Below are 57671 nucleotides of genomic sequence, written 5' to 3' on the forward strand. Positions count from 1 at the left end.
CCCTGGTCCCGGTGGCGCCCGCGGGTGTCACCGGGCACGAGGCCGGGGAAGAGAGGTCCGTACGACGTACTGATGCCCCGCACTCACCGGAAGACCGGGAGTGCGGGGCATCAGCGCGTCGTGGTGTCCGTCAGCACTGCCAGGAGTGCGGGGCGCGGAAGCCCGGGGTGCGCTCCAGACGGCGCCACCCGGCGGTGCTGCGGCCGCGGTGGGCGGGAGTGGCGTCGGGCTGCGCGGCGGCGCGGGCGAGCAGGACGGCGGTTATCGCGGCCAGTTCCTCGGGGGCGGCGGTGCCCTTCTCGACGCGCAGCACGGATGCTGTGGCAGTGCTCATGGGAGGTCTCTCCGTCTTCTCGACAGGTCTTCTCGGCAGGTCTTCGCGGACTCGGCGGCTTCGCGGTGTTCCCGCGACCCCGCCCGCGGACTACTGCGGGGGGTTGCCGTGCTTGCGCGACGGCAGGTCGGCGTGCTTGGTGCGGAGCATGGCGAGCGAGGCGATCAGCACCTCGCGGGTCTCGGCGGGGTCGATGACGTCGTCGACCAGGCCGCGCTCCGCCGCGTAGTACGGGTGCATCAGTTCGGCCTTGTACTCCTTGACCATGCGTGTCCGCATGGCCTCCGGGTCCGCGGCGTCGGCGATCTGCCGGCGGAAGATCACGTTGGCGGCGCCCTCCGCGCCCATCACGGCGATCTCGTTGGTCGGCCAGGCGTACGTCAGGTCGGCACCGATGGACTGGCTGTCCATCACGATGTAGGCCCCGCCGTACGCCTTGCGCAGGATCAGCGAGATCCTCGGCACGGTGGCGTTGCAGTACGCGTAGAGCAGCTTCGCGCCGTGCCGAATGATTCCACCGTGCTCCTGGTCCACGCCCGGAAGGAAGCCGGGTACGTCCAGAAGAGTGATGATGGGGATGTTGAAGGCGTCACACATCTGGACGAAACGGGCCGCCTTCTCGGACGCCTCGATGTCCAGGACACCGGCCAGGACCTGCGGCTGGTTGGCCACGATCCCGACGACCTGGCCGTCCATGCGGGCGAGGGCGCACACGATGTTGCGGGCCCAGCGCTCGTGGATCTCCAGGTAGTCGCCGTCGTCGACGAGCTCCTCGATGACCTTGTGCATGTCGTACGGACGGTTGCCGTCGGCGGGGACCAGGTCCAGCAGGACGTCGCCGCGCCGGTCGGCCGGGTCGTCACCGGCCACGGCCGGCGGGTTCTCCCGGTTGTTGGAGGGCAGCAGGCCGAGCAGGTACCGGACCTCGGCGATGCAGGTCTCCTCGTCGTCGTACGCGAAGTGGCACACGCCCGAGGTCTCGGCGTGCACGTCCGCGCCGCCGAGGCCGTTCTGGGTGATCTCCTCGCCCGTGACCGCCTTCACCACGTCCGGACCGGTGATGAACATCTGCGAGGTGTCCCGCACCATGAACACGAAGTCCGTGAGCGCCGGGGAGTAGGCGGCGCCGCCCGCGCACGGGCCGAGCATCACGCTGATCTGCGGGATGACGCCCGACGCCTTGGTGTTGCGCTGGAAGATCCCGCCGTATCCGGCGAGCGCGCTGACGCCCTCCTGGATGCGGGCGCCCGCGCCGTCGTTCAGCGACACCAGCGGGGCACCCGCCGCGATCGCCATGTCCATGATCTTGTGGATCTTGGTGGCGTGGGCCTCGCCCAGGGCGCCGCCGAAGATCCGGAAGTCGTGTGCGTAGACGAAGACCGTACGGCCGTCGACCGTCCCCCATCCGGTGATCACGCCGTCCGTGTGGGGCTTCTTCTGCTCCAGGCCGAAGCCGGTCGCCCGGTGTCGGCGCAGCTGCTCGACCTCCCGGAACGACCCCGGGTCGACCAGCAGCTCGATGCGCTCACGCGCCGTCAGCTTGCCCTTGGCGTGCTGCGCCTCGGTCGCCCGGTCACTCGGTCCGCGACGGGCCTGCTCACGCAGCGCCAGCAGCTCGGCCACTCGGCCACGGGTGTCGCTCGGCTCGCCCGGGGTTTCGTCCACAACGGTCATGCACCGACCCTACGAACCCAGGCAAGCAAATCCTGCCGTCGACTCCGTACAGTCTCCCGACCCGATTCCTGGCGGAGCCTGACAGTGCCAGGGCGCCATGCAGGCGAAGCACCAGCTTTCGCCGGTCCGGAGTTGTGCGGTTCCAACAAAGCGCACCTGTGGTCTGCCGCACACTCCTGTCAGCCTCGCGGTGTGCTCCGGTCGGGCGTTCCGCACGAGGGTACGCCCCCTCGGAGGGTCCGCGGTCCGCGGCGCCGGGGGCTCGGGACGACCGTCGGCCCCGGACAACGGCCGGGCGGGCAAAAGCTCCGGGGAGTCTCGTCGGGGGCCGGGGAAGCCGGCAGGACCGGGGAGGCCCGCCGGCTCATGGAGTCCGGCGGGCCTCCCCGGTCGCGGCGTCGCCTATCGGACGTCGCAGCGCAGGGTGCGCCCATCCGTCCCCGGCCGGACCCTCAGCACCAGGCGCCGCCCGGTGGCGAGCACCTCGATGCCCGGGTCCGCCGAGACGACCCGGTGCGCCGGCCGCTCCCAGACGACGTCCACCGGGGCGCCGCTGCGGTCGGGACCGCTGACGCACACGGTCATGGTGCGTCCGTGCTCGCGCACGAGGACGCTCGCCGGGGCGGTGACGGAGAGCGGCCCGGCCTCGCCCGGCTGCCAGAAGTTGGCGGCGGTGACGCCCAGGGAGCGCACGGAGACGGCCTGAGCGGCGGCGGTGTTGGCGTGCACGGTGACCCACCGCCGGTCGGCGGCGCGGGCGGTGACGGCGCGGCGGGAGGCGCCGGGCATCAGCAGGTACGCGTAGTCGGCGTCGACCGGGTCGGTGCCGTGGTCGAGCCACAGGGTCTGGTAGCGGCGGGTGCGGCGCTCGGTGGAGCTGGTGGTGTTGATGTCGGACCAGGCTCCGGTGCGGTCCTCGCGCAGGGTGCGCAGTCCGGTGACGCCGCCGGGGAACACCCAGCCGCCGTGCCCGTCCAGGTGGGCCCAGCGGGAGCCGGGGTCCGTGGTGAACGCGGCGGTGCCGTTCTCGCCGATCATGCGGTTGTCGACGACCGTTTCGACGGGTGTCGCGTCGGTGCTGGTGATGCCCGCGCCGAGGCAGACGACCGTGTCGTCGAGGCAGAACCACGACTTGCGGGCCTGGAGCGTCGAGCCGAGGCCCTTGAGGTGCTGGCCGACCGCCGCGAACTCGCCGTCGGTGGTGCCGCCGACCCAGGCCGTCGCGGGCTTGGCCGCGCCCCATTCGCCGCCCGCCCGGTCGGCGAGCCGCTTGGTGGACACGGTCGTGCCGGGCAGCCGGTACGGGTCGACGGTCGGCCAGAACCAGTCGGTGTACTGGTCGCCCTGCCGGTCGCCGGGCCACCAGTAGAGCATTCCTGCGCCGGTGTGCCAGCCGCGCGGGTTCTCTCCGTTGCCGCACTCGTAGTACGAGATCCGCTTGGAGGCCATGGAGAGAGCCGCGGCCCAGTGCGGACGGCGGTGCACGGCGCGGTCCATGCCGGCGAAGAGGTGGTGGCCGATCCGCTCGGGCGCGGCGCGCACGGCACTGGCCTGGACGGCGTGCAGCCGGGACAGGTCCGCGATGCCGTACTGGGGTGCGGCGAGGACGGGGCTGGTGCGGTCGCGGGCGATCCAGCCCTTGATCATGCCGTGCCAGCGGTCGCGTTCCTCCGCCGAGGCGCCCTGGGCCAGGAGCGCGATGCCGGCGATGATCCCCTGCCCGTGGAAGTGGTCGCCGCGCAGGATCTTGAGGTCGTCGCTCTTGAGCACGCCGCGGCTGATGGCCCGGCCGTTGACGCTGTCCATGACCAGGCCGTTGTAGATCAGCGGGGCGTAGGCCTTCTCGACGCTGTCGAGGATGATCTGCCGGTTCGGGTCGGTGACGGCCCAGGTGGACCCGGCGAGCAGCGCGAAGAGGCGGCCGAGCCCGTCGAGCATGACCTGGCCGTAGGTGCCGGAGTAGGCGATGGTGGTGTGCTGGATGAACGACCCGTCGGTGTACAGGCCGTCCCCCGTGGTGACGTAGGGGAAGACGGGCGAGAGCGCGTCGCGGGCCAGCTCGATCTTGGCCGGGGTCCGGCCGAGGACGCCGCGCATGACGACGGAGCGGCACAGGTCGACGCGGTTGGCGCCGGTGGAGGTGCCGTTGTAGTCGCGGAGCACGGAGTCGGGAATGAAGTGGTCGACGGCCGCGCAGGCGGCCTCGACGCGGGCGGTGCCCAGGTGCTCGTACAGGACGGCGGTGATGTCCATGAGGAGGCGCGGGCTGCCGATCTGCCATTCCCACCAGTTGCCGTACGGCTTGACGGAGGCGTGGTAGGCGGTCGCGGCGAGGTGGTCGTAGCCCCGCACGATGTCGGCGAGGAGGGCGGCGTCGCCGGTGGAGCCGGTACCGGGCTGGGCGTACGCCTGGGTCATCGTCCACAGCCTGCTGTACGCCTGGGTGATGCCGGCCGGAGGGTCGTAGGGGGCGTCGGGCCACAGCGAGCCCGGCTGCGGGTCCATCGTCGACCGAAACGTCCGCGCCCGGGTGCCGAGTGCGGTGAGGCGGGACGCGTAGGGTTCGGCGGTCGCGTCGAAGCCGGTGCCGAGCGTGATGACGGTCCACCGTCCACGCAGCTCGTCGAACTCGTCGGCGCCCACGGCGCCGCTGCCGGTCGCCGCCGTCGCGGAGGCGGACCCGGATGTGCTCGCTGCCGCGGCCGTGCCGGGGACGGCGACGGCCAGGGCGGCGCCCGCCGAGAGGGTGAGCAGGGTGCGGCGTGACCATTCGGGTGGTGTGGGCATGTGCGGCTCCGTTCTTCGCGGGGTCGTCGGGGTTTCGGGGGGTGGCGTGTGGGTGTGGGGACGGGGCGGGTGTCCATCGGCGGCGCACCCGCCCCGGGTCTCGGGAGGGGGCTCAACTTCCGCAGTGGAAGCGGGCGTCGCCCCAGTCGGCGTGGTCGTTCCCGTTGCCGTCGCCGCCGTCGTCGACGATCAGGTCGACGTACCGGGCGCCGGTGAGATCGGCGGTGAGCCGCCAGGGGCCGTCGGTGGCCTTCAGCAGCGGTGACCTGGCCTTCTCGGTGCCGTCGGTGGCGACGGCGAACCGCACGCTGCCGCGCGTGGTCTGGATGTCGTCCACGCCCACCTCGGCGGTGAAGAAGGCGCAGTTGCCGCCCAGGTAGTAGCGGATCCGCGCCGGGGCGTGGGTGCCGAGGCCCTTGGTGTAGACGGTGCCGCCGATGGTGAGCGGGGTGCCGTCGCCGACACCCTGTTCACCGTTGGAACGGTCGCGTTCGACCGGCCCCCAGCCGTTCTCGGCGGAGACCTGGTCGAGGTCGCTCGCCCAGCCGTCGGTGGTGGGCCGGGGCGGCAGGGTCCGTACGGAGGTCTGCGCGCCGAGCGCGCGCCGAGCGCCGCCGACCGTGTAGGACGCCACCGAACCCAGCTGGTACGTCTGGTACTTCGCGTCGACGGGCGGGGTGACGCGCCAGCTTCCGGTGACCTCGGCGCCCGGGGCGACCGTGTCGAAGGCGACTGCTCCGGCGGGCTCGGCCGTCCACCCCTGGGGGACGGCCAGGCTCAGCGCCACGCCGTTCGCCGCGGTGGTCTCGTGGTTGGTGAAGGCCGCCCGGACGGTGTGGGCGGTGCCCGGCTCCAGGGTGTCGGCGCCCGGGTCGACGGTGAGCGTGCCGCAGGCGGCGAGTCCGTCGGCGGGGGCCGGTCCGAGGTCGGTGACGGTGAACGCGTCGAGGACGAAGTCGGCGCCGTCGGGGGCGTCGCCACGCTTGCGCAGCCCAGTCCAGGTGTCGCCGCAGTCCGCGGTGACGGTCTCGGTGAAATGGCCGGTGGTGCGCTGCTGCCCGATGGGGGTGGCACGGGTCTCGACGGAACGTGGTGTGCCGTCGGCGGCGATCCGGTCGTAGCCGTCGACCCACTCGTACGCCCCGGCGTGACTGGACTGGTAGTCGTACTCGACCCGGTAGCGGTGGCCGTCGGTCATCGGTACGGTCCACGGCGCGGTGCGGTAGACGAGCCCGGAGTTCTCCTCGTGGGACTTGAGGGACTCCCCGCCGCCGATCACGTCGTCGACGAGCTTCCCGTTCCAGCCCGACCGGGTGTACGGGGCGTGCAGCCGGGAGATGACGGTGCGGGGGTCGGTGGAGCCGCCCGCGTCGCCCTTGAGGAAGGGGCCCCAGCCCTGGTCGACGTCCTCGAAGTCCTCGTACACGACGGTGTTCTTCCTGGTCGCCGGGGCGTTGGCGACGATGCGCACGTCGTCGACGCGCACGCGTGCCGCGGCTCCGCCGACCGCCGCGACGCGCAGGGTGGTGCGCCCGTCCGCCGGGGCGGTGAAGTTCACCTTGGCGCGCTGGACGTACGTGCCGTGCCAGTCGGAGGCGGCGACCTGGTCCTTCACGGTGGAACGTTCGACGGATACGGCCTTGCGGCTGGTCCTCCCCTTGGTGTCATCGTCCACCGAGAGGGTGGTGCGGCGGGTCTTCCCGGGCTCGACCTCGATGAGCGCGGAGGCGGTGTAGCGCCTGCCGGGCGTGAGCCCGTCGATGCGCTGCTGGATCGCCGCCGGTGAACTCCCCTCGAACCGGGCACCGTTGCGGCCCTGGCCGTCGGTGTCACGTGCGACGGTCCCGGTACGCGCCCAGGAATCGAGCCGGGCGTCGTTGAAGCCGGGGTCGCGGACCGGGGTGTCCTCGCCCCAGCGAGGGCCGGCGGCCTTCGGCGCACGGCCCGGGTAGAGGACGTACGGCTGTCCGGCCTCGGCGGTCAGCGTGATCCTCCCGTCGACGGGCCTGGCCGTGCCGGCCCTGACCCGGCCGTTGTCAGTGAGCTTGTAGACGGTGTACGGGCCGTCGGACGGCACGGCCCAACTGGTCCTTCCACCGGCCTTGTTGTAGTGGTAGAGCTTCTTTCCGCCGTCCCAGGGCAGCAGGTAGTCGGTGCCGCTTAGGACCTTGCGCCCGTGGTCGTAGAAGGTGCGCCGGCCGTCCTCGACCGTCCCGCGAAGGCCGCCGGTGAACGTGATGTCGTTCCCGTCCCAGCGCGTGATCCTCTGCTGCTGGAGGAACTTGGCGGGCAGGTCGCGCTGCCAGACGTTGGCGTAGAAGGCGTTCCAGTCGGTCTCGCCGGTCCAGCCCTCGAACTCGGCGATGGCGGTCTGGCCGAGGACCGGATCGTCGTTCCAGGTGTCCCGCTCGCCGTTGCGCATGAAGCGGATGATCTTCGAGTTGAGGCCCTTGTTGGTCGCGCCGCCGTAGTCGAGGTCGTTGGCCCAGTGCGACCAGAGGGTGCCGCGCTCGAACTTGTCGGACCACTCGCTGCCGACGTTCCACCCCTGCTTCCGCAGGATCTGGAGGGTCTTGTCCGCGATCCAGCCGTGCGTGTAGTAGACGTCGATGTAGAGGAAGCCCAGGTTGCGGTCGGTCTCGTCGCGCAGCTGCTGGAAGCGCCGGGCCAGGTCACCGCTGTTGAGGTCGCGGCGCTGGTCGATGTAGTAGCTCTGGCCGAGCCAGTTCCAGGCGGGCCTGTTCTTGTCGACGAGCTGTTCGTCGAACTCCCTGGCCTCCGGGTACGCCTCCGTGGCGTTGACGTGGACGCCGAAGGTCGCTCCCCACTTCTTCCCCTTCTTCAGAAGGGCGTTGAGATCCTTCAGGCCCCCGGCGCGCTCGTTGTAGTCGCCGCCGTAGTCGGGGTGGGCGGAGTCGTGCCCCTCGGAGGCGTACCCCTTGAGCACCGCCAACTGACCGAGTCCGTCGGTCGCGAGCGAGATCCGCTTGACGTCGTCGAGCGTGCGCAGGAAGGGGTGGGTGGCCTGGCTGGCGAAGTTGAACGGGATGTGGGTGATGACCCGGTCCGGGGTGTCCTCGCTGCCGGGCGCGGTGATGCCGATGGTCCGGAACGCGATGGCGCCGTCCTGCCAGTCGACCCTGCGGTCGCCGTTGGCGTCGGGGGTGACGACGACCTTCGCCCAGGGCAGGTCGTCGCCGCTCTCCGGCTTCGGCGCGCCCTCGCCCCGGTAGGTCCACTGACCGGACCAGACGCCGACCCGCATCCCGCCGTCGTCCCCGTCTCCGTCCTTGCGGGCCTGGTGCCAGAACCGGGCGTCGTCACCGCCGGTGGCCCCGGAGGGCTTGTCGTACGAGGAGTTGGACTCGACGGCCGCGGCGAGCGAGCCGGTGTTGACGATCGCGTACGAGGCCCCGACGGGCGCCGCGTCCGGGGCGGTGTCGGCGGTGACCGGGGCGAAGACGTCGGCGGTCCGGGTGGAATCGTTGTCGAGCCGGGTGAAGGCGGTGGCCGCGCCGGTGTCGGCGGAGCCGACGGAGACCAGGTCGTGGCCGGGTATCTCGATGGTCCCGACGCGGTGCGCGACGGTGTCGCGGACGGCCGTGATCCTGAAGGTGGTGGCACGCCCGGAGACGGAGAGCGAGGCGTCGATCTCGACCCCGGGCAGATCGGGGAAGGTCAGCGTGTAGCGCGCGGTCGTACCGGTGACACGGGGCGAGCTCTTGAGCCGTACGGGGTGCGGGGTGCCGTCGAGCGTGACGGACGTGACCGGCCGGGTGCTGCCGAGCAGCCGGGCCCCGCTGGACCTGTCGGTGTACGCCAGGACGCGCGGGAAGTCGTCGGCGACGGCGACGGACAGCTGCGCGGATGCGATGACGGCGGCGTCCGCCGGTACGTCCGCCGTCCCGGCCGCGGCAGGTGAGTCGGCGGCGAAGGCCGTGGCGGGCGAGGGGGCGGCGAAGGCCGTGGCGGGAAGAGCGGTTCCCACCAACGCCAGTACTGCGGCTGAGGCGGCGGCTGTGGCGCCCGCCGAAGTGAATCTTCGCGACATGTGCACTGCGTAGTCCCCGCGCCCGGACACCGTCAATGACCTGCGACGACTCTGCGTGCTCCAGTCCAACAACCGCGATACGTAAGTCCAAGTGACGGAACGTTACCGCTTACCGCCCGGTGCTCCCGGCGTCTTGACGCTTCGGACCGGCGCTCCTGAGCTGTGCGCGCGTCGGGTACGGCGGCGGGCGGTGAACCCGGCCGCCGGTGGCACCGTGCACCGCCCCCTCGGCCGCCTCGAACGGCCGCCGCCGAGTCCTGCTCACCATCGGAGGGCCGTGAAGTCGATCGGCCCGGGCCGCAGGGCCCCCGTGCGTTCCGCCAGCGCGCACAGCCGCCGGGACATCTCGTCGGCGTCCAGCCGCTGCCGGCCGCCGTGGCCCGGCAGCACCCACTCGAACCGCAGATGCCCGGCCGTCCGGGCCAGGGAGGCGGCCAGCGCCTCGATGGAGTACCAGGTCACGCTCTCCGCGACTTCGAGATCACCGGTCGTACGCGACCAGTAGAAGCTGTCGCCGCTGAAGCAGTACCGGTCGTCCGCGAGGTAGAGCACACTGCCCCGGGTGTGGCCGGGGAGCGGATGGGCGGTGACGCCCTCGCCGATCTCGACGGGATCGAGCCCCCGGATCACCTGGTCCGCGTCCGGCACCGCGTCGAGGTCGCCCTCGTGGATCCACAGCCGGGCCCCGAAGTGATCGGCATAGCGCCGCCCGTGCGCGACGTGGTCGCGATGGGTGAGCAGCACGTCGGTGACGGGGCCCGATGCCGCGTACCGCTCCGCGAGTCCGGGGCTCCAGCGCGGGGTGTCGATCATCATGACCGTGCCGGAGGGCCGAAGGAGGAGGTAGGAGTTCGCACCGGCGGTGTGCCGGGAGTTGTGCCCGCACACCAGTACGCCGTCGTCCAGCGCCATCGGGAACGGGTCGAGCCCCGGGTCGATCCGCCCCGACGCGGGACGGATCGAGCGGGTGTGGCAGGCGAAGACGGCGGCATGTAAGCGCCGCGCCTCCGCCTCGTCGCCCGGCTGCCGCAGGATCCGCGACGTCCTGTCCTCCTCGACGATCAGGTCGGGCGCGAATTGCCGGGCGACGTCGCAGTTGGTGCACCGGGCGTCCACGTACCAGTCGTTCACAGCTGGGTTCCTTCCACCGTCACGGAGAGCGACCCGGTCGAGGGCCGCGCTTCAGGGATATCCGACGCCGGGCCGGAAGCGGTAGAACCCGTCACTCTGGTGTTTCCGGTGCTGTGCCCCTCTCAGGGCAGGTCGATCAGAACAACGCCACCGTCTGAACAACTGCCCACCCTCGGCCCGCGCTTCGTGCCGAGGCATCGGCGCGGGCCCTACGATGCACACATGTCTGTGCGCTCGGCCTTCTCCAGCCGGCCGGTGCACCAGTAGGCGAACCTCACCGGCTTGGCATCACCATCGAGGCGCCAGGTCGACATCGTCCACCCGACAGTCGGACCGGACCGCGCCGTCGCCTTCCCATCGCCGGCGGCCTTCCACGTTCGAGGCGGTGACCGCAGGCATAGCGCCAGAGGCCACCGCCCCGTCTTCTTACGATGCTTCACCCATGGAAGTGACGCAGCCGGTCAGAAGAGGCCCCACTCGGTGGACTCAACGGCTCCCGACGTGCGGCATTTTCCCAGTCGTCCCCGTCCGCCTCCGGCTTCGCAACCGACACCGATGGCCGGTACCCCATTGCCACTTGCCACAGGTCCGCTTCTTCCCGTCCCGCTCCCGCCACGCGGTCAGGGACGCCAGTCGAAGGGGAAGTGCTTGCTGGATCCCCCGCGGTATTCATGGGAGAAGTCGAATCCCTCCGCGTGGTCGCTCTCGACCACGCCCCACGTGGCGATCTGACCGGGGCCGACCTCGGCGCCCGGGGCATTGATCAGCTGGACGCGACGGGAGGGGTCGGCGGTGGGTCCCGTGAGGGCGGTCGCGCCGACGGAGACCGCGTCGGCGACACGGGCCCGCCAGTACGAGAGATCCTCGGCGGCGTCGAAGTGGACCGGCGCGTACCGTACCTCGCGCAGCTCACTGATCAGCGAGCCGAACTGGCCCGGCCAGCCGCCGACGTGACCGGCGAATATCTGCTCCAGCGCGTCACGCTGGGCCTGGTCGCCCTTGGCGTCGATGTAGAGCATCACCTTCATCGTGGCGTCCGGGTCACCGACCCACATGTTCCCGGCGAACTCTCCCAGTGCCACGACGCCCAGGCCGTCGAGGCGCACATCCCCGAAGTGCCCTTCGTGAATCTGCCAGACGAGCGTGAAGAGGCAGTCCCCGTGGGTCGGCGTCTGGGCGAACGTGCAGGGGCAGGGCAGCGCACAGCTGCACACATCGAACCACTCACCCCTGAGGTGCCAGTCGGGCAGCGTGCCGTCATTCGTGCCCGCTCGGACGACAGTGGGGCCGCTTTGCGTTGCGGCGGAAGTAGTGCACATGGTTGTCTCCTCCCAGATCGCCGGTACCCCTAGGGGGTATGCAATGAAAGACTAGGACTCGAAGCGTCCGCACGTCAACTACCCCTAGGGGGTATCTGAGTTGGTCGATTCGCCCTCGGACGGGCCGGACGCGTTCCCGGGCTGCGGGGGATGAGGTCGCCCGGCCCGGGCGCGATGTCGGTCGGGACGCGTACGACGACGCGCGGCCCGGCGACCGGGCGGAGCTTCGCACGTGGCACGGCGACGTGGTGCGCGTGACGGTGCGCGGCCACACCGCGACCTACGATCCCCCGTCCACGAACTCCATGGATGTGTGGCCGCTCGCCGCCTGGCTGCTTTCCGACACAGCAGGCCCGCGCATGCGGAACGAGGGCCCGGGCTTGACCGCGCCCATCGGCCACCGCGACAGTGGTGCGCACCTGCGGGCGCCGCCGGCCCCCCACCCCGTACGACCGGCTTCGCGCGCACCCCCACACGTCTCGGGAGTCCTCTCGTGATCTCACGCAGAACGTTCCTGACCTACGGCGCCGCCGCCTCCGCGACTGCTCTCACCTCTCCCCTCTGGACCGACGCACTGGGGTCGAGTGCCCTCGCCGCGGCCCCGGCGACCTGTGAACTCGCCCTGGAGAACCGGTCGTTGCCGGGCACGGTCAACGCCTACGTCACCGGGCACGAACAGGGCACCGGCAGCTGGGTGCTGCTGCGGGCCGACGGCAGTGTCCACCGGCCCGACTCCCCCGCCGCGCCGCAGACGCCGTTGCCCGTCGACTGCGCGATCCCGTTGAACGCGGCGGGCGGGGCGCCCGTCGTGCTGACGCTGCCGCAGATGTACGGCTCGCGCGTCTACTTCGTGCGGGACGACACCCTGGATTTCTTCCTCAACCCCGGCCCGGCCCTGGTCGAACCGGCGTTCGCGACGCCCACCGACCCCAACTACGGGCGCACCTGGTCGTTCTGCGAATTCACCTTCGACCCGCAGCAGTTGTACGCGAACATCAGCTACGTCGACCTGGTCACCGCGCTGCCGATCGGCCTGACCCTGGAGGGCGACGCCACCCACACCGTGGCCCCGCTCCCGGACGGTGCGGTCGGGCGGATCGCGGACGGGCTCACCGCCCAGGCCGCCGTCGACGGGCAGCCCTGGGACAAGCTGGTGATCCGGGGTGCGGACGGCGGGGTGCTGCGGGTGATCTCGCCGCAGAACCTCATGGCCCCGTTCTTCGACCGCCCGGACGAGATGCCGTTCCGGGACGCGTTCACTGCGTACATCGACCAGGTCTGGGAGAAGTACCGCTCCACCGATCTGCGGATCGACCTCCAGGGCGGCCGGGGCGTCCGGACCGGTCGGGTCACCGGTGACGTGCTGACGTTCGACGGCGGGCACGCCTTCAGCAAACCGGTCTCCAGGGACGTCTTCACCTGCGACCACGGGCCGTTCGCCAACGACCCGGGCGCCCCGGACGACAAGAAGGCGCTGCTGGCCCGGCTCGCGGCCGGGTTCAACCGTTCCCTCATGCTCACCCATCCCGACCAGCCCAACGGCATTCCCGCGGCGGACTGCTACCGGGGCCCCGTCACCAACCACTGGGCGCGCGTCGTCCACGCCAACAGTCCGATCGGCTACGCCTTCCCGTACGACGACGTGCGCCCCGACGGCGAGCCCGATGTCTCGGGCGCCGCCAACGACGCCAATCCGCGCCGCTTCACGGTGAGCGTGGGGGCCTGAGACGCCCAGCCCCTCGACCGGAGCGCCGCCGTCAGGTGCTCGTGAGGACGACGAGTTGCCGGGTCGCCCGCGTCATCGCCACATAGCGGTCCACCGCTCCTTCGACGCCCTCGCCGAACGCATCCGGGTCGACGAGAACGACCAGGTCGAACTCCAGCCCCTTCGACAGCTCCGGGGTCAGCGACCGGACGCGGGGCATCGGCCGGAAGGCGGGATCGCCGATGACGCAGGCGGTCCCGTCGGCGTGTTCCGCGAGCCAGGTGTCGAGGATGGTGTGCAGGTCCGAGACCGGTCCGTGGACGACGGGGACGCCACCGCTGCGGATGGAGGTCGGCACGTTGGCGTCGGGGAGCGCGGCCCGGACGACCGGCTCGGCCTCCGCCATGATCTCCTCGGGTGTGCGGTAGTTGATGCTCAGGGAGGCCAGGCCGATCCGGTCGAAACCGACGCGCTCCAGCCGTTCCCGCCACGATTCCGTGAACCCGTGCCTGGCCTGGGCGCGGTCCCCGACGACGGTGAAGCTCCGGGACGGGCAGCGCAGCAGCAGCATCTGCCACTCCGCGTCGGTCAGTTCCTGCGCCTCGTCCACGACGACATGCGCGAACGGACCGGCCAGCAGGTCGGGTTCGATGCCGGACGGGACGGTCCCGCCGGCCAGTGCGTCCTTCATGTCCTGGCCATGCAGCATCGTCACCGCGCCCTCGCCGTCGTCGTCGGCCTGGAGGATGGTGTCGATCACCCTGGCCATGTGCTCGCGTTCGGCGGCGAGAGCGGCTTCGCGCCGTTGCCTGCGCCGCGACGCCTCCGGGTCGCCGAGCCGCTGCCGCGCCGCGTCCAGGAACGGCAGGTCGGACACCGTCCAGGCCGCGGCGTCCGTACGCCGCAACAGCCGGACCTCGTCCGGGGCGAGCCAGGGGGCGCACATCCTCAGGTAGGCGGGTACGGACCACAGGTCCGCGACGAGGTCGGCCGCTTCGAGCAGCGGCCACGCGCGGTCGAAGGCCGTGAGCAGCTCCCTGTTCCGCAGCAGCGAGGTGCGGAGCAGCTGCTCCGGGGCGTCGCCACCGTGCTTGTCCACCAGGATCGTGAGCAGTTCCTCCCAGACCTGGTCGCGCGCCTCGTTGTGCGCGGTACCGGGTTCCGCCGCTTCGAACGCCGCGGCCCAGTCGGCCGCGGTCAGCGGGATGTCGGACCAGTGGGTGGTGACCGTCATCGCCTCGGTGGGCGGCTCCTCGTAGAACCGGACGGCCGTCTCGATCGCCCTCACCAGGTCCGCGGACGACTTCAGGCGGGCCACCTCCGGGTCGGTCTCGGGCCGCGCCCCGGCCCCCTCGGCGACCAGGTCCCGCAGGGTGCACGTCTGCACGCCCTCCTCGCCGAGACTGGGCAGGACGTCGGCGACGTAGCCCAGGTACGGCTGGTGCGGGCCGACGAACAGCACGCCGCCCCGGCGATGACCGACCCGCGGGTCGGAGTGGAGGAGGTAGGCGGAGCGGTGCAGGGCGACGACGGTCTTCCCCGTGCCCGGACCGCCGTCGACGACGAGGGCCCCGCGCGATCCCGCGCGGATGATGGCGTCCTGGTCGGCCTGGATGGTGCCGAGCACGTCCCGCATCCGCTCCGACCGGTTGGCGCCGAGGCCGGCGATGAACGCGGACTGGTCGTCGAGCGCGGCGTGACCGACGTACCCGTCCGGGGTGAACACCTCGTCCCAGTAGTCGCTGATCCGGCCGCCGGTCCAGCGGTACCGGCGGCGGCTCGCCAGTCCCATCGGATTGCCGTGGGTGGCGCCGAAGAACGGTTCGGCCGCCAGGGAACGCCAGTCGACCAGCAACCTGCGCCCCGAGTCGTCCGCCAGGCCGAGCCGTCCGACGTACACGGGCTCGGCACCGTCCGCGCCGACCATGCGGCCGAGGCACAGGTCCAGGCCGAAGCGGCGCAGGGTGCGCAGGCGGGCGGTCAGCCGGTGGATCTCCGCGTCACGGTCCATCGCCTGCCGTCCCGGACCACCGGGCGCCCTGCGCTCGGCGTCGAGGCGAGCGGACAGCTCGGCGATCAGTTCGTCCAGGCATTGCGCGATGGCCGCGAAGTGCCGCTCGTCGTCGGATACCAGCGCCGGATCGGCCTTGGCGGCGAGGCGGTCGGGAAGGTCGAAAGCGCTGGTGGTCAGGGGGTTCACTGCATCAACTCCGATGTGGGCCGTCGGCGGCACGGTTTCGTCGTACGGCCGCCTGAGGCCGTTGGTCGGTCGTGGGCATTTGGTCGGTCGCGGCCGTTGGTCGTCGCGGGCATTGGTCGGTCGCGGCCGTTGGTCGGTCGCATGGCCGATGGGGCCATCGCTCCGCCGTACGGCCGCTCGCGGTCAGGGCGCGCGGCGGGGGCGCGGCGAAGTGCGCGCGCAAGATCTGCGGACCGGCGTGACGGACCCGGTGGTTGTCGCCGATCGCGGTCGTCGGTCCCGGCTCCGGCTGTCGGTCACGGTGGTCGGTTCGGGTTGTCGGCCACGGTCGTCGGTCACGGTCCCGGTCGTCGGTCCCGGCTCCGGTTGTCGGTCACGGTCGTCGGTCCCGGTCCCGGTCCCGGCTCCGGTTGTCGGCCACGGTCGTCGGTTCCGGCTGTCGGTCGCGGTTCCGGTGGTCGGACGCGGTCGCGCTCGTCGGTCACGCGGAGGCGGGCGGCCTCTCCCGGACCGCCAGGTCGAACAGCAGCCGCGCCGCCACCGCCGCCCCGTCGGTGCGAACCGTGCCGGCCACCGCCTTCGCCCGCGCCCGGGTCTCCGGGGTCAGGACGGTCCCGAGCGCGGCGGACAGGGACTCGGTGGTCGGGGCCGGGCCGTCGTGTGCCGCGCCGATGCCCAGCTCCGCCACCCGGTCGGCGAAGTACGGCTGGTCGGCGCCCTGCGGTACGACGACCTGGGGCGCCCCGACCCAGGTGGCCGTGGTCGTGGTGCCCGCGCCGCCGTGGTGCACGACGGCGGCCACCCGGGCGAACAGCGCCTGGTGGTTGGCCTCGCCGACGGCGAAACAGTCGTCCCGGTCGTCGGACGGGACCAGGTCGGCCCAGCCCCGGGAGACGATGACGCGGCGGCCCCGCGCGCGAACCGCCTCGACGGCCGCGCGGGCGATGTCCTTCATGCCGGGCATGGAAATGCTGCCGAACCCCACGTACACCGGAGGCTCCCCCGCGTCCAGGAACTCCACCAGCTCGCCCGGGAGCGGGCGCTCGTCCGGGAGCAGCCAGGCACCCGTCTGCACGACGTCGAGGTCCGACGGCTCCGGCCACGGGGCCAGGACCGGGTCCGTCGCCAGCCACGGGCGGCGCGTGAAGACATGGCCGCGGACGTCGGCCACCGTCGGCAGGCCGATCGACGCCCGGTGGGAGTTGACCGCCGGGCCGAACAGGTCGTTCGCGTCCCGGGCATCCCGCTCCCACAACTCACGGTTGTCGGTCACGTCCGGTGGCAGCGGCCTGCCGGGGCGAGGGATCGGCGGGTGGTGCGGCGACGGCAGACTGACCGGCTGGTGACTGGCGTACACGTAGGGGATGCCCCGTTTCTCGGCCACCGCCCGCATACCGGCCGCTGCCGGGAGGATCCCGGTCGCCAGCACCACATCGCATCCCTCGGCCGCCGCTCCGGCCCGGTCCAGGTACGCGGCCATCAGCTCGGCCGCACGCCGGGGCACATCCGCCGGTGACGGGGGCGGCGTCCCGGTCATCATGGCGCGCACCGACCAGCCGACCGGCACCATCTCCACACCGACCCCGGCCAGCCGCTGCGCGAACTCCTCGTCCGGCGGCGCGCACACCCGCACCTGCGCACCCAGTTCCCGCAGCCGCACCGTCAGCCCCAGCAGCGGCTCGACGCCCCCGCGCGAGTCGAAGGCCGACAACAACACACGCACACGCATTCCGTGCTCCCATTTCCGCAGAACCCGACCCAGGGCGGAGATTCTGCGGCACGATGGGGGCCTTGCCGCAAGGCCCCCGGTGCGCTATACGTTGAAAGTGGCAAGGAGCGGGTGTCTCCCCCTTGACCATCCACCGCACGGACGCCGACCTCCCTTCCGGGCCTGAGGCTCCGTTCAACTCCCCTCAAACGCCGAAGCGTTGGATCAGTGTCCGCATCGTCTCGAATGCGGGCTTCGGGGCGTAGTCGTCGCTGGTGAGCCCGAAGCGGTGGAAGAGCCCAGGGTTCGTACTGTCGGCATCGCGCAGTGCGAAGTGGGTGTAGCCGCTCAGGTGGAGTTCCTTCGCGTGCGCGGCGACGACGCGGACGACGGTGTCGACGACCTCGGCCTGACGCCGCGGGGAGCGTTCCGGTCCGGTGGGCCAGCCGTGCTCGGTGATGTGCAGCGGCAGGTGTCCCAGGCCCGCCGGTGCCAGCACCGCGTCACGGTGGTGGCGCAGCAGCCCTTCGACGGAGGCAGCCAGATCGGCGGCGGGCACGGGACGGAACACGTCCGGGAAGAAGTCCAGCCCCACGTAGTCGAGTTCGGCGATGAACTCGGCTCCTCCGAGAGCGGTGAGGTCGGTGACGAAGGAGGCACCGGGCCCGAAGAGCGGCGTGGTGTTGAAGCCGACCCGCAGATGCGTGTGTCCGAGTTCGCGCGCCCGCGCCTTGGCGGCGGACACGCCCCGGACGATCGCCTCGCGCACGCCCGGGTAGTAGCCGTCGAGCACGGGGTTCGACGTGACGTTCGGCTCCTCCGCCACTTGCAGTGTGTCGGTCGACGCCCCGTATTCGGTGACGAGTTCGCGCAGGAAGGCGCAGTATCCGTCTGCGTCGGCGCCTGTCGGGCGGTATTGGGCCACCAGGTCCAGGCGGCGGCCCCGGACGGCGTAGCGGGTCGCGTCGGCGGGCGTCTCGATGGGGTGCGGCCCGTCGCCGAGGTGGGTGTCGCTCCTGAAACTCGTGTAGGCGCGCACCAGGAACGGGCGCCCGGCCGGGCCCTGGAGTCGGTCGAGGGCGTGGGAGATGCGGGCAAGGTCGTCGGGCGGGCCGACGGCCAGCCCTCCGCTGTCGTCACCGGCGACCGAGCCCGGGTAGATCCCGAAGACCAGTCCTTCGGGATCGGTCGGACGGAGCCCCTCACGGGCCTTTGGGAGCAGCCCTTCGCGGGCGTTCCGGGGCAGCTCCTCCTGAGTGTCCGGCGTCATGCGTCCTCCCCCGCTTCACTTTCCCGGTCCCGCTCCTGCCCGGCCGCGGGCCGCGCGGCCGGGGCTCCGGGCCAGGCCAGTTTCCCGGTCCGGATGTCGTCGACGACCGTGTCGATCCAGGCCAGTTCGGCGCGTGCCAGACTCGACGCGTACTCCGCCTCGATGACGTGCAGCCGGGGCACACCGGCCGTCAGCGCTTCCGCGAGGCGTTCCTCGTCCGCCGCCGTACGTCGCCCGAGGCGCCGGGCCCGTTCGGTGAGGGCCTCGACGGCCCCCTCCGGCCCGAGTGCTCCGAGGTAGCTGACGGCGCCCAGGAACTGCGAGAACTCCCTTTCCGGCGTACGGATCTGCTCGTCCAGCCGCCGTACGAGTTCGTCGCGCCCCGCGCCCGTGAGGGCGTACACGGTCCGCTCGGGGCGATTGCCCGAGCGCTGTCGGCCCTGAGCCGTCACCCATCCCGCGTCCGTCAGGGCGGCGACGATGTTGTAGAGCGTGCCGCGCGTGATCGCGGCCGCGTGGTTGTCGCTGCGTCTTCGCAGCTCGGAGAGCATCTGATACGGGTGCGAGTCCTGCTCCAGGAGCAGGCCCAGCACGGCGAGCACGATCGGGTTGTCGAGTGCGCGACGAGGCATGGTCGAAATCTATCAGTCCAAATAGACTATTGAGCGACGCCCTAAAAATCGGCCAACTCACGTGAGCGGCGGGAGTGATAAAGAGTCTGGGCATGGAGTTCTTCTGCTACCACCGCGACCGACCCGGCTCCACCGCGCTCCGATACGCACTGCTGGAGGAGCACTTGCGCTACATGGACCGGTACGAGAAGGAGATGACCGCCCGCGGCCCCACGCTCGCGGACGACGGCGTCACCCCCACGGGGAGCGTGCACATCGTCGACCTGGCGGATCCCGCCGCCGCGCGGACGTTCGCCTTCGACGAGCCCGGCTACCAGGCCGGCGCGTACCGGGACGTGATGCTGCGCCGATGGCGCAATGAACTCGGGCGCAGCATGTGGGACTTCTCCGGCGGCCGCGCCGGAGGCCGCCGGTTCCTGGTGCTCGGCCTCGGCGCGGAGCCGGGCACCGGCCCCGACACGCCCACGGGCCGGGACGAGTTGATCGCGTACGGCCCGCTGCTGTCCGACGACGGCGCCACCTGGCTCGGTACGGCGGCACTGGTCCGGGCGCCGGACCCGGACACGGCCCGCGCCGCGCTGAGCCCGGGGCTGTACGCCGATGTCGAGGTCCACAACTGGCGTTTCGGCGGGCGGCCCGTCACGGGCTGAGAGGGCCCCAGGGTCTCCCGCCCCCTCCGATACTCCGAACCCCGGGATCCTGAAATGCCCGGAGCCCCAGACTCCCGGGTTCTCGGGATCCCGGGGTTCCGGGGTTCCGGGGTTTCCGGGACTTCACCTCTCCGCAAACGTCCGCCACTCCACAAACCGGTGTCGCTCCACAAACGGGTGTCGGCCCCCGACCGGTCGCCGGGGGCCGACATCACGCGCGTGCCGCGCACGGCATACTGCGCCGCGCCTGTGCGGTTCGCATGCGGTGGTGCGATGTGCGGCGTACGGTCAGCAGCCGCCGCAGTTGTAGTACGTGACGTCCCAGTGGTTGCCCTCGTCGGCGTAGACGTTGCCGGAGCCGGCCTGGTACTGCGGGGCGCCGTCACCGCGCACCCCGATGTAGGTGAAGGTGTTCTTGACGTAGTTCGTCAGGCAGGTCGACTTGGCGAAGTCGAGCTTGTAGCCGTTCCAGTGCGAGTAGGTGCCACTGGCGTGCCCGGTCTCGGTGCCGCCGGTGATGTTCAGCGCGCAACCCGTGGCGCTCTTGAGGGTCTGAGCGCCCTGGGCGGTGGGCAGGTTGAGCTGGTCGAACGAGGTGCAGGTCGAGACGTTGCGATCGGAGCAGCCTCCGGAGGACGACCACGTGATCCCGGATGAGCTGAACCGGGCGGTGGCCTGGGAGTGGGTGAGCTTGGTGACGGCGTGTGCCTCGGTGGCACCGCCGCCGAGGACACCGATGCCGGGCGCGAAGAGGACACCCAGGACGAGGGCGAAGGCGGTCAGGACGGGGCGCAGTGTCATACGGGACACCATGGGGGGACTCCTCCTGGTCATGACAAACAAGGGCCAGGGAGATGGTGCCCGACTTCTACGCGCGTCGCCAGAGGGTTGCGGGATCGAGTGGACCGCATCGCCGGCTTCGGCACCCGCACCCGCACGAGACCACATGTTGAAACTTGAACAAGGCAGCTGCTACAGTCATTCTCGTTGAAGGTTAAACAACACCTCGAACGCCGCTCGCTCAGTCCCCCGAGGAGAAGTCATGGCCCTGTTCAGCCGCAAGAAGAACGACACCCTGCCCGCCACCGCCGTCGCCGCCCCCGACGTGGACCCGGCCCTGGCCGCCCTCACCGGCGAGTACACGATCGACCCGGCCCACAGCAGCATCGGCTTCACCGTGCGGCACGCCATGGTCACCAATGTGCGCGGCGCCTTCGGCGAGTACGAGGGCAAGCTGGACCTCAACGGTCACAACCCGGCCCACTCCAGCGCCTCGATCGACGTCAAGATCGCCAGCATTGACACCGGCATCGCCGACCGCGACGGCCACCTGGTGAGCGGCGACTTCTTCGACGCCGAGAAGTTCCCGGTCATGACGTTCCGCTCCACGCACGCCGAGCAGCTGGGCGGCGACAAGTACCGCATCGCCGGCGACCTCACGATCAAGGACGTCACGCGTCCGCTCGCCATCGACCTGGAGTTCAACGGCTCCGCCACCGACGTCTACGGCAACGAGCGCGTCGGCTTCGAGGGCAGCGCGGACATCCTGCGCTCCGACTGGGGCCTGACCTGGAACGCGGCGCTGGAGACCGGCGGCGTGATGGTCAGCGACAAGGTCAAGCTGAACTTCGACATCTCCGCGATCAAGGCCACCCCCCAGGCCTGACGCCCTGCCGCGTCCCCCTCCCCCTCGTGCTCCCCGCCCCCGGTCGGTCCGGGCCGGAGCACGACCACGAGCGCGCCCGTCTTCCCCCTACTCCCCCGCCAGGGCCGGAAGGCGGGCGCTCGGCATACGTGGTGCCGGACCGGTCACCGGTGGCCCGGCTCGTCGTCGCCGCCCCGCCGCCCCCCGTCCGCGCCGTTCGGGGCGCTCCCGCCGTCGGGGGCGGTCCCGCCTTCCCCACCAGCCCCGTCGTTCTCTCCGTTCCCGACACCGGTGTCCATGTCGAGTCCGTCGAGGTCGAGGTCGTCGAGGTCGAGGCCGGTGACCGTGTGGTCCTCGGACTGCTCCCCGACCGTCTGCTCCGACCAGATCACCTTGCCCGTCTCGGTGTAGCGCGTGCCCCAGCGTTCGGCGATCTGGGCGACGAGGAACAGGCCCCGGCCGCCCTCGTCCGTCGTCGCCGCGTAGCGCAGATGCGGCGAGGTGTTGCTGGTGTCGGACACCTCGCAGGTCAGGCTGCGGTCGTACAGCAGACGGACCTCGATCGGTCCGGTGCCGTAACGCACCGCGTTGGTGACGAGTTCGCTCAGGATCAGCTCGGTGGTGAACGCCTCCTCGTCCAGGCCCCGGTCGGCGAGCCATTCGGCGACGTTCCTGCGGACCCCGGCCACGGCCGCCGGATCGGTGGCCACGTCCCACTGCGCGACCTGGTCGGGATCGAGGATGCGGGTTCGGGCCACGAGCAACGCGACGTCGTCGATCGGCGGGTCGGGCAGCATCGCTTCGAGCACGTCGTCGCAGGTCTCCTCCGGCGTGCGGTCGCGGTCGGCGAGCGCGTCGTGCAGCAGCTCCAGCCCGGCGTCGATGTCCCGGTCGCGGCGCTCGACGAGACCGTCGGTGAAGAGGACCAGCCGACTGCCCTCGGGCACGTGGAACTCGGTCGCCTCGAACGGCATCCCTCCGATGCCGAGGGGCAGACCGGCCGGGCCCTCGGGGAACTCGACGGTGCCGTCGGGCAGGACCAGCGCGGGGCCGGGGTGGCCGGCGCGGGCCACCGAGCAGTTCCCCGACACGGCGTCGTAGATCGCGTACAGGCAGGTCGCGCCGCTGATCTCGGCGCTGGAGTCGTCGGCCGCCTCGGCCAGGTCCATCCGGCTGACGACCTCGTCCAGGTGTCCGAGGAGTTCGTCGGGGGCCAGGTCCAGGGCGGAGAAGTTGTGGATGCTGGTCCGCAACCGCCCCATGGTGGCGGCGGCGTGCAGACCGTGTCCGACCACGTCGCCGACGACCAGCGCGACCCGGGCTCCGGGCAGCGGGATCACGTCGAACCAGTCGCCGCCCACCTCGGCCCGCGCCGGCAGATAGCGGTGGGCGATCTCCAGGGCGTTCTGCTCGGGCAGGTCGCGGGGCAGCAGACTGCGCTGCAGCGCCACCGCCATCTCGTGCTCACGGGTGTACCGGCGGGCGTTGTCCACGTTGACCGCCGCCCGGGCGACCAGTTCCTCGGCGAAGGACTGGTCGTCGTCGTCGAACGGTTCGGCTCCGCTGAACCGCCAGAAGTTCGCCAGCCCCAGGATGACGCCGCGCGCGTGCAGCGGAACGGAGAGCACCGCCCGGAAGCCGAACCGACGAAGGTTCTCACCCCGCTCGGGATTCCAGTTCCGCCACCCCAGCCGGGCGATCACATCGGGCCCCAGCCCGCTCTCCGCGATGTCGATGCGCATGGCCGCGGTCCTGCTGGGCAGCAGGCCGACCTGTCGGCCGACCGGGTACAGGGGCTGGCGCGGATCCGTGGACGCGATGGCGGTACGGCGCATGTCCAGCGGGACCGCGGCACCGAAGGCGGGCTCCTCCCCGGGCGGTGTGGGATCGGCGAGGTCGACGGTGGTGACGTCGGCGAATCCGGGGGTCGCGACATCGGCCAGCTCCTGGGCCGTCCGGGTGACGTCGAGGGTGGTGCCGATCCGGGCACCGGCCTCGTAGAGCAGCATCAGCCGCTCCCTGACCAGGGCCGCGCGGCCGGTGACGGCGCTCAGCTCCGTGGTGTCGCGCAGTGTCACCACGGAGCCGACGGGGCCGCCGTGCTCGTCGGTGTGGCGCACGTTGACGGCCAGCAGCCGGTTGCCGCTGCGCAGCACCTGGTCCGTCACGATCTCACCGCCGGTGAGCAGCGCGGCGGCGTCCGCGTCCAGCCCCAGGTCCGTCACCGCCCTGCCCTCCGCGTCCGGAGGCAGGTGGAGGAGCCTGCGCGCCTCGTCGTTCGACAGAGTGAGCCGCTGGTCGGCGTCGACGATCAGGACGCCTTCGCGTACGGCGTGCAGCACCGCGTCGTGGTGTTCGTACATACGGGTCATCTCGGCGGGCCCGAGTCCGTGTGTCTGCCGACGCAGCCGTCTGCTCAGGAGCACGGCGCCACATGCGGTGATCGCGAAGGCGGCCACCGCGGTGGCGATGCTGAACGAGATGGACCGGTCGGCCACTCTGGTCACGGCCTTGTCGGTGATTGCCACGGACACCAGACCGGCGATGGATCCGTCGGACCGGGTGACAGGCACCACCGAGTTGACCACGGGCCCCAGGCTGCTCGTGAAGCTCTGGGTGAAGCTCCGGCCGGTCAGCGCCTGCTTGTACGGGCCGCGGAGCGGCTTGCCGATCAACGCGGGGTCGGGGTGGGTGTAGCGGATGCCCTGGGGGCCGGCCACGACGACGGACGCGACGTGGGCGCGCTCGCGGACCTCCTCCGCGCGTGGCTGCAGGATCGCCGTGGGGTTCTTGCTGTCCAGTGCCGCCACGGTGCCTGGCGAGTGGGCGAATGTCTCGGCCACGCTCAGTGTGCGCATCCGCGCCTCCTGCAGGCTGTCACGGCGCCCCTGCAGCACCAGCGCGATCGCGCCGCCGGCGATGAGCAGGAGCACCAGCGCGAGCGTGAAGCAGAAGACCTGGCCGGCCACGGAGCGCAGGCTGAACAGGGAGCGCAGATCACGGCCCAGGGAGCGGTGTGTCATGTCTCGGCCGGGCGGCGCTGGGGTGGCTTGGCCCGAACGCCCCCCATCGTGCCGATGTGATCGCCGCACGGAGTGTCGCAGCCTCGCCCAAAATCGGCCGATACCAGACATAACCTAAGGTCTAGCATGAATCGCTCGTGCCCGAGAAGTAGCCGTCCGGCGGCTCAGAACCCGCCGCCGTCGAAGCCACCGCCTCCCCCGAAATCGCCTCCCCCGCCGAAGTCCCCGCCGCCGAAGCCTCCGCCGTCGAACCCGGACGGGTCGAAGTCGGAGCCGGAGAAGTCCCCGCCGCCCCAGCCGCCGAAGTCGTCACCGCCGTACTCCGCGGCGTACGCCGGACTCGCCAGCATGGAGCCGAGCACGGTGCCGACCAGCAGGCCGGGGAGCAGTCCGCCGCCGAAGTAGCCGCCCGCCCAGGGGCCGTAGGCGGGGCCCGCCTCCCAGTACGGGCGGCGGCGGCCGTCGTCCGTCTCGACGGTGCGGCTCAGCGGCTCCTCGCCCGCGCGCAACCGGGCCTCGTCCGCCGCGCAGACCGGGACCTCGCGGGCCGTCCCCCCGGAGGGGGACCACCGGACGTCGGTGACCGAGGGTCCGTGGCGCGGGTCGAAGAAGCACGGCGGGCGCCGGACCGGCGGTTCGCGACCGGTGCGACGGGCCTCCAGCACGGCGAGGGAGAAGCGTCCGTCCTCCAGCGCCCGCGTCACCGCGCGTACGTCGGAGGGGTGGCGGGACCGGGCCATGAGGGTCTTCGCGGTCTCGTAGGAGTCGAGGGCCCGTTCGTAGTCCGCGCGCATGGCGTCGTCGGCACCTGGCTCGGCGGGGTGGAAGTCGAGGCGTTCCAGGGTCTCGCCGTACGCGGTGATGTCCTCGTCGACGACCACCCGGAGCTTGTCGAGGGCGGCCCGTTCCTCCTCCGCCCTGCGACTGCGGCCCCGCCGGGCGACCAGGTAGGCCGTGCCGCCGCCCAGCACCAGGATCGCGCCGAGCGCGATCAGTCCGGTGGCGGGGGTCCCGCCCCGCCCGGTGGAGCCGCCCCAGGAGGCGGGGGCGCTGCCCCTGGCCTGCTCGACGGCCCGGTCGACGAAGGCGTTCAGCTGGGTCGCGGCGTCGGTGTCCGTCCCGGGCGTCTTCACGGCGGCGGTGAGATTCCGGACCGCCTGTGTGGGCATGACCTGCGGGTCGGCGCCCGCGGAGAACCCGTCGCCGAGGCGGACCGCGTAGACACCGGTGATGCCGGTGTCGGTGCGCAGGGTGGGCAGCACGGTCTGTTCCGGGAAGGCCGCGGTACGCGGCAGGACCGCCACGAACACGGGTTTGTCGGCGTCCTTGATCTTCCGCGCCAGGGCCGCCGCCTGGCTCGCGGAGAGCTGATCGGCGGCGGCCGGGTCGACGTACACCGGGCTCTTGCGCAGCGCCCGCGCGACGTCCTCGACGGTCGACGCGCCGACGGCCGCCCCGCGACCTCGGTCCGACACGGCTGGGACGGGCACGACGGCCGGGGCGTGCGCGACGGGCGGGGCATCCGGCACGACCGGGCCGGCCGGTAGGGACACGACGGCCGGGACGATCGGGGCGGACCGGGCGGCCGGGGCGGCCGCGGCCGGTGGGCCGGCCGGGGCGTGCGCCGTGGCGGGCAGCGCCGACGACAGCACCAGCAGGAGCAGCCCGGCCAGCCAGATCAGGAACGTCCTGTTCCGCATACTTCGACGCTAACCCGGGCGGGCGAACCGTGCTCCCGCCGGGCCGACGCCGCGCCCCCTGCCACCGACCGACCCACCGAGCACCGCCGCCCGCCACCTCGCCGGGCTACGCCCTACCGGGGATCGCCGCGCTATTCCGTGGGCTCGATCCCGGCCCGCAGCAGTCCGTACGTGTACGCGTCCTCCAGCGCCTGCCAGGACGCCGCGATGACGTTCTCCGCCACGCCGACCGTCGCCCACTCGCCGTTGCCGTCGCTCGTGGTGATGAGGACGCGCGTGGTGGACTCCGTGCCGGTGCGGCCTTCGAGGATGCGGACCTTGTAGTCGACCAGTTCCAGCTTGGCCAGCTGCGGGTGGATCCGCTCCAGCGCCACACGCAGCGCCCGGTCGAGGGCGTTGACCGGGCCGTTGCCCTCGGCGGTGGCGACGATCCGCTCGCCCTTGGCCCAGAGCTTCACGGTCGCCTCGTTGGCGTGCGTGCCGTCGGGGCGGTTCTCGACGATGGCCCGCCAGGACTCGGTGCGGAAGTAGCATCGGCGGCGGCCCTCGGCCTCGGCGCGCAGCAGCAGTTCGAAGGAGGCGTCGGCCGCCTCGTAGGTGTAGCCCCTCAGCTCGCGCTCCTTGACGCGCTCGACGACCCGGCCGACGAGTTCGCGGTCGCCGCCGAGGTCGATGCCGAGCTCCTTGCCCTTGAGCTCGATGGAGGCGCGGCCCGCCATGTCGGAGACCAGCATCCGCATGGTGTTGCCGACCAGCGCGGGGTCGATGTGCTGGTAGAGGTCCGGGTCGACCTTGATCGCGGAGGCGTGCAGCCCGGCCTTGTGGGCGAAGGCGGAGACGCCGACGTAGGGCTGGTGGGTGGACGGGGTGAGGTTGACGACCTCGGCGATCGCGTGCGAGACGCGGGTCATGTCGGCCAGCGCGCCCTCGGGCAGGACGGTCTTGCCGTACTTGAGCTCCAGCGCGGCGACCACGGGGAAGAGGTTGGCGTTGCCGACGCGCTCGCCGTAGCCGTTGGCGGTGCACTGGACGTGGGTGGCGCCCGCGTCGACGGCGGCCAGGGTGTTGGCGACGGCGCAGCCGGTGTCGTCCTGGGCGTGGATGCCGAGCCGGGCGCCGGTGTCGGCGAGCACGGTGGAGACGGTGGCCTGGACCTGGGCGGGGAGCATGCCGCCGTTGGTGTCGCAGAGGATGACGACGTCCGCGCCGGCCTCGGCCGCGGCGCGGACCACGGACTTGGCGTACTCGGGGTTGGCGCGGTAGCCGTCGAAGAAGTGCTCGCAGTCCACGAAGACCCGGCGGCCCTGTTCGCGCAGGTGGGAGACGGTGTCGCGGACCATCTCCAGATTCTCTTCGAGGGTGGTGCGCAGGGCGAGTTCCACATGGCGGTCGTGGGACTTGGCGACCAGGGTGATCACCTGGGCGCCGGAGTCCAGCAGCGCCTTGACCTGGGGGTCCTCCGCGGCCTTGCCGCCCGGTCTGCGGGTCGCGCCGAAGGCGACCAGCTGGGCGTTCTTGAACTCGATCTCCTGCCGGGCGCGGGCGAAGAACTCCGTGTCACGGGGGTTGGCGCCGGGCCAGCCGCCCTCGATGAAGCCGACGCCGAAGTCGTCCAGGTACCGGGCGATCGTGAGCTTGTCAGCGACCGTCAGATTGATGCCTTCACGCTGGGCCCCGTCGCGCAGCGTGGTGTCGAAGACATGGAAGCCGTCGTCGGTGGCCTGGGCCGTGGCCTTGGTGGTCATGCTGGTCTGACTCCTGTCGGATGAGTGGATCCGGGCGATCTGGCTCCACTTGCCCCCATCATCCCGCGTGCCTCGCCCCGGCCGTGGTGAGGGCCGGAAAACGAAAAAACCCCTCGCGGGTGCGAGAGGTCTGCGCGCGGGTCTGGGGCACGGTGGCCGTGCCGCACGGGTGGTGCGGGACGGTCACTGCGGACCGGCGCGCCTGTTGCCAATAATCATGACGAACGAGGGCACGGAAGCAGTGTCGCACAGGGTCGCCTCCGTGCCGTGCCGTGTCTCAGGATGCGGGCGTGACGCTCGTGGTCCCGGCGGCTCCGGAGGGCTCCGCCCGTTCTCCTCCCGGCCCTCCGGTGCCGACCCGCCCGAGGTCGATGTCCCGGGTCTCCCGCATCGTGAGATAGACGACCAGGGAGACCGCGGCGCAGCCGGCCACGTACCAGTAGAAGCCGGACTCCGCCCCCGCCTTCTTGAACCAGAGGGCCACGTACTCGGCGGTGCCGCCGAAGAGCGCGTTGGCGAGGGCGTACGGGAGCGCGACGCCGAGGGCGCGGACGCCGGTCGGGAAGAGTTCGGCCTTCACACAGGCGTTGATGGAGGTGTATCCGGTGACGACGACCAGGGCGAGGAGCGCCAGCCCGAAGGCGGGCCAGAAGGTTCCGGCGTGCCGGAGCAGCGTCATGATCGGCACGGTCAGGAAGGTGGAGCCGATCGCGAAGGTGATCAGCAGCGGGCGGCGGCCGATCCGGTCGGAGAGCAGTCCGGCGAGCGGCTGGAGGCACATGAAGACGAAGAGGGCGCAGAAGCTGACGAGCGAGGCGGTGGACTTCTCCATCCCGGCGCTCTTGGAGAGGAACTTGGTCAGATAGGTCGTGTACGTGTAGTACGCGACGGTGCCGCCCATGGTCAGGGCCATCACCAGGAACGCCTCGCGCCTGTGCCGCCACAGCGCCCGCAGCGTGCCCCGGTCCCGCTGCTCGGCGGCGCCCGACTCGGCGTACACCTCGGTCTCCAGCATCGAGCGGCGCAGGTAGAAGACGACTGCGGCGCCGAGCGCGCCGATGATGAACGGGATCCGCCAGCCCCAGCTGTGCAGGGCCGCCTCGGACATGGTGCGCTGCATGACGATCTGGAGGCCGAGGCCGACGAGTTGGCCGGCGGTCATGGACACGTACTGGAAGCTGGAGGCGAAGCCGCGCCGGCCGGGGGCGGACGCCTCGGTGAGGTAGGTGGCGCTGGCGGCGTACTCGCCGCCGACGGAGAGGCCCTGGAGGAGCCGGGCCAGCAGCAGCACGGCGACCCCGCCGTATCCCGCGGTGTCGTACGTCGGCGCGGCGGCGATGAGGATCGCGGAGGCCGACATGAGGGTGACGGTCAGGGTGAGCGCGGCCTTGCGGCCTCTGCGGTCACCGATCCGGCCGAGCAGCCAGCCGCCGACCGGTCTCATGAAGAAGCCCACGGCGAAGATGCCCATGGAGTTCATGAGGTTGGCGGTCTCGTTGCCCTCGGGGAAGAACGAATCCGCGAAGTAGACGGCGAAGGTCGCGTACACGAACCAGTCGAACCACTCGACCATGTTGCCCGCGGAGCCGATCCAGATCTTCTTCCACTGCTCTCGTCCCATGGTCCGTCACCGTGCCCGAACGGCCGGGAGCGCAACAAGGGCGCAACGGGCAAACGATCACACGTACTTACGTGCGCCTCGTTCACGAAGCCGCGGGCGGCTGCGGGGCGATGAGCGATTCGTCGATGAACTCCCGCACCTGGTCGAGGACTTGATTCCGTCCGGTACCGGGCAGACCGACCGCGACATGGACGCTGAACCCGTCGAGCAGGGCCCGCAGCCGGGTGGCGAACCGTTCGGCGTCGACGGTACGAAACTCCCCGCGCGAGGCCCCCTCCGCGAGCAGCGCCACCAGGTCCCGGTGCCAGGCGCCCTCGATGGCGGACTGCCGGGCGCGGGCGTCGTCGTCGGCGTTCTGCGAGCGGTTCCAGACCTCCAGCCAGAGCGTCCAGTGCGGGTCGCGGGGGCCGTCGGGGAGATACAGGCCCAGATAGGCGTCGAGCCGTTCGCGTACCGTCCCGGGCCCGGCCAGCAGGGTGCGCCGCCGCTCGCCGAGCCGGCCCTCGCTCCACTCCAGGGTGCGGAGCAGCAGTTCGTCCTTGGTACGGAAGTAGTAGAGGAGGTGGCCGCTGCTCATGCCGACCTCACGGCCCAGCCCGGCCATGGTGAGGCCGTCGAGGCCCCGTTCGGCGATGGTGGCCATGGCGGCGGCCAGCACCTCCTCGCGGGGCGGGGCGGTGTTGCGACGGCGTGGGGCGGAGGGCACGGTTCGGACCTTCGGCTGCTGTTGTCGGGTGGCCTCGGTCGTCGGGACCCTCGGCCGCTGTGGTGGCCCGGCTGCCGGAGCCCGTCGGGCGACCTTCGACCGGAGGGTCACCCGGGCAGGCTCTCAGACCTTCGGCTGCTGCTGGGTGATGCAGTGGATGCCTCCACCGCCCGCGAAGATCGTACGCGCGTCGACGAGGGTGACCGTGCGGTCGGGGAACAGTTCGCGGAAGATGGCCGCCGCCTCCTCGTCGCGCGGGTCGTCGAAGGCGCACAGGACCACGCCGCCGTTGCAGAGGTAGTGGTTGATGTAGGAGTAGTCGACCCACTCCCCCTCGGCCTCGAGCACGGTGGGGGCGGGGACCTCCACGACGTCCAGGGAGCGGCCCCGGGCGTCGGTGGCGGCGCGCAGGATGCGGACGGTCTCGCGGGTGATCTCGTGGTCGGGGTGGGCCGGGTCCGGCTGGACGTGGACGACGACGGTGCCCGGGCGGGCGAAGGCGGCGACGATGTCGACGTGCCCGAGGGTGCCGTACGTGCCGTAGTCGCCGGACAGCCCGCGCGGCAGCCAGATGGCCTTCTCGGTGCCGATCCGGGCGTGGATCTCGGCCTCGACCTGCTCGCGGGTCCAGCCGGGGTTGCGCTCCGGGCCGAGCTGGACGGTCTCGGTGAGCAGCACGGTGCCCTCGCCGTCGACGTGGAGGGCGCCGCCCTCGTTGACGAGCGGGGAGCCGTGCACGGGGACGTCGGCGAGTGAGGCGACGGCACGGGCGATGTGCTGGTCGTGCTCCCAGCGGGCCCAGTCCTGGGCGCCCCAGCCGTTGAACGTCCAGTCGACGGCGGCCAGCCGGTGCCCGTCGGTGACGAAGGTGGGTCCGATGTCGCGCATCCAGGCGTCGTCGAGCGGGCGGAGAGCCAGGTCGATGTCCGGGCCGAGGAGCGTGCGGGCGCCGTCCTCCTGACCGGGGCCGACCACCATCGTGACGGGTTCGAAGCGGCGGACGGCTCGGGCGACGGCGGCCCAGGCGCGCCGGGCCTCGTCCAGTTCGGCCTCGGTGGCGAAGGTGGGGTTGGGGCCCGGCCAGGCCATCCAGGTGCGCTCGTGCGGGGCCCATTCGGGGGGCATGCGGAAGGTCATGGAGTGTCCTTGAGTGGTTCTCGGGTGCTCGGGGAGGCGGGTCGCCGGAGTGCGCCCGACCGTCGGACGGCCCCGGACGCCGGGGAGCGCCGGGCGGGCAGGGAACACCGGACGCCGGGGGCGCCGGGCGTCAGAGGAAGTAGAGGCGGTTGAGGGAGACGGACTCGGCGGGCTCGGAGCGCAGCGGGTCGCCGTCCAGCGTGACCAGACCGCTGCGGGTGTCCACGTCGACCGCTCCGGTACGGGAGTTGTGGACGAGGTCGCCGGGGCCGATGCCGCGGGTGCCGCGTACGCCGACGCGGCGCCGCCGGGTGGGCATCAGGTCCGCGCCCAGCTCGGTCGCCGCCTGCGAGACGAAGGCCACGGAGAGGTCGGCGGCGGTCGCCCCGTACGCCCCGAACTGCGGTCCGAGGACGAGGGGTTCGCAGGTGTCGGTGGCGGCGTTCGGGTCGCCCGTGACCCCGTACGCCGGGAATCCGGCCTTCAGTACGAGCTGCGGTTTGGCACCGAAGAACTCGGGCCGCCACAGCACGATGTCGGCGAGCTTCCCGGTCTCGATGGAGCCGACCTCGTGCGCGAGGCCGTGGGCGATGGCGGGGTTGATGGTGAGCTTGGCGATGTAGCGCAGCACCCGGGCGTTGTCGTCCGCCGGTCCGTCGCCGTCCAGCGGCCCGCGCTCGGCCTTCATCTTCCCGGCCATCGCGAAGGTGCGGCGCACCGTCTCCCCGGCGCGTCCCATGCCCTGCGCGTCGGAGGAGGTGATGCCGATGGCGCCCAGGTCGTGCAGCACGTCCTCGGCACCCATCGTCCCGGCCCGGATCCGGTCGCGGGCCATGGCGGCGTCGCCCGGCAGATCGGTCTTGAGGTCGTGCACGGAGACGATCATCCCGTAGTGCTCGGCGACGGCGTCCCGGCCGAAGGGCAGGGTCGGGTTGGTGGACGAGCCGATGACGTTCTCGACGCCCGCCATCCGCAGGACGTTGGGGACGTGTCCGCCGCCGCAGCCCTCGATGTGGAAGGCGTGGACGGTACGGCCTTCGAGCACGCGCAGGGTGTCCTCGACCGACAGGCACTCGTTCAGCCCGTCGCTGTGCAGGGCGACCTGTACGTCGTGCTCCTCGGCCACGCGCAGCGCGGTGTCCAGGGCGCGGGCGTGGGCGCCCATGTCCTCGTGGACCTTGAAGCCGCAGGCCCCGCCCTCTGCCAGCGCCTCGACCAGGGGGGCGCGTCCGGAGGACGAGCCCCGGCCCAGGAAGCCGATGTTGACCGGCCAGGCGTCGAAGGCGTTGAACGCGTGGCGCAGCGCCCAGGGCGAGTTGACGCCGACGCCCCAGACCGGGCCGAACTCCTGGCCGATGATCGTGGTGACGCCCGAGGCGAGCGAGGCCTCCATGATCCGCGGTGAGAGCAGGTGGACGTGCGTGTCGACGGCGCCCGCCGTGGCGATCATCCCCTCCCCGGAGACGATGGTGGTGCCGGTGCCCACGACGACGTCGACGCCGTCGAGCGTGTCCGGGTTGCCCGCCCGCCCGATGGCCGCGATGCGTCCCTCGCGGATGCCGATCGACACCTTGCGGATGCCCTGCACGGCGTCGATGACCAGGACGTTGCTGATGACGACGTCACAGGTGTCGCGGACGGCCGCCGCCTTGAGGTGCAGCCCGTCGCGGGCGGTCTTGCCGAACCCGGCGAGGAACTCGTCGCCGTACGCCTGGGCGTCGGACTCGACGCGCACGGTCAGCCCGGAGTCGCCGAGCCGGACCAGGTCCCCGGCGCGCGGGCCGTGCACGGAGGCGTACTCGTGTCCGTCGATTCCGTCGATGCTCATCGCCGCCCTCCTCGTTCGGTGCCGCGTTCGGATTCCGCCGCGCCGTCCGGCTCCGGCGCCGGCACGTCCTCCCGTTCGGGCACCGGGCCGGCGCCCAGGTAGCCGCAGGCCGCCGCGCGCCGCAGGGCCTCCTCGCGCGCTCCGGGCGCGTCGAGCGGACCGTCGACGAGCCCGGCGAACCCGATGGCGATCCGGTCCCCGCCGATGGGCACCAGCCCCACCTCGACGCTCTCCCCCGGCCCGAACCGGACGGAGGACCCGGCAGGGACGCACAGCCGCGTCCCGTACGCGGCGGACCGGTCGAAGTCGAGCCGGGGGTTCGCCTCGAAGAAGTGGAAGTGGGAGGTCACGGAGACCGGGACGGTCGCGGTGTTGCGGACGGTCAGTCGCGTCGCGGGCTCGGGCCCGGGGGTGACGGGACCGGGGACGACGGCCCCGGGCGCGTCCTCGCCGAGTCCGCCGCCGTAGCCCAGCGGGCGGGGCACCACGGCGAGCCGCGAACCGTCGTCGAAGACGGCCTCCACATGGACTTCGGTGACGACGTCCGCGACACCCGGCAGCACGTCGTCGGGCCCGAGCACGGAGCGCCCCGCCTCGATGGCCTCGGTGAGCCTGCGCCCGTCGCGGGCCGCCTCGCAGACCGTGTCCGCGATCAGTGCCGTCGCCTCGGGGACATTGAGCCGCAGCCCTCGGGCGCGGCGGGCCCGGGCCAGTTCGGCGGCACCGAACAGCAGCAGCCGGTCCCGTTCCGTCGGGGTCAGTCGCACGCCTGCACACCTCCTGTTTAGAGCAGCACTCTAACCGTGAGGGCAGGGAAATAGAAAAGATGCCTTCACCACATTCGAGTGCCGCTCGACGGGCCCCGGCGACGGGCGAAGCTGCGGTCGGCGCGAGGGGCGGACACGACGAAGGCCGCGCCCGGCATGGAGCCGGGCGCGGCCTTGGGGTCGTACGCGATCGGGAAGTACGCCTCACAGGACGCACGTGCCGCAGGACATGGCGAACACACGCGTCGCGGGCGAACGACGCCACTTTCGCAACACGCCCTAAGGGGTCCCGTAATCCGTGGCGGATCAGCGCGGCGTCAGATGTGGTGCATCGCAAGGCGGAGGGGCACCCGCATACGGGACGTATGTGGGCGTTCCGACAACGCGGCGAGGTGCCGCAGCTGTCGTCGGGCGCCCGTCAGGGATTACGGGACAGCCCTTAGCCGAGCGGGTGCATCCACCCGTGGGTGTCCTCGGCGACCCCGCGCTGGATGTCCAGCAGCCGCTCACGCAGCTTCAGCGTGACCTCGCCCGGACCGCCGTCGCCCTGGGTCCACTCGCCGCCCTCGCACTTGACGGTGCCGACGGGAGTGATGACGGCGGCGGTTCCGCAGGCGAAGACCTCCGTGAGGGTGCCGTTCTCGGTGTCCTCGCGCCACTGGTCGATGGAGACGCGGCCCTCCTCGGACTCGTAGCCGAGGTCGCGGGCGACCGTGAGCAGCGAGTCACGGGTGACGCCGGCCAGCAGCGAACCGGTCAGTGTCGGGGTGACGATCTTGTTCCCGTACACGAAGTACAGGTTCATGCCACCGAGCTCCTCGACCCACTTGTGCTCGACCGCGTCGAGGTAGGCGACCTGGTCGCAGCCCTTCTCGCTCGCCTCGGCCTGGGCGAGGAGGGAGGCGGCGTAGTTGCCGCCGGTCTTGGCGTCGCCCATGCCGCCGGGGACGGCCCGCACCCGGTTCTCGGAGAGCCAGATGGAGACCGGCTTGACGCCGCCGGGGAAGTAGGCGCCGGCCGGGGACGCGATGACGACGAAGAGGTACTCGTTGGCGGGCTTCACCCCGAGACCGACCTCGCTCGCGATCATGAACGGGCGCAGGTAGAGCGACTCCTCGCCACCGTGCGCCGGAACCCATGCCTTGTCCTGCTGGACCAGCAGGTCGCACGCCTCGATGAACGTCTCGACCGGCAGCTCCGGCATGGCCAGCCGGCGCGCCGATGCCTGGAACCGGCGGGCGTTCGCGTCGGGGCGGAACGTGGCGACGGAGCCGTCGGGCCGGCGGTACGCCTTGAGACCCTCGAAGATCTCCTGGGCATAGTGGAGCACGGTGGTGGCGGGGTCGAGGGAGAGCGGACCATAGGGGACGAGCTGGCCGTCGTGCCAGCCCCGGCCCTCGGTCCACCGGATCGTCACCATGTGGTCGGTGAAGTACCGGCCGAATCCCGGCTTGGCCAGAATGGCCTCGCGCTCCGCGTCGGACAGCGGGTTCGAGGAGGGCTTGAGCTCGATCGTGGGCGTCGTCATGAGTGCGTGTCCTTCACCTGTCGTGTGTGTGGGACCGCACTCGCGCCGCTCCTGCCGGGCGGGCGCCGGGACGTCCGGAACCGGACCGGCCCGCACACGAAGGGTGGGCGTCACGGGTCCTGGTACGCCTCTCCGCCGTGGTGTCGCCCCTCAGCATGGTCGTGAATCGGCCATGCGCGATCCGTCACCCGGCAGCCACGCGCCCCGGTTCCCGCTCCGCTTTCCACCCTTCGTGTGCCGGTCTGTCCGGCCGCGAGTCGCGGCCCCGTTCGATTATCGCTCCCGGGAGGCCGCGCACGAAATGACGCGAATGCGGTCCTGTGCTCGGTGGTGGCACCCGGGACCGCACAGAAGAAGCCGCCGGGTGCTGTCTGCGACCCGGCGGCCTCGATACGGAGTCGTCGGGTCAGCTCGCTACGCGTACCGCGAGCGCGTCGCCGATCTGGTCGGTGGTACGCGGCGATCCGCCGTCGCGCTCCGCCAGGTCGGCGGAGACGGCGTCCTCGATACGGGCGGCCTCGGCCTCGTGTCCGAGGTGGCGCAGCAGGAGGGCGACGGAGAGGATCGTGGCCGTCGGGTCGGCCTTGCCCTGGCCCGCGATGTCGGGCGCGGAGCCGTGGACCGGTTCGAACATCGACGGGAAGTCGCCCGTCGGGTTGATGTTGCCGGAGGCGGCCAGGCCGATGCCACCGGTCACGGCGGCGGCGAGGTCGGTGAGGATGTCACCGAAGAGGTTGTCGGTGACGATGACGTCGAAGCGCTCCGGCTGGGTGACGAAGAAGATCGTCGCGGCGTCGACGTGCAGGTAGTCGGTGGTGACCTCGGGATACTCGGCCGCGACCTTGTCGAAGATGTTCTTCCACATGTGACCCGCGTACACGAGGACGTTGTTCTTGTGAACCAGCGTCAGCTTCTTGCGCGGGCGGGCGGCGGCTCGCTCGAACGCGTCACGGACGACGCGCTCGACGCCGAAGGCGGTGTTGACGCTGACCTCGGTGGCGACCTCGTGCTCCGTCCCGGTGCGCAGCGAGCCGCCGTTGCCGGTGTACGGGCCCTCGGTGCCCTCGCGGACCACGACGAAGTCGATGTCCGGACGGCCCGCCAGCGGGGTCGCGGTGTTCGGGAACAGCTTCGACGGACGCAGGTTGACGAAGTGGTCGAAGGCGAACCGCAGCTTCAGCAGGAGCCCGCGCTCCAGGACGCCGGACGGCACGGAGGGGTCGCCGATCGCGCCGAGCAGGATGGCCTCGTGACCCTTGAGGGCTTCGAGTTCCGCGTCCGGCAGGGTTTCGCCGGTGCGGTGCCAGCGCCGGGCGCCGAGGTCGTACTCCTTGGTCTCCAGCTTCACATCCTGCGGGAGAACGGCCCTGAGGACCTTGAGGCCCTGGGCCACGACCTCCTGGCCGATGCCGTCACCGGGGATCACTGCGAGATTGATGCTGCGAGACATGTCCGCACCCTACTGCGCGTCCCACCCCATGACACGACGCGTCCACCATGTGGACGAGTCGCTAGTGCCGGGAGCGGCACCAGCTGTCACGCGGTCGGGGACCCGGCTGTCGTCAGTGCCCCGTGGAGCCGCCGTTGTCCCTGCGGTCGAGGGCGCGCTGGAGGGCGGCGGCGGCGTTCCGGCGCTCCGACTCGGTCGGGCGGTGGGTGTGACGGACGCGGCGGGCGGTCGTCTCGGCCATGATGGATCGACTCCTTGAGATCGCGAGGACTTCGAGATCGAAAAACCGTGAACGTGATGTCGAGATCGGGATTTCGAGGCGCCGGAAGGGGCGGGGAGTCGGCGCCGCAGGGGTTGCCTGCGCGGGGCGCGCGCACTCACGACCGCCGGTCGCTGGATCGAGCGAGACGTTCGGCTCCTACAAAGCTAGGACAGCTCGGCCGGTCTGTCTCCACAATTACTCGGACTTCCTACTATCTGAGACGGAGAACACTCCGCCCGCCCACCGCCGCCCTGCCCGCGTGCCCCGCCGGCCCTCGCCGTCACCGGCCCGCTTGCCTCACCGGCCTTCCCGCCCCACCGGCCCGCCCCGGCTCACAGCACGTCACCGTCGCGCCAGTCGAAGACCAGCGCCCCGGGATCGGCGGACAGGCCCTCGGGCCCGGCAGGCGGGACCCCGGGGCGGCCGGCGGTCAGGTCCCCGGAGGGAACGGGCAGCGCCCCGCCCGCCACGCCCCTGACATACGTGGAGCCCTCCTCCTCCGGCAGCCGCTCGATCCCGTGCGGCCCCTGCACGGCGATCCGTCCTGGCCACACCCACCAGCCGCGTCCGGCGTACATCGCGGCGCCCTCCTCCGAGGCGGAGAGGGCCGCGAAGGCGTACGCCCTGTCCACGACCTGCTCCAGGGCGGCCATCACCCGCCCGCCGAGCCCCTCCCGGCGCCGGTCGGCGCGGACCGCCACCGCCTCCACATAGCCGATCCGGTACGAGCGGCCCGCCCGGACCACCCGGCGCTGGCCGACGCTGCCGTGGGCGAGAATGCCGCTGTCGTCACGGATGTACGCGTGGATGCCGCCGAGGGCGTGGTCCCAGTCCTCGTCACTGAAGTCGCCCTCGAAGGCGGTGTCCAGGAAGGCCCGGATCTCGTCGAGGGCGGCCGGGGCGAGCTGATGGGTGTGCGCGGTACGCAGGGCGGGGGCGGTCGGCTCGGTCATGGCCGTCAGCCTGCCACGTGGAGAACCCGACGGGCACCGAATAGTCTCCCGCCCCGCGAGAGCCGGTCGTAACGCCGCGCGTCGTCCACCGGACACTGACCGACGGTACGCACATGATCTGTCCGGCCGCACTCTGGTCCGGACCACCGTCCGCCCGTCACACTGCCCGCATGTCCGACATCACAGCCCCGCCCAGGCCCTGGGCCCCCGTCCACGGCGAGCCCTACCGCCCCGTCCCCTACCGGCCCGAGCGCATGCCGGCGGACGAATCCCTCACCCGCGCCGCGGAGTTGAGGCGGCGGCTGGACGAACGCAGGACCGTGCGCCGGTTCTCGGCGGATCCCGTCCCCGAGCAGGTCCTCAAGGACGCGATCGCCTGCGCCGCCACCGCCCCGTCCGGCGCCCATCAGCAGCCGTGGACCTTCGTCCTGGTCAAGGACCCGGAGGTACGGCGCCGCATCCGCGAGGCGGCCGAGAACGAGGAGCGGATCAGTTACGACGGCAGGCTCGGCGAGGAGTGGCTGGCGGCGCTGCGCCCGCTCGGCACGGACGCCGTCAAGTCCCACATGACGGACGCCCCGGCGCTCGTCGTGGTGTTCCAGCAGCGGTACTGGCTGGGCGAGGACGGTACCAAGCGCAAGCACTACTACGTCGACGAGTCGGTCGGGATCGCCGTCGGCATGCTGCTGTCCGTGCTGCATCTGTCGGGCCTGGCCGCGCTGGTCCACACGCCGAGTCCGATGCGGTTCCTGGGCGAGGTGCTGGGCCGGCCCGAGAACGAGAAGGCGTTCGCGGTGATCCCGGTCGGCTATCCGGCCGACGACTGCGAGGTGCCCGACCTGGTCCGCAAGTCGCTGGACCAGGTGCTCGTGGAGGTCTGAGCCCGCGGGCCCCTGGCCGCGACGGACCCGGAGCGCGAGGGGGCGCGATGGAAGCCGCCTCCCGGCCGGCAGGGGAACCGGTCGGGAGGCGGAGTTCGGGCGGGGCGCCGGTGGGGCGGCGCCCCGCGAGGGCGTCGGCCCCCTGGGCGGAGGGCGACGCGGGGGATATCAGCCCTGGTGGGGGTAGGTGTACTCGGTCGGCGGGACCAGCGTCTCCTTGATGGCCCGGGTCAGGGTCCAGCGCTGGAGGTTCTGCGGGGCGCCCGCCTTGTCGTTGGTGCCCGAGGCGCGGCCGCCGCCGAAGGGCTGCTGACCGACCACGGCACCGGTCGACTTGTCGTTGATGTAGAAGTTGCCCGCGGCGTACCGCAGCTTCTCCATCGTGTACGCGGCCGCGGTGCGGTCGCCCGCGATGACGGAACCGGTCAGCGCGTAGTCGGAGACCGACTCCATCTGCTCCAGCATCGCGTCGTACTGGTCGTCCTCGTAGACGTGCACGGCGAGGATCGGGCCGAAGTACTCGGTCGTGAAGACCTCGTTCGAAGGGTCGGTGCACTCGATGACGGTCGGACGGACGAAGTAGCCGACCGAGTCGTCGTACGTGCCGCCCGCGATGATCGTGCAGGACGGGTCGGCCGCGGCACGGTCGATGGCCGCCTTGTTCTTGGCGAACGAACGCTCGTCGATGACGGCGCCGATGAAGTTCGACAGGTCGGTGACGTCGCCCATGGTGATGGAGTCGACCTCGGCGGCGAACTTCTCCTTGAAACCGGAGTTCCAGATGGAAGCCGGGATGTACGCGCGCGAGGAGGCCGAGCACTTCTGGCCCTGGAACTCGAAGGAGCCCCGGGTCAGCGCGGTCTTCAGGACGGCGTGGTCGGCCGACGGGTGGGCGACGACGAAGTCCTTGCCACCGGTCTCGCCGACGAGCCGCGGGTAGGTGCGGTAGTTGGCGATGTTGTTGCCGACCGTCCGCCACAGGTGCTGGAAGGTGGGGGTCGAGCCGGTGAAGTGGATACCGGCCAGGTCGCGGTGGTTCAGGGCCACCTCGGAGACGGCCAGGCCGTCGCCCGTCACCAGGTTGATGACGCCCTTGGGCAGGCCCGCCTCCTCCAGGAGCTGCATCAGCAGCACGGCGGCGTGGGTCTGCGTCGGGGACGGCTTCCACACCACGACGTTGCCCATGAGGGCCGGGGCGGTGGGCAGGTTGCCCGCGATGGCCGTGAAGTTGAACGGCGTGATCGCGTAGACGAAGCCCTCCAGCGGACGGTGGTCCATGCGGTTCCACACGCCCGGGGAGTTGGCCGGGGGCTGCTCGGCGAGGATCTGGCGCGCGTAGTGCACGTTGAAGCGCCAGAAGTCGACGAGCTCACAGGGGGTGTCGATCTCCGCCTGCTGGGCGGTCTTGGACTGGCCGAGCATCGTGGAGGCGGCCATCGTCTCGCGCCAGGGGCCGGCGAGCAGCTCGGCGGCGCGCAGGATGATCGCGGCACGGTCGTCGAAGGAGGTCGCCCGCCAGGCCGGGGCGGCGGCCAGCGCGGCGTCGATCGCGTCCTGCGCGTCCTGCTCCGTGGCGTTGGCGTACGTGCCGATGACGGCCTTGTGGTTGTGGGGCTGCACGACGTCGAAGCGCTCACCGCCACCCATCCGCTTCTCGCCGCCGATCGTCATCGGAAGCTCGATCGGGTTCTGGCTGAGCTCCTTGAGCTTCGTCTCCAGGCGGGCGCGCTCCGGGGAGCCCGGGGCGTAGGTGTGGACCGGCTCGTTGACCGGCGCGGGGACCTGAGTCACAGCGTCCATGAGTGCCTTGTCTCCTCGTGTCGGGGTTCGGGGTCGGGGGTCGGCCGAGCGGGTCAGCTCTTGGTGAGGACGGAGCGGCCGAAGAACAGCAGGTTCGCCGGCTTCTCCGCGAGACGGCGCATGAAGTAGCCGTACCAGTCGGTTCCGTACGCGGTGTACACGCGCATGCGGTGGCCCTCGGCGGCGAGCCGGATGTGCTCCTCGCTGCGGATGCCGTACAGCATCTGGAACTCGTACTCGTCCAGTTTGCGCCCTGCCTTGCGGCCCAGCTCCTGGGCGATGGCGATCAGCCGGGGATCGTGCGACCCGATCATCGGGTAGCCCTCGCCCTCCATCAGGGTCTTCAGGATGCGGACGTACGCCTTGTCGATCTCGGCCTTGTCCTGGTACGCGACGGAGGCGGGCTCCTTGTAGGCACCCTTCACGAGGCGGACGCGGCTGCCGGCGGCGGCCAGGCGGCGGGCGTCCTCCTCGGTGCGGAACAGGTACGCCTGGATCACGCAGCCGGTCTGCGGGAAGTCCTTCCGCAGCTCCTCGTGGATGGCGAACATGGAGTCGAGGGTGGTGTGGTCCTCCGCGTCCAGGGTGACCGTGGTGCCGATCGCGGCGGCGGCCTCGACGACCGGACGGACATTGGCGAGCGCCAGCTCGTGCCCGCCGTGGAAGCGGGCGGCGGGCCCGGAGGGCTCTCCGTCGAGGGCGGTGGTGGGCGACGGGAGGGACTGCCCGAACATGGACAGCTTCACGGACATCTCGGCCCGGTCGCCCAGCTCCAGGTCCTTGAGACGGTCGATCAGCTCCAGGTAGGCGTCACGGGCGGCGGCGGCCTGCTCGGGGGTGGTGATGTCCTCGCCCACCACGTCGAGGGTGACCTCGAGGCCCTTGTCGGCGGCGTCCCGGATGATCGGGACCACCTGGTCGACGGTCTCACCGGCGATGAACCGGTCGACGACCTGCTTCGTGCCGGGCGCGGCCGATATGAAACGGCGCATCTTGTCGCTGCGGGACGCGGCGAGAATCACGGGACCCAGCACGGGGCACCTCCACGGAAAGTACGAACGAAGGCCGTACCGGTGCGGGGCGAACGCGGCGATACAGCACGGAGAACCACCGTGAAATCTAAGGATCTCTCCGATCCTGGGCCATCGACAGCTGTCACGCATCCGTTGCCCGGATCTCAGACATATGTCTGAAGGGGTGCGAGAATGGCCGGGTGAAGCGCGATTACCAGGAGCTGGTCGACGAGATCTCCGGACTGCTCGGCGCCCCCGCCACACTGGAGAACCGCGATTTCGGCCTGATCGCCTTCGGGGCCCACGACAGCGACGACGACACGGCGATGGACCCGGTCCGCACCCGCTCGATCCTGACCAGGCGCTCCACGCCCGCGGTCCGTGCCTGGTTCGAGGGCTTCGGCATCACCCGCGCCACCGGCCCGGTCCGCATTCCGCCCGCCCCGGAGGCCGGGGTGTTCCGTGGCCGGATCTGTCTGCCGGTACGCCACCGGGGGGTGGTCCTCGGTTACGTGTGGCTGCTCGACGCGGAGCCCGGTCCGACCGAGGAGCGGCTGGAGGCGGCGATGGAGGTGGCGGCCCGGATCGGGGGGCTGCTCTCGGAGGAGGCGCGGGCCGGAACGGACCTGTCGAGGGAGTTCGGCGCGGTCCTCACCGCCGGGCGGGGCTGGCAGCGCGACATGGCGGTGGCCGCGCTGCGCGAGTCGCTGGGCCGGGACGCGGAGGGACTTCACACGGTGGTGTGTGTGTCGCCGTGGCCGGACGAGGCGCCGTCGGTCGGTACGGTGCCGTCGGCGGCGGCGCTCTCCTCGGTCGCGGCGCCCGGACCGGCCGGTCCGCCCTCGCTGGCGGCGCTGGTCCGGCTGCGTTCCGCCGACTCCCTCGACCCGGCCCGCACCGCGGCCGGGCGGCTGTGCTCGACCGCCGGACGGGGCGCCACGGCTGGGATCGCGGCGGCCCGCCGGGGTCTGGCGGACCTCCCGACGGCCTGGCACGAGGCGTCGGCGGCGGCCCGCGCGGCGGCGGCCGAGTCCCGCTTCGGAACGGTCACCGAGTGGTCGGCGATCGGCCCGTACCGGATGCTGACGGCGCTCCCCGCGGAGTCGGCCGCGGACCCGGCGGTCCGCGCCCTGCTGGCCCCCGCGCACGCGGACCTGGCCCGCACCGCCGAGGTGTTCCTCGACTGCGCGGGCCAGGCGTCGCGGACGGCCGCCGCGCTCGGCATCCACCGCCAGACGCTCTACTACCGGCTCTCCCGCGTCCACCAGCTCACCGGCCTCGATCTGAACGACGGCGAGGACCGGCTGCTGCTGCACATGGCCCTCAAGGGCGCCCGGCTCTGAGCGGCGGGGAGCGGTGCACGAAGCCGGACACGAAAAGGGACAGGGCACGGGGACGCCGAGCCGCCGTCGTGCGAACACGACCGGACACGAAGCACCGGGCCGTGGGGACGCGAGGCCGGCCCTCGCTCCCCCTCAGCGGTCGTCGTCCGGGGCCGTGACCGGGCGGTCGCTGACGAGGGCCGCGAGCACTAGCGGGGCGTCGCCGTCGCTGTGGCCCACGGTCACCCCGGCCCAGCGGCCCGTACCGCCCACCGGGCCCCACACCACCAGGTCGCCGTAGAGGTCCTGCCGGAACAGTGCCTCGAACAGCGGATCCACCCGGGCGCCCTCCTGCCGTCGCAGCAGCGGCACATGGAGCGGAACCGCGTGATGCGGGCCCCAACGACGGTCCAATTCCGCGGCCAGGGCGGCAAGATGGGCCTCCGCCGCCTCCTGCGCGTCGTTCCACTCGGGGGCGTACACCCCGGTCAGCGCATCGCCCTCCCACAGCGGGACGATGCGGAAGCCGTCGCCGCCGGTGCCGGTCCACTCCCCCGTCTCCGGATCGCCCTCGGCCACCACGGGCCCGGACCCCGGCAGCGGGACGGTCAGCAGCGCCTCGACGTCGGCCAGCGCCTGGGCGAGGGCGAAGGGCTCCCCGGCGCGGCAGGTCACAGCACCGCCCGGTCCATCGGACGGGGCAGCGGATCCAGCGCACCGGCGTCGCGCAGCCGCTCGTAGGCCGCCACCACCTCGGCGGTCACGTCCGCGCCCGCGTCCGCGATGCGCAACAGCACGCCGCCTCCCGGCAGTTCCTCCCGGACGGCCTTCAGGTCGCCGGGCACGAGGGCGGCGCGCCCCGGGGAGAGGTAGCCGGCCCGGCCCACCACGGGGTCGCCGACGGAGTACCCGGCGTCGTCCTCCAGCGCGTCGAGCACGTCGTCGTCGCTCACGTCGCCGAAGTCCGGCTCCCACTCCCGGGCGAGCACGGCGAGGAGATCCGCCCCCGGGACCTCGGCACCGTCCGGCACGTGGAGCGTCATCACGAACGACTGGAGCAGGAACTCCGGTGCGCCCCCGGCGAGTCCGCTCAGCTCGGTCCGCAGACCGGGCGCGTCCGTACGGTGCAGCCGCAGCGCCGTGCCCGTGAGGTCGGACCAGTCCTCGGCCGCCTGCGCCACGCGCAGGGCACCGAGCAGCGCCCCCTCGTCCGCGGGCAGTTCGGTCTCCGGGCCGGTCCCGTGCACCTGCCGCCACGGGCCCCCCGCCCCGGTGGCGCCGCCCGGTGGCACCGCCCCGGGGAGCAGTGCCGTGATCCCGTCCAGCGTCCGCTTCCAGCGTCCGGCGAGCGCCTCGGCCGACTCCGGCCGGGGCCCCCAGAAGGCCCGCACTACACGTCGCATGCACTTTCCTCCGTCGAGCTTCGTCCTCGGGCGCGGCGGGCGGTCCCGGCCGAACGCGGCCGGACCGCCACCGCGTGCAGGCTACTCGTCGAAGGCCCCCGGTTTCCTGGTGCTGTCGTTCGGCTTCGGCTTCGTGTGCACCACCTTGATCGGCAGGCCCTCGTCCCGGAACGCCTGGCGGGCCGCCTTCGCCACGTCGGGGTCGGAGAAGTGCCACTCCACGGCCCGGCCGCCGGACGCCTCCACCTGGGCCCTCGCCTCGGCGACGAACTTGTCCTTGCCGGACTTGGTGAGCGTGCCCGGTTCGGTCTGGGACAGGTAGCTCTGGTAGCCGTTCTTGGCCTCCAGGAAGGTCTGCCTGCTGGAGTCCCAGCCGTCGTACTCCACGGCCGGCTTGCCCTCCTTGGGGTGCGGCACGACGTACTCCTGGCCCCGGTTGGTTCCGGTGACCTGCTCCTGGTAGCGCAGCCAGGACTCGTTCTTCCAGTTGGGCGCGGGGTTGCGGTCGCGGCTGGCCCAGTAGCCGTCGCCCAGGTCCGCGTCACCGAGCTTGTGGTCCTTGAGGTCCTCGGCCCAGGACGGCGGGTTGTAGTTGCGCGGGTCGGAGGTGTCGTTGCGGTTCGGCTCCGGGTACTTCTTCTTGTCCAGCTCGGCCTTGCGGGCCCGCTCCGGCTCCTCAAGGCGCTTCTGCTCCAGATGGGCGGCCCGCTCCTCGGCGCGCGCCTTCTCCGCCGCGGCCTTGGCCGCCTCGTCGCAGCCACCGTCCGCGAGGACGACCCGGCCGGTGGAACCGGACGCCAGCACGCCGGTGCCGGACCCCGCTACCCCCATGGTCCCGCCGCCGTAGCGCACCAGGGCCGGGCCGGACGCGATGACGCAGCCCGTGCGGCGCGCCGCGTCCTCCGCCGCGTCGGCGGCGTCGTCGGCCTCCTTGGCCGCTTTGCGCACACCGTCGAGGTCGCCGAGTTCGGCGGCCTTTCGGGCGCGGCGGGCCGCGCCTCCCGCGTCGTCGACGGCCTTCGCCACCGTCTCGGCGATCTTGCCCAGCTTGCCGAGTTTGCCGACCTTGCCGACGACCTTCGCCACGTCGTAGCCGGGGATGAAGAGGGAGCCGACGTTCCAGATCACATCGGTGACGGCCCGGGTCTTCTCCCCGTTGTTCCAGCGGTCACGGACCTCGTCGCCGACGAAGACGTCGTCACCGACCTTGACGACGGTGTTGACCGACGCCGAGCCCCAGTCCCAGAGCGCCCCGAGGTAGTCGCCCTTGTCCCACTTGTCGGCGGCGTCCTTGGAGTCCTTCGACCACTGGTCGCCGAGCTGCTTGCCGTAGTCCGCGATGCCGGACCAGGTCTCGGGCTTGAACAGGTCGATGATCCCGGTGATGTCGCCCCAGACGCCGTCGACCGCCACGCCCTTGACGACCTGGGTCGTACGGTCCCAGGCGCAGCCGAAGAAGCCCCAGCCGCTGCAGTCCTCCTCGTCGTTCTTGCCGCCGCCGTCGTTCTTCCCCTCGCCGTCCTCGTCGGACACGGGCGTGTCGTAGGCGGCCTCGGGCTCGTCGTTGTCCTCCGGGTACGTGTCCACGCCGCTGCCCGGCCGGCCGTCGTCGGGACCGCCCGTGCCGCCGCTGCCGCCGGTGCCGCCCGTGGAGCCGGTCGAGGTGCCGGAGGAAGCCGAGGAACCGCCGTTCGCCCCACCGCTGCCGCCGTCGGCGTTCCCGCCGCTCGCTCCGCCCCCGCTCGCGTTCCCGCCGCTCGCGTCGCCGCCGCCGTCGCCCGCGCCGGAGGGGCCGCCGTTCGCGCCGCCGGTGACCGTCGCACCGCCGTCCGCGCCCGCGTCGCCTCCGCCGTCGGCCCCACCGTTCGTGGCACCGCCGTCCTTCCCGGGACCGGCCTCCACCTGGCCCGAGCCGTCCCCGGACGCCGGGCAGGAATAGCCGCTCAACGAGCAGATCGCGGCCTGGAGTTCCGCGGTGATCCGGCCGCCGAGGCCGCTCAGCGTCATGGCCGCGATCAGCGCGACGACGATCAGCACCAGGCCCAGGTACTCCAGGGCCGACTGCCCCCGGTCCCGGCGCCAGGTGATCATGTGGGAGAGCGAGAACCGGCGCTTTGCGCCGCGTTCCCCGACGGGCTTCGCTCCCCGCTCCACCGGCGGCAGCAGGAACCAGGAACGGCTCTGCGCCCGCGTCAGGAGGACCAGGATCAGGATGGGCAGGAGCAGCTGTACGAAGCCGCGCGCCGAGCCGTCCCCGATGTTGGCCACGCCGCCCAGGACCAGCCACACCTGTACGGCGACCAGCCCCCACCAGACCCGTTTGCCGCCGGTGCGCAGGCGCCGGGCCAGCAGCAGGCCCAGCACGCCGGGCGCGGCGGCGTACAGCAGGATGCCGAGAACCTGAGCCCCCATCGCGTCCACCGCGAACGCCGAGCCCAGCAGGCCGAGCCCGCCCAGGACCGTCGCGCCGAACAGCACGAACAGCAGCAGCCGTGCCGTGTTGAGCGGACGCGGAAGCTCCCGGTGCCCCGGTCTCACCGGGGCCGGTCCCCCGGGAACCGGCACGCCACCGACAACAGACATACGTGCCCCCCGACCCCCGATGTCAGCAAGTCACATGACAGCGACTCACCCTAGGGACGGGACCGTCCCGCGTCATGGGTCTCAGGACCCAACGCCGGGCCCATCACGAGCACGTGAGCCCCCGTCACCGCCCGGAGGGGCCGTCGCCCGCACGGGCGAGCCCGCGCGGGCAGGTGCTGCGCGGTCGGGAATGCGGGCGACGGGGTGGCAGGGGATGCGGGGAAGGGGGTACGCGGGCAGGGGGGCGCGCTCCGGGCCGTACGCGGGCAGCGGGCGCACACCGCGATGTACGCGGGCGTTCCGGTATCGCGGGAAGCATGCCGCGCGAGGAACGCGACGCGAGCGGCGTCGTCAGGACGCACGCCCTTCGAGGACCACCTTCAGTCCGTCCGTCAGATCCTGTGCGGACGGCGCCGAATCGCTGTCCATCAGCCACTGCACCATCACGCCGGCGAGCAGTGCCTGGCAGAACAGCCCGGCCACCCGGGCCTTCTCGGGGTCCTTCTCGGGGTCGATGCCGAGCATGTTCTCGGCCAGCCCGTCCCGCGCCTCGCGCTGCGGGCCGATCAGCGCCTTTCGCAGCTCCGGGTCCTGGTCGATCCGGGAGATGACCTCCATCTGGAGCTGCCAGACCGAACGGGTCCGCTCGTAGCTGTCGATCACCTGCTCCCAGGTGTCGCGGAACCGGTCGAGCGGCGTCCCGGGGGTCCCGCCGCCCTCGTCCGTGCCCTCGCCCCGCCGTTTCGTGAGCACATCGCCCCACTCCTCGGTCAGCTTGAGGAAGGCCAGGTCGAGCAGGGCCTCCTTGGAACCGTAGTGGTAGCCGATGGAGGCGAGGTTCGTGCCGGAGGCGGCCACGATGTCGCGTGCCGTCGTCCGCGCGTACCCCTTTTCCAGCAGGCAGCGCTTGGCGCCTTCGAGCAGATCCTCACGGTGTCCCATGACAGCAGCGTACCCGGCATGCAGACGTCCGTGTAAGACGTACGTCTAGTGCCGCATCAGGCAACGTTCGCCCCGTCGCGACGCCCGGCACGCCCTCTCGCCGCACCGGCCGAAAACCCGAGTACGTCCAGTACGAGGGCTTCCGACCGGCACACCGAGAGCACGCACCGGACGCGCTCCTTGACGGGCAAACGTTGCCTGCCGCGGCACTAGATGCCGGGCAGGCCGGGTGGGCGGGGGCGCCGTGAGGGCGCGGCCGTCAGTCGGTCAGGTTCACCGTACGGGCGGAGGTGGCGCCGATCTCCGTGGAGATCTCGGCGAGCACCGAGGCCGGGACGTCGTCGTCGACGGTGAGGACGACCAGCGCCTCACCGCCCGCGCCCGTCCGCGACACCTGCATACCCGCGATGTTCAGACCGGCCTCGCCGAGGATCCGGCCGACCGTGCCGACGACGCCGGGGCGGTCCTCGTAGCGCAGCACCAGCATGTGGTCGGCGAGCGCCAGGTCCACGTCGTACTCGCCGACCGCGACGATCTTCTGGAGGTGCTTGGGCCCGGCCAGCGTGCCGGAGACCGCGACCTCGTCGCCGTCCGCGAGCGTGCCGCGGACGGTCACCAGGTTGCGGTGGTCGGGCGACTCGGAGCTGGTGGTGAGGCGGACCTCGACGCCGCGTTCCTGCGCGAACAGGGGGGCGTTCACGTACGACACGGTCTCGTCGACGACGTCCTCGAACACGCCCTTCAGCGCGGAGAGTTCGAGCACCTTGACATCGTGCTGGGTGATCTCGCCGTACACCTCGACATCGAGCCGGACCGCGACCTCGCCCGCCAGCGCGGTGAAGATCCGGCCGAGCTTCTCGGCGAGCGGCAGACCGGGGCGCACGTCCTGGGCGATGACGCCGCCCTGGACGTTGACCGCGTCCGGCACCAGCTCGCCGGCGAGGGCCAGGCGCACGGACCTGGCGACCGCGATGCCCGCCTTCTCCTGCGCCTCGTCCGTGGACGCGCCCAGGTGCGGGGTGCAGACGACCTGGTCGAACTCGAACAGCGGGGAGTCCGTGCAGGGCTCCTTCGCGTACACGTCGAGACCGGCACCGGCGACCCGGCCCTCCTTGAGGGCGGAGGCGAGCGCGGCCTCGTCGACGATGCCGCCGCGCGCGGCGTTGACGATGCGCACGGTGGGCTTCACCTTGTGCAGCGCCTCGTCGCCGATCAGGCCGACCGTCTCGGGGGTCTTGGGCAGGTGCACGGTGATGAAGTCCGACACCTCCAGCAGCTCGTCGAGCGAGAGGAGCTTGACGCCCATCTGGGCGGCACGCGCGGGCTGCACATAGGGGTCGTACGCGACGATCTTCATACCGAAGGCCGACATGCGCTGGGCGACCAGGACACCGATGCGGCCGAGGCCGACGACGCCGAGGGTCTTCTCGCTCAGCTCCACGCCGGTGTACTTGGAGCGCTTCCACTCGGCGTTCTTGAGCGCGGTGTTGGCCTGCGGGATGTTGCGCGCGGTGGCGATCAGCAGACCGCAGGCCAGTTCGGCGGCGGTGACGATGTTGGAGGTCGGGGCGTTGACGACCATCACGCCGGCCTTGGTGGCGGCGGAGACGTCGACGTTGTCGAGGCCGACGCCCGCGCGGGCCACGACCTTCAGCTTCGTGGCGGCGGCGATGGCCTCGGCGTCGACCTTGGTGGCGGAGCGCACCAGGATGGCGTCGACGTCGACGATCGCGGGGAGGAGTTCGGCACGGTCCGCGCCGTTGCAGTGCCGGATCTCGAAGTCCGGGCCCAAGGCGTCAACCGTGGCGGGCGACAGCTCTTCAGCGATGAGTACGACGGGTTTCGAGCTCACGTGAGTCCTCACAAGTCCAGTGCGGACGGCCGTCCCGACGGCCGCAGGCGATGGAGGGGCTTGCCGCGTGGAAGACGCACGACACTGTGGGCCTGACGCGTGTATGTGTGGAGCAGTGTAGTCATGCGCCGGGGCGCACACTGCGCCCCGTTGGAAGGATCACCCACACGGAGTGGACGACTTGTACACACGTGCGCGCAGCCTCTTCCGGCGGTGAATGCGGCGGGGGCGGACCGGTGCTCCGGTCCGCCCCCTGGGCGTGCTTACGCGTCCTCGTCGTTGACCCAGCTCATGAGCTTGCGCAGCTCACGGCCCGTGGTCTCCAGGAGGTGGTCGCTGTCCGCCTTCTTGTACTCGTTGTAGCGGGGCAGACCGTTGTGGTACTCGTCCATCCAGTTCTTGGCGAAGGAGCCGTCCTGGATCTCCGCGAGGACCTTCTTCATCTCGGCCTTGGTGGCGTCGGTGATGATCCGCGGGCCGGTGACGTAGTCGCCCCACTCGGCGGTCTCCGAGATGGACCAGCGCATCTTCTCCAGGCCGCCCTCGTACATGAGGTCCACGATGAGCTTCAGCTCGTGCAGGCACTCGAAGTACGCGATCTCCGGCTGGTAACCGGCCTCGACCAGGGTCTCGAAGCCGGCCTTCACCAGGGCGGCGGTGCCGCCGCAGAGAACGGCCTGCTCACCGAACAGGTCGGTCTCGGTCTCCTCGGTGAAGGTCGTCTTGATGACGCCGGCGCGGGTGCCGCCGATGCCCTTGGCGTACGACAGCGCCAGCGCGAAGGCATTGCCCGTGGCGTCCTGCTCGACGGCCACGATGCAGGGGACGCCGCGGCCCTCCTCGTACTGGCGGCGGACCAGGTGGCCCGGGCCCTTCGGGGCGACCATGCAGACGTCGACACCGGCCGGCGGCTTGATGAAGCCGTAGCGGATGTTCAGACCGTGGCCGAAGAACAGCGCGTCGCCGTCCTTGAGGTTGTCCTTGATGGACTCCTCGTAGACCTTGGCCTGGATCGGGTCCGGGACGAGGATCATGATGACGTCGGCCTCGGCGGCGGCCTCGGCGGGGGTCACCACGCGCAGGCCCTGCTCCTCGGCCTTGGTCTTGGACTTGGAGCCCTCGTGCAGACCGACACGGACGTCGACACCCGAGTCGCGCAGCGACAGCGCGTGGGCGTGGCCCTGGCTGCCGTAGCCGATGACCGCGACCTTGCGGCCCTGGATGATGGACAGGTCGGCGTCGTCGTCGTAGAACAGCTCGGCCACTGGGTCTCTCCTTGGTGTGCGGGTGGTGCGTCCCACCGTACGGCGGGATACGTCGGAAACGTTTACTGATCTCGCCATACGGGCGGCGAGGGGGCGACGTCCCGGTGCCGCCGCGACGGACGGCTCCGGGACCGGCACTAGGCCGTGCGGTCGAGGGCGCGCAGCGACCGGTCGGTGATCGAGCGCGCGCCGCGCCCTATGGCGATGGTGCCGGACTGGACCAGCTCCTTGATGCCGTACTGCTCCAGCATCCTGAGCATGGCCTCCAGCTTGTCGGCGCCGCCGGTGGCCTCGATCGTGACCGCCTCCGGGGAGACGTCCACGGTCTTGGCGCGGAACAGCTGGACGATCTCGACGATCTGGGAGCGGGTCTCGTTGTCGGCGCGGACCTTCACCAGGACGAGCTCCCGCTGGATCGCAGCGGAGGGCTCCAGTTCGACGATCTTGAGGACGTTCACGAGCTTGTTGAGCTGCTTGGTCACCTGCTCGAGGGGCAGGCCCTCGACATTCACGACGATGGTGATGCGCGAGATGTCGGGGTGTTCGGTGGTTCCGACCGCGAGCGAGTCGATGTTGAAGCCGCGGCGGGAGAACAGGGCGGTGATCCGGGCGAGGACACCGGGCTTGTTCTCGACCAGGACGGAGAGCGTGTGCTTGGTGGACATGGCGTCGGTCTCTCTCGGTCTCTCAGTCGTCTTCGTTGTCGCCGAAGTCGGGGCGGACCCCGCGGGCGGCCATGACCTCGTCGTTCGAGGTGCCGGCGGCGACCATCGGCCAGACCATGGCGTCCTCGTGGACGATGAAGTCGATGACGACGGGACGGTCGTTGATGGAGTTGGCCTCTTCGATGACCTTGTCCAGGTCGGCCGGGTCCTCGCAGCGGATGGCGTGGCAGCCCATGGCCTCGGACAGCTTGACGAAGTCCGGGACGCGGGTGCCCTTCGCCGGGACGCCCTCGGTGTCGGCACCGGAGTGCAGCACCGTGTTGGAGTACCGCTGGTTGTAGAACAGGGTCTGCCACTGGCGGACCATGCCGAGCGCGCCGTTGTTGATGATCGCGACCTTGATCGGGATGTTGTTGAGCGCGCAGGTGGTGAGTTCCTGGTTGGTCATCTGGAAGCAGCCGTCGCCGTCGATGGCCCAGACGGTGCGGTCCGGCGCGCCGGCCTTGGCGCCCATAGCGGCCGGGACCGCGTACCCCATCGTTCCGGCACCGCCGGAGTTCAGCCAGGTGGCGGGCCGCTCGTAGTCGATGAAGTGGGCGGCCCACATCTGGTGCTGGCCGACGCCCGCGGCGAAGATCGTGCCCTCGGGGGCGAGCCGGCCGATGCGCTGGATGACCTGCTGCGGGGACAGACTGCCGTCCTCGGGGAGGTCGTAGCCGAGCGGGTACGTCTCGCGCCAGCGGTCGAGGTCCTTCCACCAGGACGCGTAGTCACCGACATGGCCCTCGGTGTGCTCGGCCTGGACGGCCTGGACGAGGTCGGCCAGGACCTCGCGGGCGTCGCCCACGATCGGCACGTCGGCCGCGCGGTTCTTGCCGATCTCGGCGGGGTCGATGTCGGCGTGGACGATCTTGGCGTACGGGGCGAAGCTGTCCAGCCTGCCCGTGACGCGGTCGTCGAACCTGGCGCCGAGGGCAACGATCAGGTCGGCCTTCTGCAGCGCGGTGACGGCGGTGACCGAACCGTGCATGCCCGGCATTCCGACGTGCAGCGGGTGGCTGTCGGGGAATGCGCCGAGCGCCATCAGTGTGGTGGTGACGGGCGCTCCGGTGAGCTCGGCGAGGACCTTCAGTTCGGCGGTGGCCCCCGCCTTGATGACGCCGCCGCCGACGTACAGCACCGGGCGCCTGGCCTGGGTGATCAGCTTGGCGGCCTCGCGGATCTGCTTGGCGTGCGGCTTGGTGACCGGACGGTAGCCGGGCAGGTCCTGGGTGGGCGGCCAGCTGAACGTGGTCTGCGCCTGGAGGGCGTCCTTGGCGATGTCGACGAGGACGGGGCCCGGACGGCCGGTCGAGGCGATGTGGAACGCCTCGGCGATGGTGTGCGGGATGTCCTCGGCCTTGGTGACGAGGAAGTTGTGCTTGGTGACCGGCATGGTGATGCCGCAGATGTCCGCCTCCTGGAAGGCGTCCGTGCCGATCGCCTTGGAGGCGACCTGGCCCGTGATCGCGACCAGCGGGACGGAGTCCATGTGGGCGTCCGCGATCGGCGTCACCAGGTTGGTGGCGCCGGGGCCCGAGGTGGCCATGCAGACGCCGACCTTGCCGGTGGCCTGCGCATAGCCGGTAGCGGCGTGTCCGGCACCCTGCTCGTGACGGACCAGCACGTGACGGACCCGGGTGGAGTCCATCATCGGGTCGTAGGCCGGAAGGATGGCGCCGCCGGGAATGCCGAATACCGTGTCGGCCCCCACCTCCTCGAGGGAGCGGATGAGGGACTGCGCGCCCGTGACGTGCTCAACGGTGGCGGCGGGCGATCCGCCGTTACGGGCCCGCGGCTGGGGATGGTGGGCCCCTGTGGCCTGCTCGGTCATCGGCATTCTCTTCTCGAAGCTGAGGGTTCGTGCGGGGTGTTCTGCGGCGTTTGCGTGGTTCCGGTGCAACAAAAAACCCCTCGTGCCATGAGGCAAGCGAGGGGAGCGCGTCGGTGTGGTCTGCAGAGTGCCATCGAGGGACTCTGCTTCAGCCGACGCGCTGTCCAAGTACGAGAATTCGGGTGCGCATGGCATCGACCCTCTCTCCGACGCACACGACGTGTCAAGTGGGTGGGACGGGCGTCTCAGCATGTGAGCCGCTGAGGAGTGGGATCGAGCCGCCCGTCAGGACGGGTTCCGCGGTGGCGGTGCCGGGCATCGGGAACGTCCCCCGGGTCAGGGCGCGGCGCAGCCGGTACTCGTCGAGCGGCCCGGAGAACGCCATCCCCTGTCCGTGCGTACAGCCCATGGCGCGCAGGGCCAGGACCTGTTCCGGCACGTCGACCCCGTCGGCCACGGACTGCATGCCCAGGTCGCAGGCGATCCGCAGCAGGCCGCTGGTGATCTTGTGGAGGCGGGCGGACTCCACGACGCCCTCGACGAGACCGCGGTCCAGTTTGAGTACGTCGATGGGGAGCCGGCGGAGTGCGTTTATGGCCGCGTATCCGCTGCCGAATCCGTCGAGCGCGATGCGCACGCCGAGGCGGCGCAGTGCCACGAGGCGTTGTTCGAGTTCGTCGAAGGGGATCCGGGGATCGCTCTCGGCGACCTCGATCATCAGGGTGCCGGAGGGCAGGCGGTGCCGGGTGAGCAGGGCCTCGATGGAGCCGGACGGCGTCCCCTTGTCGAGCAGTCTGCGGGCGGGGAGCCGTACCGCGACGGAGACCTGGTGTCCGGCCCTGGCCCGGTCGGCGGCCTGCTCGATGGCCTCTTCGAGGAGCCAGCGGCCGAGTTCGGCGGTGCGGTCGCCGTCCTCGGCGACGCGGAGGAACTCGGCGGGGGTGAACAGGATGCCCTGGGCGGACCGCCAGCGCGCCTGGGCGGCGACGGCCGCCACGGTGCCGCTGGCCAGATGCACCACCGGCTGGTGGAGCAGGGCGAACTCGCCGTCGCGCAGTGCGTTGCGGAGCCGGGCGGCCAGCTCCGAACGGCGGACGACCTCGGCCTGCATCTGCGGGGCGTACAGCTCGACGCGGTTCTTGCCGCCCGCCTTGGCCCGGTACATGGCGAGGTCCGCGTTGCGCATGAGGTCGCTGGGGGTGATGCCGGGCTCGGCGAACGCGACCCCGATGGACGCGGCGACCCTGACCTCGCCGGGGCCGACGCCGACGTGGTAGGGCCGGGAGAGCGTGAGACGGAGCCGGTCGGCGATCTCGTGGACCTGGCACTCCCGGGCGGACTGGTCGCCCGCACCGTCGCCGAGGATGATCGCCGCGAACTCGTCGCCGCCGAGGCGGGCCGCGGTGTCACCGGCCCGGACGGACTCCTGGAGACGGCGGGCGGCCTGGACGAGGAGTTCGTCGCCCGCCTGGTGGCCCAGACGGTCGTTGACCGCCTTGAAGCCGTCGAGGTCGATGAAGAGCACGGCGGTGCCCGCGTCGCCGGTGCGACGGCCGCCGAGGGCCTGCCGCACCCGCTCGGTGAACAGCGCGCGGTTGGGCAGGCCGGTGAGCGGGTCGTGCTCGGCGTTGTGCTGCAACTGGGCCTGGAGCCGCACACGTTCGGTCACGTCGCGGCTGTTGAGGATCAGCCCGCCCTGATGGCGGTTGACCGTGGACTCGACGTTGAGCCAGTCGCCCGTGCCCGATCTGAAGCGGCACTCGATCCGGGTGGTCGGTTCCTCGCTCTGCGGGGCGGCGAGGAACCGGCGCAGCTCGTGGACCACGCCGCCCAGGTCGTCGGGGTGGATGACCGAGGCGAGCTGGGTCCCGACCAGGTCCTCGGCGTCGCGCCCGTACACCCCCGCGGCGGCGGGGCTGACATAGCGCAGGACGCCGGTGGGGGCGGCGATCATGATGACGTCGCTGGAACCCTGCACCAGCGAGCGGAAGTGGTTCTCCTTCTGCGCCAGCTCCTGGGTGAGGGCGATGTTGTCGACGAGCATGATGGCCTGCCGGACCACGAGGGCGAGCGCCACCGTGCAGCCGGTGAAGACCACGACGCGGTCGACCGTGCGGCCCTCGACGACGTTGTAGAGGATGCCGAGGGTGCAGACGGCGGCGGCGAGGTACGGCGTGAGGGCGGCCAGCGAACCGGCGATGGGCCGACTACCGGCCTGGCGCGGCGCTTCGCGCGGCGCCAGGGCGTCACCGGAGGCGGCGCGCACGCCCCAGGGGGCGTAGGCGAGGAGCAGCGAACCGGCGAACCAGCCGGCATCCAGCAGCTGGCCGGAGTGGTACGTCTGCCGCAGCAGTGGCGAGGTGAACAGGGCGTCGGACAGGACCGTCACGGCGAGTGCGGCGATGGCTGTGTTCACCGCGGAGCGGTTGATGTTGGCGCGGCGGAAGTGCAGAGCCAGCACCATGGAGACCAGCACGATGTCGAGCAGCGGATAGGCCAGCGAGAGCGCCGCGCGGGCCACGCTCGTCCCCTCGGTGTCCGTGAGGTGCGCGGTGTGGGCGAGGGCGAGGCTCCAGGAGATGGTGAGGAGCGAGCCGCCGATCAGCCAGGAGTCGAGCACGAGGCAGAGCCATCCGGCCCGCGTGACGGGACGTTTAGCGAGGACGAGCAGCCCGATGACGGCGGGCGGCGCGAAGCACAGGAAGAAGACGTCGGCGAGGGAGGGGCTGGGCACCCGGACCCCCTGCACGACCTCGTACCAGCCCCAGACGGCGTTTCCCCCGGCCGCCATGAGCGAGGAGAACGAGAACAGCAGCCAGGCCGGGCGGCACCGGTCGCCGTCGGCGCGCGCGTAGAGGAAGCAGGAGACGGCGGCGATCAGCGCCGCGGCGCTGAGGCCGAAATCCCCCATGAAGAGCGCCACTTCCGGCGAGCCCCAGCCAAGGGCCGCCCCGACCGCGTAACCGCCGCAGACGAGGCCGAGCAGGATCTGCGAGACCACCGCGCCGGTCCCGCCGACGGCCGACCGCCGGGCCAGGAAGGCCCCGAAGGCATCGCTCGGCGCGCTCACCGGCGCACACCCGGCGCCGACCGGCGCACGCGCGCCCGGCACACCACTGGGACCCGTCCGCGGTCGGCCACCCCCGCCGACGCGCGGGCGGGCGTCCGGCACCCGCCGTCGGGGCACGGCAGCCGTCGGCCGCCGTGCCGTGTCGGATCGTTCGCCCCTCGGCCGTACATCACCCATCGCCCCCTCGTGTGTTGCGTCCTCCCCGGCACCGTCCCTCCTCGGCGCAGCGCCCCTTTCGGGACGATACACCAGACTGGTCACTCAGGGACATAGCCTATATACGCTGCGTGACGATCAAGGTCGCGGTCGGGACGGAGCGCAGTCATACGGGCCCGTAGCGTGGCCGGTTCATGGGTATCCCGTGATCATCCTGTGGTTCGCGCCCTGGCCGTCCCGTGGTGCTCAACATGATCAACCGGTGGTGTGCACGACGTTCCGCAACGGCTCCCCCGCGGCGAAGCGGCTCAGTTGAGCGGTCAACAGGCGCTTGGCGCGTGGCAGGAACGCGGAGCTGGTGCCGCCCACGTGCGGGGAGACGAGGACGTGGGGAGCGTGCCAGAGGGGGTGTCCGGCCGGCAGGGGTTCCGGGTCGGTGACGTCGAGGGCCGCGCGCAACCGGCCGGACTCCAGTTCGGCCAGCAGCGCTCCGGTGTCGACGACAGCGCCCCGCGCCACGTTCACGAGCAGTGCGCCGTCCGGCATCGCGGCGAGGAACTCCGCGTCCACCAGTCCCTGGGTGGACGGGGTCAGCGGGGTGGTCAGCACGACGACGTCCGACTCGGGCAGGAGCGCGGGCAGGTCGTCGAGCGTGTGCACGGGGCCGCGCTCCGTCGTCCGCGCGGAGCGTGCGACGCGTGCGACGCGTGCGCATTCGAAGGGCGCGAGCCGGTCCTCGACGGCCGCGCCGATCGCCCCGTACCCCACGATCAGCACGGACTTGTCGGCGAGCGCGGGATAGAAGCCGGCCCGCCACTCCTCCTGGTCCTGCCCGCGGACGAATCCGGGGATGTCGCGCAGGGAGGCGAGGATCAGGGTGAGGGCGAGCTCCGCGGTCGACGTCTCATGGACCCCCTTGGCGTTGCACAGCCGCACTCCCGGGGGCAGCGCCCCGAGGCTCGGTTCCACGTGGTCGATGCCCGCGGTGAGCGTCTGCACGGCCCGGACCCGCGTCATGGC

At 71.6% G+C, this 57671-nt stretch carries 40 protein-coding genes (1 of these 40 cut by a window edge); 5 read left to right on the forward strand and 35 right to left on the reverse strand.

The annotated features are described in order from the left end of the window. Window positions 1-130: 130 nt before the first annotated feature. From ACFYY6_RS04210 to ACFYY6_RS04235, 6 genes are all read right to left on the reverse strand, one after another. On the reverse strand, window positions 131-334 hold the full coding sequence (locus ACFYY6_RS04210) for an acyl-CoA carboxylase subunit epsilon (protein ID WP_351516771.1): 204 nt from the start codon (window positions 332-334) through the stop codon (window positions 131-133). A gap of 90 nt (window positions 335-424) precedes the next feature. Further along, the gene (locus ACFYY6_RS04215; RefSeq protein ID WP_351516770.1) at window positions 425-2008 is read right to left on the reverse strand and encodes an acyl-CoA carboxylase subunit beta; all 1584 of its coding nucleotides are present in this window, start codon (window positions 2006-2008) and stop codon (window positions 425-427) included. Between the two features lie 402 nt (window positions 2009-2410). Then, window positions 2411-4795 (reverse strand): polysaccharide lyase 8 family protein, encoded by a 2385-nt coding sequence (locus ACFYY6_RS04220; RefSeq protein WP_351516768.1) that lies wholly within the window; start codon window positions 4793-4795, stop codon window positions 2411-2413. A 112-nt stretch (window positions 4796-4907) separates the two neighbouring features. After that, a complete protein-coding gene (locus tag ACFYY6_RS04225; RefSeq protein ID WP_351627308.1) occupies window positions 4908-8846 on the reverse strand; it encodes an endo-alpha-N-acetylgalactosaminidase family protein in 3939 nt (1312 codons plus the stop codon). A 261-nt stretch (window positions 8847-9107) separates the two neighbouring features. Then, on the reverse strand, window positions 9108-9977 hold the full coding sequence (locus ACFYY6_RS04230; protein ID WP_351627305.1) for an MBL fold metallo-hydrolase: 870 nt from the start codon (window positions 9975-9977) through the stop codon (window positions 9108-9110). A 620-nt stretch (window positions 9978-10597) separates the two neighbouring features. Beyond that, a complete protein-coding gene (locus tag ACFYY6_RS04235) occupies window positions 10598-11296 on the reverse strand; it encodes a DUF1326 domain-containing protein (protein WP_351516765.1) in 699 nt (232 codons plus the stop codon). Window positions 11297-11789: 493 nt separating this feature from the next. Here ACFYY6_RS04235 and ACFYY6_RS04240 point away from each other — a divergent pair, with 493 nt between their 5' ends. Beyond that, entirely contained in the window at window positions 11790-13022 is a 1233-nt protein-coding gene (locus tag ACFYY6_RS04240) for a glycoside hydrolase family 64 protein (protein ID WP_351627302.1), read from the forward strand. A gap of 31 nt (window positions 13023-13053) precedes the next feature. Here the strand turns inward: ACFYY6_RS04240 and helR are convergent, their stop codons facing one another. The 4 genes from helR to ACFYY6_RS04260 form a co-directional block, all read right to left on the reverse strand. After that, on the reverse strand, window positions 13054-15201 hold the full coding sequence (helR, locus tag ACFYY6_RS04245; protein WP_389191587.1) for an RNA polymerase recycling motor ATPase HelR: 2148 nt from the start codon (window positions 15199-15201) through the stop codon (window positions 13054-13056). Between the two features lie 481 nt (window positions 15202-15682). Then, window positions 15683-16930 (reverse strand): glycosyltransferase, encoded by a 1248-nt coding sequence (locus ACFYY6_RS04250; protein ID WP_386608122.1) that lies wholly within the window; start codon window positions 16928-16930, stop codon window positions 15683-15685. A gap of 184 nt (window positions 16931-17114) precedes the next feature. Continuing rightward, window positions 17115-18083: a hypothetical protein gene (locus ACFYY6_RS04255; RefSeq protein WP_388648703.1), complete on the reverse strand. Its 969-nt coding sequence runs from the start codon at window positions 18081-18083 to the stop codon at window positions 17115-17117. A 92-nt stretch (window positions 18084-18175) separates the two neighbouring features. Further along, window positions 18176-18811 (reverse strand): PadR family transcriptional regulator, encoded by a 636-nt coding sequence (locus ACFYY6_RS04260; RefSeq protein WP_351516759.1) that lies wholly within the window; start codon window positions 18809-18811, stop codon window positions 18176-18178. Window positions 18812-18903: 92 nt separating this feature from the next. Here ACFYY6_RS04260 and ACFYY6_RS04265 point away from each other — a divergent pair, with 92 nt between their 5' ends. Continuing rightward, entirely contained in the window at window positions 18904-19461 is a 558-nt protein-coding gene (locus ACFYY6_RS04265) for a YciI family protein (protein ID WP_386608120.1), read from the forward strand. A 288-nt stretch (window positions 19462-19749) separates the two neighbouring features. On the opposite strand, the gene ACFYY6_RS04270 is transcribed toward ACFYY6_RS04265, so the two are convergent. Continuing rightward, a complete protein-coding gene (locus tag ACFYY6_RS04270; RefSeq protein WP_351516757.1) occupies window positions 19750-20274 on the reverse strand; it encodes a hypothetical protein in 525 nt (174 codons plus the stop codon). 229 nt (window positions 20275-20503) lie between these two features. Between ACFYY6_RS04270 and ACFYY6_RS04275 the strand changes: the two genes are divergently transcribed. Continuing rightward, window positions 20504-21127, forward strand: coding sequence for a YceI family protein (locus ACFYY6_RS04275; RefSeq protein WP_389191590.1), 624 nt, complete (start codon window positions 20504-20506; stop codon window positions 21125-21127). A 143-nt stretch (window positions 21128-21270) separates the two neighbouring features. Here ACFYY6_RS04275 and ACFYY6_RS04280 read toward each other — a convergent pair whose 3' ends face one another. From ACFYY6_RS04280 to ACFYY6_RS04335, 12 genes are all read right to left on the reverse strand, one after another. Then, window positions 21271-24129, reverse strand: a complete 2859-nt coding sequence (locus ACFYY6_RS04280) for a SpoIIE family protein phosphatase (protein ID WP_389191593.1) — start codon at window positions 24127-24129, stop codon at window positions 21271-21273. Between the two features lie 164 nt (window positions 24130-24293). Next, window positions 24294-25829 carry a hypothetical protein gene (locus tag ACFYY6_RS04285; protein WP_386608115.1) on the reverse strand — a complete coding sequence of 512 codons (1536 nt, stop codon included), beginning with the start codon at window positions 25827-25829 and terminating at the stop codon, window positions 24294-24296. Between the two features lie 131 nt (window positions 25830-25960). Next, window positions 25961-27574: a citramalate synthase gene (cimA, locus tag ACFYY6_RS04290; RefSeq protein ID WP_351516753.1), complete on the reverse strand. Its 1614-nt coding sequence runs from the start codon at window positions 27572-27574 to the stop codon at window positions 25961-25963. Between the two features lie 277 nt (window positions 27575-27851). Next, window positions 27852-29195 (reverse strand): MFS transporter, encoded by a 1344-nt coding sequence (locus tag ACFYY6_RS04295; protein ID WP_389191596.1) that lies wholly within the window; start codon window positions 29193-29195, stop codon window positions 27852-27854. A gap of 82 nt (window positions 29196-29277) precedes the next feature. Further along, window positions 29278-29901 (reverse strand): TetR/AcrR family transcriptional regulator, encoded by a 624-nt coding sequence (locus ACFYY6_RS04300; protein WP_389191599.1) that lies wholly within the window; start codon window positions 29899-29901, stop codon window positions 29278-29280. A gap of 123 nt (window positions 29902-30024) precedes the next feature. Then, the gene (locus ACFYY6_RS04305) at window positions 30025-31038 is read right to left on the reverse strand and encodes an agmatine/peptidylarginine deiminase (protein ID WP_389191602.1); all 1014 of its coding nucleotides are present in this window, start codon (window positions 31036-31038) and stop codon (window positions 30025-30027) included. A 130-nt stretch (window positions 31039-31168) separates the two neighbouring features. Next, window positions 31169-32866, reverse strand: coding sequence for an urease subunit alpha (locus ACFYY6_RS04310; RefSeq protein ID WP_073784735.1), 1698 nt, complete (start codon window positions 32864-32866; stop codon window positions 31169-31171). Further along, window positions 32863-33633, reverse strand: coding sequence for an urease subunit gamma (gene ureA, locus ACFYY6_RS04315; RefSeq protein WP_389191605.1), 771 nt, complete (start codon window positions 33631-33633; stop codon window positions 32863-32865). Before ureA ends, ACFYY6_RS04310 begins: the two co-directional genes overlap by 4 nt. Before the next feature lie 439 nt (window positions 33634-34072). Continuing rightward, complete coding sequence (locus ACFYY6_RS04320) at window positions 34073-35161, reverse strand: branched-chain amino acid aminotransferase (RefSeq protein ID WP_351521391.1); 1089 nt, start codon at window positions 35159-35161, stop codon at window positions 34073-34075. Between the two features lie 406 nt (window positions 35162-35567). After that, on the reverse strand, window positions 35568-36611 hold the full coding sequence (locus ACFYY6_RS04325; RefSeq protein WP_351521392.1) for a 3-isopropylmalate dehydrogenase: 1044 nt from the start codon (window positions 36609-36611) through the stop codon (window positions 35568-35570). 112 nt (window positions 36612-36723) lie between these two features. Continuing rightward, a complete protein-coding gene (locus ACFYY6_RS04330) occupies window positions 36724-36852 on the reverse strand; it encodes a hypothetical protein (protein WP_274535421.1) in 129 nt (42 codons plus the stop codon). Between the two features lie 353 nt (window positions 36853-37205). Beyond that, a complete protein-coding gene (locus tag ACFYY6_RS04335; RefSeq protein ID WP_351521394.1) occupies window positions 37206-37826 on the reverse strand; it encodes a GNAT family N-acetyltransferase in 621 nt (206 codons plus the stop codon). A 170-nt stretch (window positions 37827-37996) separates the two neighbouring features. On the opposite strand from ACFYY6_RS04335, the gene ACFYY6_RS04340 reads away from it, so the two are divergent. Further along, a complete protein-coding gene (locus ACFYY6_RS04340; RefSeq protein WP_351627269.1) occupies window positions 37997-38707 on the forward strand; it encodes a nitroreductase family protein in 711 nt (236 codons plus the stop codon). A gap of 168 nt (window positions 38708-38875) precedes the next feature. Here ACFYY6_RS04340 and pruA read toward each other — a convergent pair whose 3' ends face one another. Next, window positions 38876-40507 carry an L-glutamate gamma-semialdehyde dehydrogenase gene (gene pruA, locus ACFYY6_RS04345; RefSeq protein ID WP_351521397.1) on the reverse strand — a complete coding sequence of 544 codons (1632 nt, stop codon included), beginning with the start codon at window positions 40505-40507 and terminating at the stop codon, window positions 38876-38878. Between the two features lie 53 nt (window positions 40508-40560). Further along, a complete protein-coding gene (locus tag ACFYY6_RS04350; RefSeq protein WP_351521399.1) occupies window positions 40561-41541 on the reverse strand; it encodes a proline dehydrogenase family protein in 981 nt (326 codons plus the stop codon). A gap of 179 nt (window positions 41542-41720) precedes the next feature. Between ACFYY6_RS04350 and ACFYY6_RS04355 the strand changes: the two genes are divergently transcribed. Beyond that, window positions 41721-42863 carry a PucR family transcriptional regulator gene (locus tag ACFYY6_RS04355; protein WP_389191608.1) on the forward strand — a complete coding sequence of 381 codons (1143 nt, stop codon included), beginning with the start codon at window positions 41721-41723 and terminating at the stop codon, window positions 42861-42863. A gap of 132 nt (window positions 42864-42995) precedes the next feature. On the opposite strand, the gene ACFYY6_RS04360 is transcribed toward ACFYY6_RS04355, so the two are convergent. The 10 genes from ACFYY6_RS04360 to ACFYY6_RS04405 form a co-directional block, all read right to left on the reverse strand. Next, complete coding sequence (locus ACFYY6_RS04360; RefSeq protein ID WP_351627262.1) at window positions 42996-43517, reverse strand: hypothetical protein; 522 nt, start codon at window positions 43515-43517, stop codon at window positions 42996-42998. Beyond that, window positions 43514-44245, reverse strand: a complete 732-nt coding sequence (locus ACFYY6_RS04365; RefSeq protein ID WP_351521403.1) for a hypothetical protein — start codon at window positions 44243-44245, stop codon at window positions 43514-43516. Before ACFYY6_RS04365 ends, ACFYY6_RS04360 begins: the two co-directional genes overlap by 4 nt. 81 nt (window positions 44246-44326) lie before the next feature. Continuing rightward, window positions 44327-46828 carry a Tox-REase-5 domain-containing protein gene (locus ACFYY6_RS04370; protein WP_389191611.1) on the reverse strand — a complete coding sequence of 834 codons (2502 nt, stop codon included), beginning with the start codon at window positions 46826-46828 and terminating at the stop codon, window positions 44327-44329. 351 nt (window positions 46829-47179) lie between these two features. Next, window positions 47180-47770 carry a TetR/AcrR family transcriptional regulator gene (locus ACFYY6_RS04375; protein WP_351521407.1) on the reverse strand — a complete coding sequence of 197 codons (591 nt, stop codon included), beginning with the start codon at window positions 47768-47770 and terminating at the stop codon, window positions 47180-47182. Between the two features lie 259 nt (window positions 47771-48029). Beyond that, a complete protein-coding gene (gene serA, locus ACFYY6_RS04380; RefSeq protein WP_351521408.1) occupies window positions 48030-49622 on the reverse strand; it encodes a phosphoglycerate dehydrogenase in 1593 nt (530 codons plus the stop codon). A 263-nt stretch (window positions 49623-49885) separates the two neighbouring features. Continuing rightward, a complete protein-coding gene (ilvC, locus tag ACFYY6_RS04385) occupies window positions 49886-50887 on the reverse strand; it encodes a ketol-acid reductoisomerase (protein ID WP_351521410.1) in 1002 nt (333 codons plus the stop codon). Between the two features lie 137 nt (window positions 50888-51024). After that, window positions 51025-51552, reverse strand: a complete 528-nt coding sequence (gene ilvN, locus ACFYY6_RS04390) for an acetolactate synthase small subunit (protein WP_073784708.1) — start codon at window positions 51550-51552, stop codon at window positions 51025-51027. A gap of 22 nt (window positions 51553-51574) precedes the next feature. Then, window positions 51575-53431: an acetolactate synthase large subunit gene (locus ACFYY6_RS04395; RefSeq protein ID WP_351521412.1), complete on the reverse strand. Its 1857-nt coding sequence runs from the start codon at window positions 53429-53431 to the stop codon at window positions 51575-51577. A 217-nt stretch (window positions 53432-53648) separates the two neighbouring features. Next, on the reverse strand, window positions 53649-56495 hold the full coding sequence (locus ACFYY6_RS04400) for an EAL domain-containing protein (protein ID WP_351627248.1): 2847 nt from the start codon (window positions 56493-56495) through the stop codon (window positions 53649-53651). 411 nt (window positions 56496-56906) lie between these two features. Then, window positions 56907-57671, reverse strand: partial view of a 2-hydroxyacid dehydrogenase gene (locus ACFYY6_RS04405; protein WP_386608100.1) — the 3' portion only. Its footprint extends 249 nt past the window's final position; 765 of the gene's 1014 nt are visible here — the last part of the coding sequence; its start codon lies off the right edge, out of view — the gene reads right to left on this strand; it ends in the stop codon at window positions 56907-56909.

The organism is Streptomyces sp. NPDC001750, assembly GCF_042892615.1.
Lineage (GTDB): Bacteria > Actinomycetota > Actinomycetes > Streptomycetales > Streptomycetaceae > Streptomyces.

Coding starts and splice junctions, on each gene's coding strand:
- ilvN (WP_073784708.1), bottom strand. CDS start 51,552: ATGTCCACCAAGCACACGCTCTCCGTCCTGGTCGAGAACAAGCCCGGT.
- ACFYY6_RS04375 (WP_351521407.1), bottom strand. CDS start 47,770: ATGGGACACCGTGAGGATCTGCTCGAAGGCGCCAAGCGCTGCCTGCTG.
- ACFYY6_RS04310 (WP_073784735.1), bottom strand. CDS start 32,866: ATGAGCATCGACGGAATCGACGGACACGAGTACGCCTCCGTGCACGGC.
- ACFYY6_RS04260 (WP_351516759.1), bottom strand. CDS start 18,811: ATGCCTCGTCGCGCACTCGACAACCCGATCGTGCTCGCCGTGCTGGGC.
- ACFYY6_RS04275 (WP_389191590.1), top strand. CDS start 20,504: ATGGCCCTGTTCAGCCGCAAGAAGAACGACACCCTGCCCGCCACCGCC.
- ACFYY6_RS04340 (WP_351627269.1), top strand. CDS start 37,997: ATGTCCGACATCACAGCCCCGCCCAGGCCCTGGGCCCCCGTCCACGGC.
- ACFYY6_RS04285 (WP_386608115.1), bottom strand. CDS start 25,829: ATGCGGAACAGGACGTTCCTGATCTGGCTGGCCGGGCTGCTCCTGCTG.
- ACFYY6_RS04210 (WP_351516771.1), bottom strand. CDS start 334: ATGAGCACTGCCACAGCATCCGTGCTGCGCGTCGAGAAGGGCACCGCC.
- ACFYY6_RS04365 (WP_351521403.1), bottom strand. CDS start 44,245: ATGCGACGTGTAGTGCGGGCCTTCTGGGGGCCCCGGCCGGAGTCGGCC.
- ACFYY6_RS04325 (WP_351521392.1), bottom strand. CDS start 36,611: ATGTCTCGCAGCATCAATCTCGCAGTGATCCCCGGTGACGGCATCGGC.
- ACFYY6_RS04320 (WP_351521391.1), bottom strand. CDS start 35,161: ATGACGACGCCCACGATCGAGCTCAAGCCCTCCTCGAACCCGCTGTCC.
- ACFYY6_RS04250 (WP_386608122.1), bottom strand. CDS start 16,930: ATGCGTGTGCGTGTGTTGTTGTCGGCCTTCGACTCGCGCGGGGGCGTC.
- ACFYY6_RS04395 (WP_351521412.1), bottom strand. CDS start 53,431: ATGCCGATGACCGAGCAGGCCACAGGGGCCCACCATCCCCAGCCGCGG.
- ACFYY6_RS04295 (WP_389191596.1), bottom strand. CDS start 29,195: ATGGGACGAGAGCAGTGGAAGAAGATCTGGATCGGCTCCGCGGGCAAC.
- ACFYY6_RS04330 (WP_274535421.1), bottom strand. CDS start 36,852: ATGGCCGAGACGACCGCCCGCCGCGTCCGTCACACCCACCGCCCGACC.
- ACFYY6_RS04305 (WP_389191602.1), bottom strand. CDS start 31,038: ATGACCTTCCGCATGCCCCCCGAATGGGCCCCGCACGAGCGCACCTGG.
- ACFYY6_RS04335 (WP_351521394.1), bottom strand. CDS start 37,826: ATGACCGAGCCGACCGCCCCCGCCCTGCGTACCGCGCACACCCATCAG.
- pruA (WP_351521397.1), bottom strand. CDS start 40,507: ATGGACGCTGTGACTCAGGTCCCCGCGCCGGTCAACGAGCCGGTCCAC.
- ACFYY6_RS04225 (WP_351627308.1), bottom strand. CDS start 8,846: ATGTCGCGAAGATTCACTTCGGCGGGCGCCACAGCCGCCGCCTCAGCC.
- ACFYY6_RS04220 (WP_351516768.1), bottom strand. CDS start 4,795: ATGCCCACACCACCCGAATGGTCACGCCGCACCCTGCTCACCCTCTCG.
- cimA (WP_351516753.1), bottom strand. CDS start 27,574: ATGACCACCAAGGCCACGGCCCAGGCCACCGACGACGGCTTCCATGTC.
- ACFYY6_RS04265 (WP_386608120.1), top strand. CDS start 18,904: ATGGAGTTCTTCTGCTACCACCGCGACCGACCCGGCTCCACCGCGCTC.
- ACFYY6_RS04235 (WP_351516765.1), bottom strand. CDS start 11,296: ATGTGCACTACTTCCGCCGCAACGCAAAGCGGCCCCACTGTCGTCCGA.
- ACFYY6_RS04270 (WP_351516757.1), bottom strand. CDS start 20,274: ATGGTGTCCCGTATGACACTGCGCCCCGTCCTGACCGCCTTCGCCCTC.
- ACFYY6_RS04215 (WP_351516770.1), bottom strand. CDS start 2,008: ATGACCGTTGTGGACGAAACCCCGGGCGAGCCGAGCGACACCCGTGGC.
- ACFYY6_RS04370 (WP_389191611.1), bottom strand. CDS start 46,828: ATGTCTGTTGTCGGTGGCGTGCCGGTTCCCGGGGGACCGGCCCCGGTG.
- ACFYY6_RS04280 (WP_389191593.1), bottom strand. CDS start 24,129: ATGACACACCGCTCCCTGGGCCGTGATCTGCGCTCCCTGTTCAGCCTG.